Origin of the sequence: Nocardioides eburneus, assembly GCF_040838215.1 — a bacterium.
Classification (GTDB): Bacteria; Actinomycetota; Actinomycetes; order Propionibacteriales; family Nocardioidaceae; genus Nocardioides; species Nocardioides eburneus.
Genome location: NZ_JBFPJR010000005.1, coordinates 1 through 54,219, shown reverse-complemented (window position 1 = coordinate 54,219; position 54,219 = coordinate 1). Strand labels below are relative to the sequence as shown.

The window sequence follows — 54,219 nt, the reverse complement described above, 5'->3', positions numbered from 1 at the left end:
GCGTCGTCGCCGAGGACGACCGGGACGCCGACGAGGGAGCCGTACTCGGTCCACGAGCCGTCGTAGTTCTTGACGTTCTCCTGGCCGAGGAGCTCCTTGAGCACGAACCAGGTGTGCGAGGAGCGCTCGCCGATGCGGCAGTAGGCGATGGTGTCCTTCGAGAAGTCGACGCCCGCCTCCTCGTAGATCTTCTTCAGCTCGTCGTCCGACTTGAAGGTGCCGTCGTCGTTGGCCGCCTTCGACCACGGGACGTTGGCCGCGGTGGGGATGTGGCCCGCACGCTGAGCCTGCTCCTGCGGGAGGTGGGCCGGGGCGAGCAGCCGGCCGGCGTACTCGTCAGGCGACCGCACGTCGACGAGGTTCTTCACGCCGATGGCCTCGACGGTCTCGTCGCGGAAGGCGCGGATGGACTTGTCCTGCTCCTGCGCGGTGTAGGTCGTGGCCTGCCGCGAGGGCGCCTCGTCGGTCAGCTCGCGGGAGTCGAGCTCCCACTTCTTGCGGCCGCCGTCGAGAAGGCGGACGTCCTGGTGGCCGTAGAGCTTGAAGTACCAGTAGGCGTAGGCGGCGAACCAGTTGTTGTTGCCGCCGTAGAGCACGACGGTGTCGTCGTTGGCGACGCCCTTCGCGGAGAGAAGCGCCTCGAACTGCTGCTTGTTGACGAAGTCGCGGCGGACCTGGTCCTGGAGTTCGGTCGTCCAGTCGAGCTTGATGGCGCCCTTGATGTGGCCCTTGTCGTAGGCGGAGGTGTCCTCGTCCACCTCGACCAGCACGACCTTCGGGTCGTCCAGGTGCTCCTCCACCCACTGGGCAGTGACGAGAGAGTTCTCGCGGCTCATGTTCGTACCTTTCTTCTGCGCCACCCTTGGCGCGGGGTCTGTGTGTCAGGCGATTCGTTTGATCAGCAGGTAGAGCTCGCAGCCCAGGCAGAACCTGAAGACCGCGTTGAGGACGGCGGCGACCAGCGCGAGGCCCAGGGCCACCTGCGCGAGGAGCGGGACGCCGGCGGCGTACGCCACCAGCGCGACCACCGTGAAGACGAGTCCCACGGCCTGGGCGAACCGCGGCGGGGCCGAGTCCTCCAGCTCGGCCGGCGCTGCGAGTCGGGGCCGCACCAGCGTCCGGAAGACCCAGGAGTGCGGGGTCCGCTGGACACCGAGCGCCGCGCCGATCGCGAAGAACACCATCTGGACAACCGTCAGCACGACCGACGCGGCGGTCGGCAGGGCGAGCGCCAGCAGGAGTACGACGACGGTGACCGCCGCCGTGAACTGCGGGCCACGCGGGTCGATGCCGGCGGTGGTGCCGGCCGGCCGCGCGAGGACAGACGTTGACATGACGATGCTCTTCCTGGGCAGGGACTGTGGGCACGCGTCGGTGGTCCGACGCTCGCATGCAGTGACTCAGGACAGGCGAGAGGTCACTGCGACTCAGCCGCACATTCGACACAGCGACGAGCGCACGCGGCAGTGGTCCACTGCGCGGCGCTTGGTCAGCATGGTCGAGAGCATGGGACGACCCTAGCCTGTCGAGAAATCCTGTCGAAATCGCTGTCTCGTATTCCAAGATCCGCGTATCAGGATTCGAGATCGCCCTGAAGATCCGCGGCCGGGAGGGCACTCAGGACCTGCTCCTTGCGCGGCGCGCCGGCCGCTCGCGCCACCTCGTGACCGGCCGCATCGAGGACGATCGTCGTCGGCGTGCGCAGGATCCCGAGCCGGCGTACGACGTCGAGGTGCTCCTCCGCGTCGATGTCGACATGGACGACCCCCGGCACCGCCTCGGCCACGTCCGCCAGCACCCGGCGCGTCGTGCGGCACGGCGCGCAGAACGCGCTCGAGAACTGCACCAACGTCGCCCGCTCCCCCGGCGCCACGCCCGCCGCCTCGGCCAGGGAGGTCCATGTCGTCTCCCCAGGCTCGCCGGCGCTCGCGGCAGCAACGGGCGCGGCAGGGCCGCTCGCGGCGGGGTCGCTCGCGTCTGGGTCGCCCGCGGCGGCGTCCGACCCGCCGGGCGCGTCGGCCCCGCCCACGGCCCGCGTCCCGCGGAAGCGCCCGTCGGTCAGCGCGCGGTAGGCACCGAAGGCGACCGCCACGACGACGGCGACCAGGGCGATCCAGAGTCCGGTACTCACGAGAGGGCCAACCGCTCGGCGTACGCGCTCATTCCACCCTCGTTCCGCAGACTCACTCCGCCGGCCGCCGTGCCCGCAGGCGGACGTTGTCGGCGCGGAGGCGGGAGACCTCGTCCTCCAGGGCCAGCACGTGGCCGATCCCGGCGAGGTTGAGGCCGTCGGCGAGGAGCTCGCGGATGCGGATCAGCCGCTCGACGTCGGCCAGGGAGTAGAGGCGGGTGCCGCCCGGGGTCCGCGCCGGGTCGAGCAGCCCACGCCGCTCATAGACGCGCAGGTTCTGGATCTGCAGCTCCGCCATCTCGGCCGCGACGGAGATCGCGTACACCGCCCGGGTTCTCTCGCTCACCCTCTTGATTCTGCCTGAGGAAAGGAATATAAGAAATCTGTCACCGTTGATACAGATGCGGGCGCCTTCCGAGGTCCCCACGGGAGGCCCCGCCCCCACATCCGAGTCACGTCAACGATTCCCCTCAGGAGGTAGTCATGCTGCTTCGAAGCACCGACCCGTTCCGCGAATTCGACCGCCTCACCCAGCAGCTCCTCGGCACGACCAACCGCCCCGCGGTCATGCCCATGGACGCGTGGCGCGAGGGCGACCGCTTCGTCATCGAGTTCGACCTTCCCGGCGTCAGCCCCGAGACCATCGACCTCGACGTCGAGCGCAACGTCCTGACCGTCAAGGCCGAGCGGGTCCCCAACAACGGCGACTGGCAGATGCTCGCCAACGAGCGCGTCCGCGGCAGCTTCAGCCGTCAGCTCGTCCTCGGCGACAACCTCGACCTCGAGCACATCGAGGCGGCGTACGACGCCGGCGTGCTGCGCCTGGTCGTTCCGGTCGCTGAGAGGGCCAAGCCGCGCAAGATCGAGATCTCGACCGGCGGCACGTCCGAGCCGGCCGCGATCGAGCGCTGAGGTTCCACCCCGGAGTCGGGATAGTCCGGGACGTTCGAGTCGGTTACTCGTCAGTAGACCGACCGGAAGGTCCCGGACTAACGCTCAGCCCCCGGCGAAGGGCGGCAGGAACTCCACCTGTGACCCCGGCGGGACCTCGATCCCGTCGGGGTCTCGCGTCCCCACGGGGCTGTCCCCGAGGAGGGCGGAGCAGGTCGCGAGGACGTCGGGCAGCCGCGTCCCCGGGTGCAGGGCCACGGCCCGGCGTACGACCTCGCTCATGGTGATCGGACCCTCGACCTCGAGCGTGTCACTGTCGGTCCCGGCGGCCGCTTTGGCGGCGGCCCAATAGCGCACAACGATTGCGTTCATCACTCTTCCCGGTGGGACCCTTCCGCTGTGACCGTGGTGTTTCGTTAGTATGCGACCACGATCAACGGCCGAAGCCCAACGTTGCGTTTCGGTGCTCCTGACTCCTGCCGAAGGAAATTCCACATGAGCACCCTCCTGCTGCTGACCAGTTCCCTCCAGCCGTCGGCGGAGGTGCTGCCAGGCCTCGCGCTGCTGGGCCACCAGGTCAAGATCCTGCCCGCCGAGGGCAGTGCGCTGCTGGAGGCGCCCGACTCCGACCTGCTCCTGGTCGACGGCCGTCAGGACCTCGCCCACGCTCGCGACCTGTGCCGTCTGATCCGTACGACGGGCACCGACGTCCCCGTTCTGCTCATCGTGACCGAGGGCGGGCTCGCCGTGGTCAGCCACGACTGGGGCATGGACGACGTCGTCCTCCACACGTGCGGCCCGGCCGAGCTCGAGGCGCGCATCAAGCTCGCCGTCGGTCGGCTCGCCGCCGAGCGGGACGCCACCGATCCGGAGGCGCACGTCATCCGCTCCGGTGAGGTCGTCGTCGACGAGGCGACCTACACCGCCAAGATCGGCGGCCGCCCCCTCGACCTGACGTTCAAGGAGTTCGAGCTCCTCAAGTTCCTCGCCCAGCACCCCGGCCGGGTCTTCTCCCGCCAGCAGCTGCTGCAGGAGGTGTGGGGCTATGACTACTTCGGCGGCACGCGCACCGTCGACGTCCACGTCCGCCGCCTGCGCGCCAAGCTCGGCCCGGAGAACGAGACGCTCATCGGCACGGTCCGCAACGTCGGCTACCGCTTCGTCCTGCCGGCCAAGAACGCCGAGAGCCAGGCGGACGCGGCCCGCATCGCCGGTGGCGGCACGGTGTCGACGCCGGCCCAGCGGTTCGGAGCCGGGCTCTGATCGGCGCCTCCGGAGTCCTCGCGGTCGCGGCCGCCACGGCTGCGGCCGACGGCGTGGCTCCACTCGACGAGGCCACACTCCTGACCCTTCGTCATCATCCCGAGCAGGTTCGGATCTGGGGCGACAACCGCGGCGTCGGGCTGCTCATCGGAGAGGACCTGTCGCTCGTCGTCCTGCCGAACCACCGTGGCACGGGGCTCGGCAAGCGGCTGCTGCGCGAGGCGCCGGCCGACCAGCCGCTGACGGCCTGGTCCCACGGTGACCACCCCGCCGCGGCCGCCCTCGCCGCCTCCCACGGCTGGCGTCGCGCGCGGGAGCTGTGGGTGATGCGGCGGCCCACCGCCGATCTGGCCTCACTCGGCCCGGCCCCGGACGGGGTCGAGATCCGCGGCTTCCGGGCCGGAGACGAGGACGAGCTCCTCCGGGTCAACGCCGCCGCCTTCGCCCATCACCCCGAGCAGGGTGCACTCGACCGGGCGGGCCTCGCCGAGCGCATGGGCGAGCCGTGGTTCGAGCCCGCCGGGCTGATCGAGGCCTGGGACACCGCGACCGGGCGCCTGCTCGGCTTCCACTGGACCAAGCGCCACAGCGCCGACCTCGGCGAGGTCTACGTCGTCGGCATCGACCCGGCCGCCCAGGGTCGCGGCCTCGGGAAGCACCTCACCCTCGCCGGATTGCACCACCTCGCCGACGTCCGGGAGATCCACCTCTACGTCGAGGCCGACAACGAGCCCGCCGTACGCCTCTACTCCGGGCTCGGCTTCACCCACACCCAGGCCGACACGCACGTGCAGTACGCCCGCGACTGAGACCTCGCCGGATTCGTCCGGCAGGCGCCCGAGGTAGTCCGGGACGTTCGAGTCGGTTACTCCCGAGTAGACCGACCGAAACGTCCCGGAGTAGCCCGACTCCGTCAGCCTCTGTGGAGAGCCGGATGCGGGCGGCTCGCGAATGGCGGACCCTCGAGTCGTGGCCTCCCGTCGTCCGCACTTCCAGCCGCCGGCCTACTCGGCCGAGCGGCCGGGTCTCGTGCGCCCGGTGCGGGTCGATCCCACGGGCGAGGCGGGGCCGACACCTCGGCAGGCGCGCGGCCGCGCTTGGCGATCGACCAGCCGCGGCCTCTACGTCCCGAGCTCGGTCGATGGCGACCTGCCACAGCAGCGGGTGCTCGAGGCGGCGACGGTGCTGCCGGACTACGCCGCCGTCACCGGCTGGGCGGCCTTCGCCTGGAAGGGAGCGCGCTGGTTCGACGGATTCGACCCCCGGGGCGAGCCGCGGCCGGTGCCTCTCGCGGTCCTCAACCACCAGGTCCGCACCCGACCCGGTCTCCTCATCTGCGCCGAACGACTCCGCCCCGACGAGCTCTACCTCCACGACGGCCTGCGCGTCACCGACCCGACGCGGTCAGTGGCGTTCGAGATGCGGTACGCCGCCGACGTACGCGCGGCCGCGGCGTGCCTGGACATGGCGGCCTACTCCGACCTGGTCTCGATCGCCGGCGTCGCCCGGCTGGCCGAACGGCTCAACGGGTGGACAGGCATCGGACAGCTGCGGACGGCGGTCGGACTGGCCGACGAGAACAGCTGGTCACCGGCGGAGAGCGACATGCGGATGACACTTCGCCTCGACCTGGGACTCACCGGGCTGCTGTGCAACCATCCGGTCTTCGATCTCGACGGCCGGCATCTCGGGACTCCGGACGTGATCGATCCCGAGGCCGGCGTGGCCTGGGAGTACGACGGCCCGCTCCACCTGGAAGGCCGCCAGCGCGCCAAGGACCTGCGTCGGGAGGCCGTGTTCCGCCGCGTCGGGCTGGAGTACGTCACGATGGTCGGCGCCGACCGCGTCGACCCCGGCGCCTTCCTCCAGCGGAGCGTCGACGCACGGCGACGAGCGCAGCGGCTCCCCGGCCCGCGGCAGTGGACCGTCGAGCCGCCGTCGTGGTGGACGCCGACCACCACCGTCGCCCAGCGGCTGGCTCTGACCGATGCCCAGCGGCAGCGCTTCCTGCGCAATCGAGCCGCCTGACGTCGTGATGGGTCGCTGTCGTCGGTCGCGGAGTCGACGGCGGTTGCGGTTGCGGCGGTTGCGACGTCGGCTGCGACGTCGGCTGCGGCTGCGGCGGCGGTAGTCCGGGACGTTCGAGTCGGTTACTTGCGAGTAGACCGACCAAAACGTCCCGGACTACCCCCGGGCCGGGCCACCATCACCACCCGTCGACCGTCAGCGCAGCGGCCGCACGTGCAGCCCGACCTCCGGGTCGACGATGACCTCCTGCGCGGCGGGCATGCCGTCGACGGTGAGCTGCGCGGCGACATCGACGTTGCGCTTGACCAGGCCGAGCGCGATCGGGCCCAGCTCGAAGTGACGCGCCGAGGACCCGACGAAGCCCACCGACCGGCCACCGAGCTCGAGCGCGGAGCCGGCCGCGGGGAGACGGTTCTCCGAGCCGTCGAGATGGAGCAGGACGAGCCGCCGCGGCGGACGGCCCAGGGTGTGGACCCGAGCGACGGTCTCCTGGCCGCGGTAGCAGCCCTTGTCGAGGTGGACCGCGAAGCTCGCGCCGGTCTCCCCCGCCGACCCCGGCACCCAGCCGACCTCGTTCGGGATGGTCCGCTCGTCGGTGTCGATCCCGAACCGCGGCTCGCCGCGCTCGATGCGCAGCGCCTCGAAGGCCCACATCCCACAGGCCGGGCCCGCCGCGTCGACGTACGCCGGCAGCGACTCGCGCGGGATGAAGGAGTAGCGCCCCGCGAGGCCACCGCCCTCGGCGCCACCGTCGGCGCCACCGTCGGCGCCACCGCCGGCCCCGTCCGCGGCGGGCCGCCAGACGGTGGCGAGCGAGGGCTCGAGCGTGACCGTGACGTCGGACCAGAACTTCATCCGCTCCAGGAAGCCGACCAGCGCCTCACCGGCGCCCGGCTCGGTCCAGGCGGTGAACGCCTCCCCGTCGTCGACACCGGAGAAGAAGTGCTCGACATGGCCCTGCGGCGAGAGCACGAGCGCCGAGGTCCAGACGCCGGGAGCGAGACCGTCGAAGTACTGCGACGTGAGCTGGTGGAGCCAGGTCAGCCGGTCGGGCCCGGCGACGCGGACGACGTCGCGGTGGGAGAGGTCGACGAACCCCTCGCCGGACGCGAGCGTGCGCTGCTCGACGTTGAAGGAGCCGTAGTGCGCGGCCACCGGCGCGTCGATGCCGTCGCCCGCGACGGCGCCCGGAAGGCTCAGCAGCTCACTCGTGCTCGTGGTCATGATCGGGACGCTCCTCACAGCTGGTGCACTCGCCGAAGACGGTCAGATGACCGAGGTCGGCCTCGAAGTCATAGCTCTCGCGCAACCGCTCCGCCAACGGAGCAGCCACCTCCGGGTCAACCGACGAGACCCGCTGACACTTCCGGCAGACGATGTGGAAATGCTCCCGGCCGGAGGTCGAGTGGTACGTCGAGCCGCGGTCACCCAGGTGGGCGTGCCGCACCAGGCCGAGCTCCTCGAGGAACTCCAGGTTGCGGTAGACCGTCGAGAGGTTGATCGCCGAGGACGACCGGCGTACCTCCGCCAGGACGTCCTCGGGGGTGGCGTGGCTGAGCTTCTCGACCGCCGCGAGGACGAGCTCGCGCTGCGGGGTGAGCCGGTAGCCCTTCGCCCGCAACGCCTCGCGCCAGTCCTCCTCCGACCCTGCCATGACCCTCGTCAGCTCCCGCTCAGGACCGTGGCGCGCGCTGCAGCCGCGCCCAGGTGTGGGGCTGCAGCGGCTGCCCCATCGCCGCCATGTCGTAGGCGTAGAGCAGGTCGCCCTCGACATTGCCGTAGAGGCGCTTGCCGCCGACGTACTCCTTCGCCGTCTCCGTCCGCGCCACCGCGTCGGTCGTCAGGTCGAGCTTGCCGCCCTCGGCGGTGCCGTACCAGATCTCCACGAACCCGGTGTTGTGCGTGAGCAGGAGCTCCATGTGACCCTCGGGACGGCAGCGCAGGAAGCCGGTCTCGAGCGCCCCGTCGCGGACCTTGTCACCGGTCTCGGGGTCGACGATCCAGCTCCGCGAGAAATAGTGGAAGAACGGCCGCCCATCGTGGGTGAAGATCAGCTCCTGGCCGAACTGGAACGGCTCGATCGTCGGGTAGTCGCCGTGACCGTTGCCCTGCCAGGTGCCGAGCATCCAGGCCACGGGCGCACAGTCGGGATGGAGGTTGTCGGGGAGCTCGAATGCCACGGGGCGAGTCTAGTGGTGCCGCCACTAAGGTGGCTGCGTGCGAAAGCTTGTCGTGAAGGTGACCGCCGGCGCGGAGGACGCGGAGCGCTGCAACCAGGGGTTCACGGTGGCGGCGGCCGCGGTGGCCGCCGGGGCCGAGGTCAGCCTGTGGCTGACCGGCGAGGCGGCGTGGTACGCCGTCCCCGGGCACGCCGAGGAGTTCCACCTCCCCCACGCCACCCCGCTGCCCGACCTGCTCCGCGTCGTCCGCGAGGCCGGGACCGTCACCGTCTGCAGCCAGTGCGCCGCCCGTCGCCACCTGACCGAGTCGGCGCTCACCCCGGGGATCCGGATCGCCGGCGCGGCCGCCTTCACCGAGGAGATCCTCGCCGACGGGGTCCAGGCGCTGGTCTACTGACACGCCCCCGCCGAGGGGTCATCGGCTGCTGAACCGGATACGGGGGTGTGGGCGCGTCGCTAGCATGCGACGTGATGGACACGCCGAACCCGAACGAGGCACGGCGCTGGTTCCGCCGTACGGGCGGGGAGACCGGCGAGCCGGCGCCCACGCTGACCGCTGACGAGCTCGCCGCGCGCGCCGAGCAGCACGCGCGCGCCGCCGAGCAGGCGAACGCGCTACGGCTCAGCGCCGAGCGGGCCGCGTCGGAGCAGGCGGCCGAGCGGATCGTCGCCGAGGAGGCCGCGGCCGAGGCCGCGCGCGCCCGCGCGGAGGCGGACCGGGTCGCCGGGGAGCACGCGGAGAAGGCGAGAGCGGCGCACGAGGCGCGTACGACGGCCGAGCAGGCCGCCGCGGAGGCAGCCGCGGCGCGGGGCGAGGCGGAGGCGCTCGCCGAGCGGCGTGCCCGGGAACACGCCGAGGCGGAGGAGGCGGCGGCCGCCGCCGTACGCCGTCATGAGGAGGCCACGCAGGCCGCCGAGGACAGCGCGCGCCGCCGCGCGGAGGCCGAGGAGGCCGCACGCGCCCGAGCCGCCGAGACGACGGCCGCCGCAGCCGCCGCCCATGAGGCCCACGAGCGCGCCCACACCCATGCCGAGGCCGCCACGGAGGCGCACCTCGCCCGGCAGCGGGCCGAGGAGAGCGCGCGCGCCCGGGCCGAGGAGGCCGAGGCCGCCCACCAGGCCCGCGTGGAGGCGGAGCGGGTCGCGCACGAGCGGTCGGCGGAGACGGCGGCCGCCCACGAGGGACGTACGACGGCCGAGCGGGCCGCCCACGACGCGGCGGCCGCCCGGGAGGCTGCCGAACGCGCCGCCCAGGAGCATGCCGAGGGACGCCAGGCCGCCGAGGAGGCGGCCGGCCGGCAGGCGGACGCCGCGGCGGAGGCCCACCGTCTCCACGAGCTCGCCGAGAAGGCCGCGGCCGATGCGCAGCACAGGGCGGAGGCCGCGCAGGCCTCGCGCTTCGAGGCCGAGTCGCGGGCCGCCGAGATCGGCGAGGCCGCCGGCCAGGCCGCCGAGTCGGCGCGTGCCGCCCACGAGCGCGCGGAGCAGCTCGCCGCGGAGGCGGCCGAGGCCCACCTCGCCGCGGAGGCCGCGCACGCCGCGCGTGCCGCCGCCGACAACCGTGCCGCCGAGCATGCCGACCTGGCGGCGGAGGCCCACCAGGCCCGGCTTGCCGCCGAACGCGACGCCGCCGCCGCGCACGACGCGCGCCGCACCGCCGAGGAGTCGGCCCGCGCCGCCCATGAGGCAATCGCCGAGGCCGAGGCCGCGCGGGAGGCCGCCGCCCGGCGTACGGCCGAGGCCCTTGCGCAGGCCGGCGACGCCGCCGACCAGCGCGCGGCCGCGGAGGCGTCCGCCGCCGAAGCCCACCGGCTGCGCGCCGAGGCCGAAGCCGTCGCGGAGAAGCGGGCGATCGACCGGCAGGCCGTCGAGGCCTCCATCCGCCACCACGCCGGGCTCGTCGAGCAGGCGCAGAAGGAGCAGCTCGCCGCCGAGCGCCGCGCCACCGAGCTCGCCGCCGAGCTGGCCGAGCTGCGCGAGAAGCTGGTCGCCGCGCTGCGCGACAAGGGGTCCAAGAGGTCGCTGCAGGCCCTCGAGCTCGCGCTCGCCAGCGAGTCCGCGCTCGGCACCGCTCCCCCGCCGCGCTCCGCCGCCCCGGCGGATTCCGCCGCCTCGGCGGATTCCGCGCACGCCGCGGACCGCACCGCCGGCCGAGGCCCGGCGCCCGAGCCCGCCGCCGGCCGGTCAGGTCCGACGAGCGCGTGGATGGCGGCCGTCGAGCTCGCCGAGACCGGCCAGCTGCCGCGCATCGGTGCCGACCGTGACCTGGGCCCGCGCCTCGACCTCGGCCGTCACCGAGGCTTCGGCTTCCAGCCCGAGGACGAGCTGGACGAGGCCGAGGAGGAGACCCGCGGCGGGCGCCACGGCGGTGCCTACGCCGAGCCGACGCCGTCCCGGCCCTCCCTCTCCCTCGCGGAGGAGCCACCCGAGATCCGCTCGTTCACCCCGGAGAGCAAGCTCGGGCTCCTCACCGCCGGTGAGGTCACCGTCTCGGAGGACGGGGTGCTCCACATCCGGAAGGGCAGTCGCACCTACCGCTACGACCTCTATGACCAGGCCACCGGCGTGCGCATCCACGGCCGGCCCGGGCAGCGTCGCTGGCGGGTCGAGTTCCACAGCGAGGAGGCGTCCTCCGTCGTCGTCGACGCGCGCATGGTGGACGCCGAGGCCTTCACCCGCGAGATCCTGCGCTGGCGGCCCGACGCCGGCGCGTGAGCCGGTGACCCGGTTGTGAGTGCCAGCGAGGCCCATAGCCCGCGCTGACACTCACAACCGTCGGGTCACAGCGCGTCGCGCAGCACCTCGGCGATCTGGGCGACCGCGGCGCGGGCGGAGTGACCGGCTCCGACGACGTTGAAGAAGCCGTGGATCTGGTCGGGGAAGCGGGTGAGGGTGACCTTGACCCCGGCGTCCTCGAGCTTCTGGGCGTAGGCCTCGCCCTCGTCCCGCAGCGGGTCGAACCCGGCGGTGGCGACGTAGGCCGGGGCGACGCCCGACGGGATGTCGGCGTGCAGCGGGGCGTGCCGCGGGTCGCGCGGGTCGGTGCCCGCGGGCAGGTAGTTCTCGGTCGCGACCGCGATGAACCCGTCGGTGAGATAGAAGCCCTCGGCGAAGAGCTCGCGGCTGCGGGTCTTCTCGTCGGTCTGCGTGACCGGATAGATCAGCAGCTGGAACGCGCACCGCTCCCGGGCGTGCAGCGCCACCTCGGCGGCCAGGTTGCCGCCGGCGGAGTCGCCGCCGACACCGATGCGCGCGGGGTCCGCGCCGAGCTCCGCGGCGTGGTCGACCGCCCAGTCGAAGGCGGCCACGGAGTCGTCGTACGCCGCCGGGAAGGGCGCCTCCGGGGCCAGCCGGTAGTCGATCGCGAGCACGCGCACCCCGGACCGCTCGGCGAGGAAGCGGCAGGCGGCGTCGTGGGAGTCCAGGTCGCCGAAGATGAACCCGCCGCCGTGGAGGAAGACGAGCAGCGGCCCGACCGCGGGCGCACCGGTCGGCAGGTAGAGCCGGGCCGGGAGGCCCGCAACCGTGAGCGACCGGACCGCGCCGATCGGCTGGCTGCCGCCGGCCAGGCCGGACTGGCGCGCGAGCGCCACCCGGCCGTCCGGGATCGACAGCGTCGACGGGTCGGGCTCGCCCGAGAGGTCGCTCAACTTCAGCATCAGCTGCGTGTCGACGGCGAGCGTCTGGCCGTCGACCACCACCGGCTTGCCGGCGAGGCGGCGCTGGACGCCGGGCGGGAGGTTCATGGCGCCGACGAACGCCGCCTTCTGGACGGCGTGGACGGCCTGGTTCACGGTCCTGCCGGCCAGTGGTCCGACGGTCCGCACGAACGGCTGGACGAGGGTCTCCTTGAGGCTCACGGACTGCAACCTACTCCCCGGTCACATGGTTTGGCGGGGTGTCCGGCCGGGCAGGACGGCTCCGTGCGCCGCATCCTCGCCGTCCCGCCGTCCGTGCCACGCCTGGCATTCCTGACTCTCCTGGCACCCCTGGCGCTCCTGCTCGCGCTCGGGAGCGCGACGACGTCGTACGCCGCTCCGACCGACTCCTCCGAACTGGACGCGACGGTGGCCGCCTGGCAGGAGGGCCCGGTCTACCTCAGCCCGGCCTCGGGCGCGGTGACACCGGCCCAGGCCGACGCGCTCGCGAGCCGCATCGAGGGCTGGCGCGACGACGTGCACGTGGCGGTGCTGCCGGCGCTCGCGCTCGGTGCCGGCCACACGCCGCAGCAGGCGATGGCGTTCACCGACCGGCTCGCGGACGCCTGGCACGCACGGACCGGCGGCGCCGGCGTCTTCCTGGTGAGCTTCTCCGGCGTCGGGACCTACGCCGGCTCCTACGACCCGATCCGGTCGGGCGACGAGCAGGTCGGCGCGATCATGGCCGACGAGGTCGGTCGCCACACCCTCGGGCAGCAGTACCAGATCCTGGACGCTGTCCTCACCCGCCTGGGCGCGCCCGGCAGTCAGCAGGACGCGGGCGGGGACGGCCTCCCGGCCTGGCTGGTCGTCCTGCTCGTCCTCGTCGTGGTCGCCGCGCTCGCCGCCGCCGCGGCATGGGTCGTGGCGTTCGTCCGTCGTCGCCCGCGGCGGCGGGCGTCCGGCGAGGTGTGGGCCGGGCCGGCGTCGTACGCGCCCTCCTACCAGACCTTCCGCGACGAGACCGACACACCGCAGGAGCGCACGGCCCTCGCCCGCGAGGACGTCACCCGGCTCGGCGAGGAGCTCGACGCGGCCGACCTGCCGACCAGCGACCCGCGCGTGGCCGAGCATGTGCGCGCCGCGCTCGACGCATACGCCGACGCCGGCCGCCGCGTCGACGCACTCCCCGAGGCGGCTCCCGAGGAGGAGCTGCGGCGGATCGACCAGGTGGCGGAGTACGCCCGCTGGCAGCTCGCCACCGCCCGCGCCACCCTCGCCGGCGACCCGCCGCCCTCGCGCCGGGTGCCGTGCTTCCTCGACCCCGCCCACGGCACCTCCGTCGCCGACGTGTCCTGGGCGCCGCCCGGCGGCGTCGTCCGTGCCATCCCCGTCTGCCAGTCCTGCTATGACCGCATCACCGGTCAGCCCACCCGAGAGGCGTCCCGATGAAGATCAACCTCGCGAAGGTCCTCCCCTGGCTCGCCGTGATCGTCGGCGTCATCATCTGGATCTCCGCCCAGGCGTCCGGCAGCAGCGGCTCCGGTGGGTCCTACGACGACTCCAGCCCCTCCATCTCGACCTCCGCGGACCGGACGGCGGCCGACAACTACCTCGACCAGGTCGCCGCCCACCTCGCCCGGCCGGGGCTCTGGGTCGACCCCAGCGTGCGCCACGGCGACCTCGACGCGGCCACGATCGCGGCGCTCGACGCGCGGGCGAAGAAGACCGACGGCCCGGTCCGGATCGCGGTGATCCCGGCGTCGAAGCTCGCCGACCCCGCTGCGTCCGACGAGGACGCGTACTCCTCCTACGTCTCCTCCTACGTCGCGGCGCGGCTCGTCTACGACCCCGCCGACGTCGACGGGCTGATCTATGACCGGGTCGGCGCCGACGGCACGTACGCCGTGCTGGTCGACGCATCCAGCCAGGCCCAGGGCCGCGGCTTCTGGGCCGACCAGTGGGCCGAGGATGGTCCGACGTACGACGTCGGCGGCGCCGCTGACCACGCGCTCGACTGCTGCGCGCCGGCGTACGACGCCATCCTGAGCGCCTTCCTCGACGGCGCCGGCCACGTCCACCACAGTCCGTGGCCGATCATCGGTCTCGTGGTCGGCGCGATCCTCGTCGTCATCGGCCTCGTCATCGGGCTCCGGTGGTGGCTGCGCCGCCGCCGGCGGATCACGGCCGACAAGGAGGTCGCCGAGGCGCTCCGGCCCACCCTCACCGAGGAGGTGATCGAGCTGGAGCAGAAGGTCGGGTCGCTGCCGCCGTACGCCGGCGACCCCCACGCGCCCGTCGCGACGGCGACGACGCGGGTCCTCGACCTGGTCGAGGAGGCCCGGCAGCGGCTCGACAAGCCGTCCCGAATGGACACGCCCGAGGAGGCCGAGGAGGTCACCGAGCGGCTGGGCGAGGCGCGCTACCAGCTCACCGTCATCGCCGCGCTGGAGGCGGGCCTCCCGGCCCCGGGGCGCACTCCGCCGTGCTTCTTCGACCCGCGCCACGGCCCCAGCATCGACCGCCGCCCCTTCACCCCCGAGACCGGCCGCGAGATGTCCGTGCCGGTCTGTGCCGACTGCCGCGAGCGGCTCGACCACCAGCAGACACCCGAGATCCGCACCCTCCCGTACGCCGGCGGCGTGCGGTTCTACTGGGACGCCGGGCGCTACTCGCGGCCCTACCTCAACGGCTACTGGCGACACGAGATCTTCCCCGACCGCCGAGTCGAGCGCGATCGACGTACGCCGGCCGCGCCGGTCAGCTTCGGTCGCTCCGCCTCACCTGCCCACGAGCCGATCTTCCAGTTCGTCTGGGAGCCCTCGAGCGGCGATGGCGGCAGCCGTGGCGGCTGGGGATCGTCCGGGGGCGGCCGGAGCTGGAGCAGCTCGTCGCGGCGGTCGTTCGGCGGCGGCTCCTCCCACCGCTCGTCGCACCGGTCCGGCGGCGGCCACGGCTTCTGAGCCGCCGAACCGCGGCTCCTGCGGGCGCCACGTCGCACGACACCTTCCGTTCACCCACCGGTGCCACACTGGCTGCATGAGCGAGCGTCAGCGAGCGACCATCGACAATCTCAGGCGGCCCCGTCCGTACTCTGTCGTTCTCCTGACGGAGGGGGCCGCATGAGCGAGCGTCAGCGAGCGACCATCCACAATCTCATGCGGCCGCGTCCGTATTCTGTCGTTCCCCTGACGGAGGCGGCTGCATGAGCCTTGACACGCCGCAGGCCCCGACCGCCAGCATGACCGCCGTCCCCGACCAGCCGTTCGACGTCGAGCCGGAGTACTTCCCCGACCACGAGGCGCTCGCCGAGGTCGAGAAGTTCGAGGACCGCTTCCTCGACCGTGAGCTGTCCTGGCTGAAGTTCAACCAGCGGGTGCTCGAGCTGGCCGAGGACGAGTCGCTGCCGCTGCTGGAGCGGGTCCGGTTCCTCGCGATCTTCACCTCCAACCTCGACGAGTTCTTCATGGTCCGGGTCGCGGGCCTCAAGCGCCGGATCGCGGCCGGTGTCGCCGTCCGCGCGGCCTCGGGGCTGATGCCGCGCGAGGTGCTGGAGCAGATCTGGCGCTGCACCCGCGAGCTCTCCGAGCGGCACGCGCGCGTCTTCGCCGACGACGTCGTCCCCGCGCTGCGGGAGCAGGGCATCGAGCTGCTCCACTGGGAGGACCTCAGCGACGACGAGGTCAAGCACTGCAAGAAGCTCTTCAAGGAACGCGTCTTCCCGGTCCTCACCCCGCTGGCGGTCGACCCGGCCCACCCGTTCCCTTACATCTCCGGGCTCTCGCTCAATCTCGCGGTCCTGATCCGCGACCCGAGGACGCGGAAGGAGCACTTCGCACGGGTGAAGGTCCCGCCGATCTTCAACCGGTTCGTGCCGCTCGGCAACGACCGCTTCGTGCCGCTCGAGGAGGTCATGCGCGAGCGCCTCTCCAAGCTCTTCCCGGGCATGGAGATCCTCGAGGTCCACACCTTCCGCGTCACCCGCAACGAGGATCTCGAGGTCGAGGAGGACGACGCCGAGAACCTCCTCACCGCGCTCGAGAAGGAGCTCCTGCGGCGCCGGTTCGGCCCGCCGGTGAGGCTCGAGGTCGAGGAGTCGATCTCGGCCTCGGTCCTCGAGCTGCTCGTCTCCGAGCTCGGCATCTCCGACCACGAGGTCTTCCGGCTGCCCGGCCCGCTCGACCTGCGCGGCCTCCACGGGATCGCCGACCTCGACCGCGCGGAGCTGAAATATCGCGCGTTCGTGCCGACCACCCACCGCAAGCTGGCGCCGGTCGAGTCGGCCGCGCCGGTCGACGTCTTCAAGGCGGCGCGGCGCGACGACGTACTCCTGCACCACCCCTACGACTCGTTCGCGACCAGCGTCCAGCGCTTCATCGAGCAGGCCGCCGCCGACCCGCACGTCCTGGCGATCAAGCAGACGCTCTACCGTACGTCGGGCGACAGCCCGATCATCGACGCGCTCATCGACGCCGCCGAGGCCGGCAAGCAGGTGCTGGTGCTGGTCGAGATCAAGGCCCGCTTCGACGAGCAGGCCAACATCCGCTGGGCCCGCAAGCTGGAGCAGGCCGGCTGCCACGTCGTCTACGGCCTCGTCGGGCTCAAGACGCACTGCAAGCTGGCCCTCGTCGTGCGCGACGAGCCCGACGGGATCCGGCGCTACACCCACATCGGGACCGGCAACTACAACCCCAAGACCTCCCGGCTCTATGAGGACCTCGGCCTGATCACCACCAACGAGACCATCGGCGAGGACGTCGCCCACCTGTTCAACAACCTCTCCGGGTGGAGCCGGCAGGCGACGTACGAACAGCTCCTCGTCGCCCCGGACAACGTCCGCTCCGGGCTCATCGACCAGATCCACGCCGAGATCGCCCACCACCTCGCCGGGCGACCCGCACGGATCCGGATCAAGGCCAACTCGGTCGTCGACGAGGCGATCATCGACGCGCTCTACCTCGCCTCCCAGGCGGGCGTGCCCGTGCAGCTGCTCGTGCGCGGGATCTGCGCGCTGCGGCCGGGCGTGCCGGGCCTCTCGGAGACCATCGAGGTCCGCTCGGTCCTCGGCCGGTTCCTCGAGCACTCCCGGATCTTCTGGTTCGAGAACGGCGGCGGCGCCGTCGCCGGCGAGCGACCGGTCGCATGGATCGGCTCGGCCGACATGATGCACCGCAACCTCGACCGGCGCGTCGAGGCGCTGGTCCGCCTGCCCACCGAGGACCTCGTCCAGGAGATCGACGACTTCCTCACCCTCGCCTTCCAGCCCGACACCGACGCCTGGGTGCTGGGGTCGGACGGCGACTGGGTGCGCAACCACGGCCCGGTCCACCTGCAGGAGCGGCTCATCGAGCGGCAGCGCCGCCAGCGGCGTACGACGGGCTGACGACCGCCCGCTGGTCGGGGCCGCACACCCCCGATCCGCGGGCGGCGCTTGTGTCGGAGGGTTCGCCCTCCCCTAGCATGTGAAACGTTCTGCCACTACACGCCAGGAGTTCTCCGTGCGTTTGCGCTTCCGTCCGGTCGACACTTCGTTCTACGACCTCTTCACCGAGTCGGCCGGGCACCTCGTCAGGGGGGTGGCCCTCCTCGCGGAGATGCTCAGCGACACCGCCGACCACGACAACGTGGCCGCCCGGATGCGTGAGGCCGAGCACGCCGCCGACGAGACCACCCATTCGATCGTGAAGAAGGTCAACTCCACCTTCGTCACGCCGTTCGACCGCGAGGACATCTACGCGCTCGGTTCGGGGCTCGACGACATCATGGACTCGATGGACGAGGTCGTCGACCAGATCCTGGTCTACGAGGTCAAGGTCCTGCCGCCCGAGCTCTCCGAGCAGGTCGACGTCCTCCAGCGCTGTGCGGAACTCACCGCCGCGGCGATGCCGAAGCTGCAGTCGATGAAGGAGCTCGAGGAATACTGGATCGAGATCAACCGTCTCGAGAACCAGGGCGACAAGAACCACCGCCGGATCCTCGCCAAGCTCTTCTCCGGCGAGTTCAAGGCGATGGAGGTCCTCAAGCTCAAGGACATCGTCGAGTCGCTCGAGGACGCGATCGACGGCTTCGAGAAGGTCGCCAACATCGTCGAGCAGCTCGCGGTCAAGGAATCCTGACCCGTGGTTCTCGCGATCGTCATCGCGGTGGTCGTCGTCGCCCTCGTCTTCGACTTCACCAACGGGTTCCACGACGCGGCGAACGCCATCGCCACCTCCGTCTCGACCCAGGCGCTCACCCCGCGCATCGCGCTCACCCTCGCGGCGGTCATGAACTTCGTCGGGGCACTCCTCGGCCAGGAGGTCGCCCACACGGTCAGTGAGGTCCTCGACCTCGAGAAGGCCGACGCCAAGCACGCCCTCGTGATCATCCTGGCCTCGCTGGCCGGCGCGATCGTGTGGAACCTCATCACGTGGTATTTCGGCCTGCCGTCCTCCTCCTCGCACGCGCTCATCGGTGCGCTCGTCGGGGCCGCGCTGGCCTCGGGATCGGCGTACGCCGTCGTGCACTGGTCGACCATCCTCGACAAGGTGATCGTCCCGATGGTGGCCTCGCCGATCGTCGGGTTCGCGCTGGCGTTCGTGGTGATGCTGTCGATCATGTGGATCTTCCGCCGGAAGAACCCGCACAAGGTCTATCGCGGCTTCCGCCTCATGCAGACCCTCTCCGCCGCCGCACTGGCGCTCGGCCACGGGCTGCAGGACGCCCAGAAGACGATGGGCGTGATCTTCCTGGCGCTGGTCGCCTCCGGCCACGCCGATGCCGACGCCGGCCTCCCGCTCTGGGTCATCGTCTGCGCGGCCTCCGCGATCTCGCTCGGCACCTACTCCGGCGGCTGGCGGATCATGCGCACCCTGGGCCGCCGCATCATCCACCTCGACCCGGCCCGCGGCTTCTCCGCCGAGGCGGTCGGCGCGGCCGTGCTCTACACCACCGCGTTCGTCTGGCACGCCCCCATCTCGACCACCCACACGATCACCTCGGCGATCATGGGCGCGGGCGCCACCAAGCGCTTCTCCGCGGTCCGCTGGGGCGTCGCCGGCAACATCGTCGCCGCCTGGGTCCTGACCTTCCCCGCGGCCGGTCTCGCCGCCGCGATCATGTACTGGATCCTGCGGCTCATCTTCCAGGTCTGAGCGGCACCGGCCCGAGACGCAGATAGTCCGGGACGTTCGCGTCGGTCTACCGGTGGGTAACCGACCCGAACGTCCCGGACTATCGCTATGGCGGCCTCCCGCGAGGCCTGGGCCGACTCAGCCGAAGCGACCGGAGATGTAGGCCTCGGTGTCGGCGTTGTCGGGGTTGGTGAACATCTGCTTGGTGGGGTTGAACTCCACCAGGTGCCCCGGCTTGCCGGCGGCCTTGAGGTTGAAGAAGCCGGTGTCGTCGGAGACGCGGGCGGCCTGCTGCATGTTGTGGGTGACGATGACGATCGTGTAGTCGGACTTCAGCTCGTGGATGAGGTCCTCGATCGCCGCCGTCGAGATCGGGTCGAGCGCGGAGCACGGCTCGTCCATCAGCAGCACCTCGGGCTCGACGGCGATAGCGCGCGCGATGCAGAGGCGCTGCTGCTGGCCGCCGGAGAGGCCCATGCCGGGCTTGCCGAGCCGGTCCTTGACCTCGTTCCAGAGGTTGGCGCCGCGGAGCGAGCGCTCCACGATCGCGTCGGCCTCGGACCTGGAGATCCGCTTGGAGTTCAGCCGGTTGCCCGCGAGGACGTTGTCATAGATCGACATCGTCGGGAAGGGGTTGGGTCGCTGGAAGACCATGCCGATGCGGCGGCGGACCTCCACCGGGTCGACGGCCGGGTCATAGAGGGACTGGCCGTCGACGACGATCTTGCCCTCGACCCGGGCGCCCGGGATCACCTCGTGCATGCGGTTGAGCGTCCGCAGGAACGTCGACTTGCCGCAGCCGGACGGGCCGATGAAGGCCGTGACCGACTTGGCCTTGATCGTCATCGAGACGTCCTCGACGGCCTTGAAGTCGCCGTAGTAGATGTTGACGTCGCTGACGTCGATGCTCTTTGCCATTGGTTCGTGTACTCCCTTAGCGCCCAGTCTGGGGGGCGAAGATCTTGCCGATGATGCGGGCGACGAGGTTGAGGATCATGACGATCGCGATGAGGATCAGCGCCGCGCCCCAGGCGAACTTCCGGTCGTCGACCGTGCCGTTGTACTCCTGCATGATGTAGACCGGCAGCGTCATCATCCGGCCGCTGAAGAGGTTGCCGTTGACGTAGTCGACCGTCCCGACGGCGACCAGCAGCGGCGCCGTCTCGCCGACCACGCGGCTGATGGCCAGCACGACGCCGGTCACGATGCCGCCGAAGGCCGTCGGCAGCACCACCTTGAGGATGGTGCGCCACTTCGGCACCCCGAGGGCGTACGCCGCCTCCCGGAGGTCACTCGGGACCAGCCGCATCATCTCCTCGGCGCCGCGGACGACGGTCGGGATCATCAGCAGCGACAGGGCGATCGACCCCATCAGGCCGAAGCGGATCCCGGGGTTGCCCGTGATGGTCGAGAAGAGCGCGACGGCGAAGAGGCCGGCGACGATCGACGGGATGCCGGTCATCACGTCGACGAGGATGGTGATGGTCCGCCCGATCCAGCTGCCGCGGGCATACTCCACGAGGTAGATCGCCGTCATGAGCCCGATCGGCACCGAGATGACGACCGCGCCGAGCGTGACGAGCAGCGTGCCGAGGAGCGCGTGCTTGAGCCCGCCGCCGGCGACCATCTTGAAGGTGACCGGGTCGAGCCCCTGCCGCATGTCGTTGGTCAGGAAGTGCCACGAGATGGCGGGGATGCCCTCGGCGATCGTCTTCTCCAGCACCCAGACAAGCGGGACGAGGGTGATCGCGAGCGCGGTCCACACCAGGCACGTCACGAGCCGGTCGACGGCCGCGCGGCGGTTCTCGACGACCGCCGACCACAGCGGCAGGGCGATGATCGTGAGGATGACGGCGACGACCGGGATGGCGACCGGGCCCCAGCCCAGCAGGAGCGCGAGCAGCCCGGAGAGCGCGAGCGCCCCGAGGAGGACCAGCAGCGGCGCGAAGCGCGGCAGCCGGACGTGGGAGAAGGAGCTGATCGAGAGCTCGTCGAGCTCGGGCTCGATCGTGCCGTAGCCCTGCGTCGTCATGCGGGGTCCCCATTCACGGTGCCGATCTCCTGGGAAGAACGAAGTGAGCATTTGAATGGGGTGCTCATGCCAGCTTCCTCTCCTGCCGGGCGACGACCCAGCGCGCGATGAAGTTCACCGCGAAGGTGAAGACGAACAGCACGAGGCCGGTCGCGAGCAGGACGACCTGCTGACCGGTGTTCTCCCCCTGGAAGCGCTGCGCGATGTTGGACGCGATCGTCGGCGGGCTCGGCGAGGTGAGGAGCTTGACGGTCACCAGCGGGTCCTCGGCGCCGAGCACGAACGTGACCGCCATGGTCTCGCCGAGAGCGCGGCCGAGGCCGAGCATGACCCCGGCGATGACGCCGGAGCGGGCGTAGGGGAAGACCGCGTAGCGGATCATCTCCCAGCGGGTCGCGCCCAGCGCCAGCGCGGCCTCCTCGTTGAGGCGCGGCGTCTGGGCGAACACCTCGCGGCAGATCGCCGTCGTGATCGGGATGATCATGACCGCGAGCACCAGACCCGCGACGAGCACCGAGCGGCCCGAGGTCGAGAGCGGGTCGGAGAAGAGCGGGATGAAGCCGAGGTGGGCGTTGAGCCAGCCCTCGACGGGCTTCATGGCGTTCGCCAGCGTGCGCAGACCCCACAGGCCGAAGATGACCGAGGGTACGGCGGCGAGCAGGTCGATCACGTAGGCGACCGGCGTCGCGAGCCAGCGGGGCGCGTAGTGCGAGACGAAGAGGGCCAGGCCGATCGAGAACGGGACGGCGAAGACCATCGCCACGACGGCGGCCCAGACGGTGCCGAAGAGCAGCTTGGCGGCGTACGCGACGAAGTTGCCGGCCGCCGGGTAGAGCGAGCTGTCGGCGTGGAGGCCGGCGCTGCCGCGGACCGCGAGGAAGACGAAGACGGCCGCGAGCGCGACCATGATGGTGATGCCGGCCAACAGTGCCAGGCCGGAGAAGACTCGGTCGCCGAGTCCGAACCGGCGTCGGCGCGGTGGCGCCGGAGCCTCGGCGGGAGGCTCCGCGGTGTGGGTGCTCACAGGTGGGGAACTCCAGGTTTCACACGGGCTGGGCGGCGGGGCCGGAGTCCGGCCCCGCCGCCGCGACGGTCAGGCTGGTCAGGAGATCGTGGAGATCGCCTGGGTCGCCTTCGCCGAGATGTCGGCCGGAAGCGGCGCCGAGAAGGCGTTCGCCGCGGCGGCCTTCTGGCCCTGCTCCGACACCGCGTAGGTGAGGAAGCCCTTGACGATGTCGGCGGTGGCCTGGTCGTCGTAGGTCGGGCAGGCGATGAGGTACGACGCCATGAAGACCGGGTACGTCGACGGGTCGGTCGTCGTCCGGTTGATGTCGTAGGCGAGGACCGTGGCGGGCGCACCGCTCACGGTCTTGGAGGCGGCCAGGCCGGCCGCGGCACCGTCGGCGCTCGGCGCGACGTAGCTGTCGCCGACCTTGATCTTGGCGACGCCGACGCCCTTGAGGCCGTGGACGCCGCTGTCGTCGGCGTAGCCGATCATGCCCTCGGTGCCGCTGACGGTGTCGGTGACGCCCGAGGTCTTCTCGGCGGACTCGCCGCCCTTGACCTGGGTCGGCCAGTCGGAGCTGTGCTCCCAGGTCCACACCTTCGGCGCGGTCTTGTTGAGCCAGTCGGTGAAGTTGTCGGTCGTGCCCGAGGAGTCGGAGCGGTGGACCGGGGTGATCTTGGTCGAGGGCAGCTTCACGCTCGGGTTGTCCGCGGCGATGGCCTTGTCGTTCCAGGTCGTGATCTTGCCGGTGAAGATGCCGGCCACGGTCGCCGGAGAGAGCTGGAGGTCCTTGACGCCCGGCAGGTTGTAGAAGACGTCGATCGGCGAGATGAAGGCCGGAACCTCGATGACGTCGCCGCCGCACTTCGACTTGGCCTGGGCCAGCTCGTCCTCGGACATCGCCGAGTCGGAGCCGGCGAACGCGTAGGCGCCGGAGATGAAGTTGGCGCGACCGTCACCCGAGCCGACGGCGTCATAGCTGATGGTGACGTCGGGGTTGGTGGCGCCGAAGCCGGAGCGCCAGGACTCCTGGGCGGTCTCCTGCGCCGAGGAACCACCAGCGGCGACCTTGCCGCTCAGACCCGAGGCGGCACCGCCGGTGGATGCGGTGCTCGAAGAGTCACCGGACGCGCTGACGGTGTCGTCGCTCGAGCCACAGGCGGCGAGCGAGGCGGCCAGGGCGAGGGCGGCGACACCGGGGACGATCGCCCGGCGGAGGGAGGTGGTGTTCACGCAAGTCTCCTGATGCTGATTCAGAGTTGTCGCCGTGAAGTTAGGGAGGGCAGGTGGACGGATACGCCGCGATCGGTGAACGAGGGGTGAACCCGGCATGCACCTTGATCGAAGGCGTGGCTGCGCGACGGCGGACGGCAGGTGAACGCGCCCACGGACGGCGTCCGAGGGCGCGTCGACGGGCGCTCTGAAGGCTGTCTGGGAGCGTTCGCGGGTCAGTGCGGCAGGTGGCGCTCGGTGGCGACGACCGCGCCGTGGCGGACGTGAAGGACCATCAGCTCGCCCTTCTCCAGCCGCGGGTCGTGCACCCCCAGGGCCTCGAAGATCCACGGCAGCACCGGCCGGTGGGTGCACACGACGGTCGGGCCGCGGTCGGGCAGCGCGCCGAGAAGGTCACCGCTGAGCGCGGCGACCGCGCCCTTCTCCGCCTCCTCCTCGCTCAGTGCGGCGAGCTCCTCGACCGGGACGTCCGCGTCGCCGGCGTACGGCGCCACGGTCTGCATGCAGCGCGTGCTCGGCGAGGTGACGACCCGGGCCACGTCGTACGCCGCGAGGATGCCGGCCGCGGTGACCGCCTGCCGGCGGCCGGCGACGAGCAGCGGCCGGAGCCGGTCGTCACCGCGCCAGCCCGACCGGGCGCGGGCCTCGCCGTGCCGCAGGACGACGAACGGGACGGTCGCCTTCCGGACCTTGACCGCCTCGGCGAGCGTGTCGCGGTCGCGCGGATAGGTCAGCCTCGTGGCCGCCTCGTCCACAGGCACCCAGGCGACCCGGTCGATCTCGTCGTTGACGGGGTAGGACGCGACGTCGTCGGAGGCGCCGTCGGCGACCCGCGCCGCCCAGTAGTGGACAACCTTCTCGCCACCGCGGACCGGGTAGCGCTGGCCACGCAGCGGCCGCCCGAGCCGGACCTGCAGCCCGGTCTCCTCCTCCACCTCGCGCACGGCCGCGACCGTCGTCGGCTCCCCTCGGTCGAGCTTGCCCTTGGGGAACGACCAGTCGTCGTACTTCGGCCGGTGGACGAGCAGCACCTCGCGGCCGGGGCGGAAGACCACGGCACCCGCGGCCTGGACGCGTGCGCGAGGGTTCGTGGGCATGCGGTTAGGTTGTCACACGTGTCGAGACGGGTGATCGTGCTGGTCGTGGCGGCCGTGGTGCTGCTCCTTGCGGCGACACTCGTGGGGATTCGGCTGCTCCGCGACGACCGTACGCCGTTCGCCGAGGCGATGGCGCTCTCCCCCGGTGACGCGGCGCGCTACACCTGGACCGACTGGTCCGCCGTACGACGCCAGGTGGGTGCCCACCTCGACGCCGACTCCACCCCGGCACAGGTGTCGACGTTCCTGTCGAAGAGCTATGACCAGGACCTCACCCCGATGTCGGCGCTGACCGACTCCGCCGCGCTGTTGCAGCAGTCGTTCGGCTGGTCGCCGGCGACGCTGGAGTGGGAGATGTTCAGCGAGTCGACCTCGGGCGCCGTCGTGATCGGCCGACTCCCGGACTCCCTCGACGTCCAGGACCTCGAGGACGACCTCACCGAGCTCGGCTTCGACCCGCCCGGCAAGGGCAGCGACGTGTGGGACGGCAGCTCGGTCACCATGCCGTCGGCCGGGGGGTCCGACGACGAGACGACGCCCGTCATCACCCACGTCGCGTTCGTGCCCGACCAGCATCTGGTCCTCACCAGTGACGCCACCGCCTACCTCCAGCAGGCGGTCGACCACCTCGACGACGACGCGCTGCCGGACGGCGTGCAGCAGGTCGTGGACGCCTCCGACGAGCCGGTCGCGGCCGCCGTCTACACCGGCGACTACGCCTGCACGGCGCTCGCCATGACCCAGGCCGACGCCGACGACCAGGCGACCGCCGCCCAGCTGGTCGCGAAGGCCGGCAAGGTCAACCCCGTGGACGGGTTCGCCATGGCACGCGAGCCGGCCGGCGGCGTACGCGTGGCGATGTCGTTCGAGAACCACGACCAGGCCGTCGCCAACGCGGACTCACGCTCGAGGCTCGCCTCCGGGCCCGCGCCCGGGCAGTACGGCACGTTCGCGGACCGGTTCAAGCTCGGCAAGGTCGCCGCCGACGGTGACGTGGTCACCATGGCGCTGCACCCGGTCGCGGGGTCCTCCGTGCTCTCCGACCTCAGCACCGGGCCGCTGCTGTTCGCGACCTGCTGACGGCCCGCCAAGCGTCGTACCGGCTCGGTCGGCGTCAGTCCTCGCGCGGGCTCGGCGTGACGCCGAGGATGCGGTCGATCTCCTCGACCGAGAGGTGGTCGTCGGTCTCGCTCGCCGCGATGATGAGGTTGGTCGTCAGCTCGACCTCCTGGAGCAGCTCCGGGTCCTCGAGCGTGACGTCGAACTGGTCAGCCATCGCGCTCCCTCCCTCGTCTCCCCGCTCACCGCAGTGGCTACAAGCTCCAACGACCGGCGCCTGCCGGTCGTGCCCATCATCCTCCGTCGGGCGGCTCCCCGTCGCGTCTTCGACGAGGAGATCCGTGGCCGCTCCGGCGGACTCCGTGGCGGTCCGCCCACGACTACGTGGTCGGTGCAGGGAAATCGTGGCACAGGACCCTGAGAACGGCGTGAACCCCGAGCCCGTCCGGGAACAGGACGAGGCCCCACCCGCCGGGGTGGGGCCTCGCCTGATGTCTGATGTCAGTCGCGTCGCGACCGGTGGATCAGAGGGGTCGGACGTTCTCCGCCTGGGGGCCCTTCGGGCCCTGGGTGACGTCGAACTCGACCTTCTGGTTCTCGTCGAGGGACTTGTAGCCCTGCGTCTGAATCGCCGAGTAGTGCACGAAGACGTCGTCGCCGCCGTCCTCCTGCGCGATGAAGCCGAAGCCCTTCTCAGCGTTGAACCACTTCACGGTGCCCTGAGCCATTGCTCTGTTACTCCTTAGTCGGGGCGAGAAGCCGCCAGGTTCGACGGCCACACATCAGATGCGGTGACACGTCGCTCCGACCTGTGGTGTCCCCCGGAGGGACCGGGCACAGAGCAGAAACGCCGTTGGCTCACAAACTCCGCGGGCGTCAAAACCACTTGGAACTTGCATCTGTTGCAAACAGGACACTAGCAACTCCGGCGCGCTGGGGAATCCCCCCTTCCATCTTTTCTTCGGCGCGTCGTGTGAAGGTTCGGCAACAACCGTGTGACGGCGCCGTCGATGCGGTCCGTCAGGCCGCCCGCCGTACGATGCCGGGCGTGGGTGCCGTACAGCTCGAGACCGAAACCGCCGGGCCCCTGCCCTCCGGGCAGGAGGCCTCCCGGGAGGCGTCGCGCCGGCCCTGGCTGACCAGTGCGGTGTCCATGTGGGTGGTCGTCGTCGCCTTCGGCGTCGTCACGCTGCTGTGGAGCGCCCACGTGGGCGTCGGCCTGCGCGACCCGGGCGGGCGGCTGTTCCGCAACAAGGTGGCCGCCGCGATCCTGCTCTTCCTCGTGCTCGCGGTTGTCGACGTGCTCGTCCGCACGGTGCGTGCCGGCTGGTCCGTCGCCGAGCTGAGCGCCCAGTTCGCCACCCGTTGGGACGTACGCCGCCTGGCGCTGCTCCTCGCCGGCATCGTCGCCTACCACGCGGTCTACCTCAGCTACCGCAACATGAAGAGCTGGGACGCCTTCAACACCCCGCGCGACCACGGCCTGGAGTCCTTCGACCGGTGGCTCTTCCTCGGCCAGAGCCCGGCGGTCCGGCTCCACGAGCTGATCGGGCAGAGCCACGAGGTCACGATGGTGCTCGCCCACGTCTACGAGATCTTCGCCAACATCGTCTCGTTGTCGATCGTGCTGGCTCCGGCCTTCATCACCCGCACCCGGCGCGGCCTGGTGACGCTCACCGCGGGGATGTGGGCGTGGATCCTCGGCACGATCAGCTACTACGCGATCCCGAGCCTGGGTCCGGCCTTCACCGCGCCGCAGGACTTCGCCGGGCTGCCGCACACCTTCATCACCGATCATGTCGGCACCTATCTGGAGCAGCGGCAGGCGTTCCTGGCGAACCCCGCCGACCCGACGACCTTCGTCAGCATCTCGGCGTTCGCCAGCCTCCACGTCGGCCTCACGTGCATGCTCCTGCTGCTCGCCCGCTACTACGGCAAGCGGGTGCTCACGGCGGTCCTCGCGGTCTACCTCGTCCTCGTCATGGCCGCGACGATCTACTTCGGCTGGCACTTCTTCTCCGACGTCGTCGCCGGCGTCGTGCTCGCCGTCCTCGCGGTCACGCTCGGTCACCTCACCGTCTATCCGCGGAGCCTCCTCGCCGTTCGCCGCGGTCGTGTGCGCGCCTCACAGTGATGTGACGATCCGGTGACCCCGATGTCGACCACGGAGCCGGCCGCCGCGCTCAGGCGCCGCTGGTCCGACATCGTCCGTGCCGCCGAGCGGCACCCGATCGTCACCACAGCGGTGGTGGCCGCTGTGCTCCAGCTGGTGTGGTGGGTCGCGCTCGCCAACAGCGGCGGCGACATCGCGGCCCAGGACGCGTGGGCCGACTTCGCCCGACGCAACCCGGGCAAGGCCTACAACTTCGCCTGGTACGGCGGCGTCCACTCGGTCAGCTACAGCGTGATGTCGCCCTACATCATGGCCGGGCTCGGCGTGCGGACGACGATGATGCTCGCCGCCACCGTCTCCGCCGCCCTGATCGCGTTCCTCCTCACCCGGGTGCGCGGCCTGGGGCACCCGTTGCTGCCGGCGCTGGTGGGTGCGGTCGCCCTGCTCGGGAACTCGATCTCGGGGCGCACCACGTTCGTCCTCGGGATGGCGTTCGGCCTCGGCGCGCTCGCCGCCGTCGTGGCCTGGCCGGACCGGTGGCACGGGCCCGGCCGGCCACGCTGGGTCCGGGGCTCGGTCGTCGCCCTGCTCTCCCTGCTGGCGACGTTCGGCAGCCCCGTCGACGGCCTCTTCCTCGGCCTCGTCGCGGCGGCGCTCTGGCTGGCGAGGCGGCGGGCGGCGGCGTACGCCCTCGGCATCCCCCCGGTCCTCGTCGTCCTGCTCTCCAAGCTGTTCTTCCCCCTCGACGGCGTGCAGCCCATGCACTGGTCGTCGGCGATCCTCCCGTGCCTGATGGCGGTCCTCCTGGCGCTCACCGCGCCGGCGCCGTGGCGGCTCGTCCGCGTCGCCTGTGCGGTGTACGTCGTCGCCGTGCTCTTCTCCTGGCTCGTCCACACGCCGATCGGCACCAACGTCACCCGTCTCGGGCTCGTCTTCGGCGGCGTCGTCCTGACCGCCGTGCTCGTCTCCGGGCGGGCACGGAGCCCGCTGCCGGCGCGGGTCCGCCTCGGCGGACGCCTGGTCCGGGTGCCGGTGACGCTCCTCGCGGCCCTGGCCCTGGTCGCCTCCGGCGCCTGGCAGGTGGCCACGGCCGCGAAGGACCTGGTCCACACCTCCCCGGCGCCGGCCTGGGACGTCGACACGGCCGCGGTCGTCGCCAAGCTGCGCTCCCTCGGCGCGGGCGAGAGCCGCATCGAGGTCGTCCCGAGCGCCAGCCACCGCGAGGTCTCCGCCCTCTCCCAGTTCGTCCTCGCCCGCGGGTGGACCCGCCAGGTCGACGTGCAGTACAACGCCCGCTTCTACGACCAGCAGGACCCGCTCACCGCCGCGGAGTACCGCTCCTGGCTGCACGCCTGGGCGGTGTCGTACGTCGTGGTCCCACCCGGCCGCCCCGACAACGGCTCCCTGACCGAGACCGCCCTCATCAAGGCAGGTCTGCCCTACCTGCGACTGGCCTGGAAGGACCCCAACTGGCGGGTCTACCGCGTCGTCGACGCGACGCCGACGGTCTCGGGCGGCGCGACCGTCAGCAGCTGGGACGAGGCCGGGATCGTCTTCTCGGTGCCGAAGCCGGGCCGCTACGTCATCAAGGAGAAGTACTCCCGCCACATGGTCCTCGTCGACGCCCTCGGCGAGCCGTTCCCGAGCCCGGAGACGTCGGCAGACAACGTCCACGGCTGCCTGCTGGAGCAGCAGCCGCCGCCGGCGGACGACACCACCGACCACGCCGAGGACTCCGCCCGGAGCGGCTGGACGGTCCTCCGCGCCCCGGCCGAGGGCACCTACCGCCTCACCTCCGACTACACCCACCGCACCGCCTGTCCGCAGGAGTGATCCCGGGAGTGATCCCGGCCCCGTCTCGCGGGGTTGAGCAACGGCCGAGGACGACCGGGTAGGGTCCCCGGTGAGTTCGCGGAGGTGATCCGGCCATGGAGGTCGAAGAGGTCAAGCTGCCCGGTGTCGGGCTGCGTCATGACTTCGAATGCGTCAACGGACGGCGGATCGGCGTCGTCTCGCTCAAGACCGGCGGTCGTCAGCTGATCGTCTACGGCGCCAAGGACCCCGACGCCGTCGAGGTCTCCGTCGACCTGGACGTCGAGGAGGCGACCGTGCTCGCCGAGCTGCTCGGCGCGCCGCGGGTGATCGAGCGGCTCAACCGTCTGCGGGAGCAGGTCGACGGCCTCGCCACGACCGGGATCCCGCTCGGCGAGGACTCGCCCTACGTCGGCCGCACCATGGGCGACGCCGGCATCCGCTCCAAGACCGGCTCCTCCATCGTCGCGGTCGTCCGCGGCGACGACGTGACCCCGTCACCGACGCCGGAGTTCACCTTCCACGCCGACGACCGGGTCATCGTCGTCGGGACCGACGAGGGCGTGAAGGCTGCCGCCGCGATCCTCAACCCCGGTCCGAGCTGAGCCCGGGAGTGCACCTCGACCACACCGCCCGTCTGCTCCTCGAGCTCGGCGCCGTCCTCCTGGGCCTCGGCGTGCTCGGCCGCCTGGCCGGACGGTTCGGTCTCTCCCCCGTCCCGCTCTACCTGATCGCCGGCCTCGCCTTCGGGACCGGCGGCGTGCTGCAGGTCGAAGCGCCGGAGAGCTTCTTCTCCACCGGCGCCGAGATCGGGGTGATCCTGCTCCTGTTGATGATCGGCCTCGAATACACCCCCGAGGACCTCATCGACAACCTGCGCACCCAGGCGCCGGTGGGCGTCGTGGACCTGGCGCTCAACGGCCTGCCGGGCGTGCTCTTCGCGCTCGTGATGGGCTGGGGCACGACGGCCGCCGTGGCGATGTTCGGCATCACGGCGATCAGCTCCTCGGGCATCATCTCGAAGGTCCTCTCCGACATGGGCCGACTCGGCAACCGCGAGACGCCGGCGATCCTGGGGATCCTCGTCCTCGAGGACCTCGCGATGGCCGTCTACCTGCCGATCATCACCTCTCTCGCCGCCGCGAGCGGCGGACTCTCGGCGCTGTGGTCGGTGCTCATCGCGCTCGCCGTGCTCGCGATCGTGCTCTTCGGCGCGCTCCGGTTCGGCGCCGTCGTGACGCGCTTCGTCGCCTCCCGCTCCAACGAGGTGCTGCTGCTCCGGCTGCTCGGGCTGGCGCTGCTCGTCGCCGGGCTCGCCGAGGCCGCCCACGTCTCGGCCGCCGTCGGAGCGTTCCTGCTCGGCATCGCCCTCTCGGCCGACGTCGCCGAGCGGATCCACTCGATCCTCGAGCCGCTGCGCGACATCTTCGCCGCCGTCTTCTTCGTCTTCTTCGGGCTCTCCACCGACCCCAGCCAACTCCCCGCCGTCATCCTCCCCGCCGCGCTGCTGGCCGTCGTCGGCGTCGGCACGAAATTCGGCTCCGGCTGGGTGGCCGGGCGTCGGGCCGGTGTGGGCCGCCCCGGCCGGATCCGTGCCGGCGCGGCGCTCGTGGCGCGCGGCGAGTTCTCCATCATCATCGCCGGACTGGTCGCCACCTCGGTCACCGCCGAGCTGGCGCCCACCGCGGCGGCGTACGTGCTCGTGCTCGCCGTCCTCGGCCCGCTCGCCCCGCGCCTCGCCGAGCCGCTCGCCCGGCGGCTCGCCCGCTGACCTGCGGCGGCGGGGGTAGTCCGGGACGTTCGCGTCGCCTTACCGGCAAGTAACGGACCGGAACGTCCCGGACTATCCGAGCGTCAGCCCTACCACGCCGTCCCGCCGTCTCGCGGCACGGGCCCAGGGCCCTCGGAGGCGTGCGTCCCGTGGTGCGGGAGCCGCTCCTCGGCCTTCTCCTTGAGCGTCTCCTGCACGTGGCCCGCCTGCTCCTTGACCACTGTGGTCGCACGGTCGCGCTGCTCCTGCACGCGCGGATCGCGCCAGAGCCGCTGAGCACCGGCGCAGATCTGCTCATAGCGCTCCCGTCCCGCCTTCGTGCCCAGCACGTAGCCGGCGCCGAGCCCGGCCAGCACCGCCAGCTTCCCCTTCATCGCGTCCTCCCGCTGTCGTTCGTGCGTCGATCGAGGCTTCTCGCCCGACGGCTCGGTGCCCGCGCCGTCGGGGCGGCATTCGCCGCCGTCGTACGCCGGCCATATCCCCGCCATCGTGGGAAGGCGCGGGCGCCGGCCCGCCCTGGCGGCGGCAGAGCCCCACCCCGGCGGGGATGTGCCGTGGAGGCCCGCCGGCCCGCCGGTCCGCCGTCGTAGCGGGCATAACGACGCGCCCGGCGCTGCTGCACCTGACGTGGAACACGTGCACGGGGAACGCAAGGTCAGGGGCGGCAAGCTCGTCGTGGTCGACGGCCGGGTCGAGGAGGGGCTGCTGCGCGACACGGTCCTCTCGGGCGACTTCTTCCTCGAGCCCGACGAGGCACTCGGCTGGCTCACGCGCGCGCTGCAGGACGTGCCGGTCGGCATCTCCCTCGACGACCTGACCGACCGGCTCGAGGCCGCCCGCCGCGACGCCGTCATGCTCGGGTTCGCGCCCCGCGACATCGCGCTCGCCGTGCTCCGTGCGCTCGGCCGGGCGACGACGTGGGAGGACCACGAGTTCGAGCTGGTCGACGCGGGACCGCTCGAGCCGGTGCAGCAGATGGCTGTCGACGAGGTGCTCGCTCGTCAGGTGGCCGAGGGGCGGCGTACGCCGACGCTGCGCATCTGGGACTGGGCGTCGAGCGCCGTGATCATCGGGTCCTACCAGTCACTCGCCAACGAGGTGGACCTCGACGCGGCCGACCGGCACGGCATCACCGTCGTACGCCGGATCTCGGGCGGCGGCGCGATGTTCGTCGAGCCGGGCAACACGATCACCTACTCGCTCTACGTGCCCGACACCCTCGTGGCCGGGATGAGCTTCGCCGAGTCCTACGCGTTCCTCGACGAGTGGGTCCTGCGCGGTCTGCGCAGCGTCGGCGTGGAGGCGACCTACGCGCCGCTCAACGACATCACCTCGCCGCTCGGGAAGATCGGCGGCGCGGCTCAGAAGCGGCTCGCGGCCGGCGGCGTCCTCCACCACGCCACGATGGCCTACGACATCGACAGCGCGACGATGCTCGACGTCCTGCGGATCGGGCGGGAGAAGCTGTCCGACAAGGGCACCACCAGCGCCGGCAAGCGGGTCGACCCGATCCGCGCCCAGACCGGCCTGCCGCGCGAGAAGGTCGTCGACGCGCTGGTCGGCGAGTTCGAGCGCAGCTACGGCCTGCGGCGTACGACGCTCGACGACGCCACCCGCGAGGAGGCGGCCGCGCTCGCCGCCGAGAAGTTCGCCACCGCCGCCTGGTTGCGGCGGGTGCCCTGACGCCTCCTGGTCACGACCGGCGCGGGCGGCCCGATCAGCGCAGGACGAGCCAGATCCCGACGGCGGTGGGCAGCAGGCCGACCAGCAGCCACGGCGTGAGGGGGCTGCGCCGGTGGATGAGGAACCCGGCGGCCAGGCCGATGATGCCGAAGAGACCGGCGATGACGCAGAGACCGATCCGAGGCGCCGGCTGGTCGGGGCTGATCATCACGGCCGCGATCACCAGGCCGATCGCGAGGTGGGCGATGGTGAAGACGACGAGGACCGACATCACCCAGCGCTGCACGTTCGTCAGAGCGCGGTCGTTGACCGGGCGGACCGGGTTGTCCGGGTCCATGAGGTGACGCGGGCGGCGCGGGGCGGGAGTCGAGGTGCTCAACGGCGTACTCCATCTGCAGGCCAATAGTTTGTGTCCCAAGTGTTTGTAGACTAACACTCATGGCGCCGAAGAAGAGCCTCGAGGGCATCGCGAACCCGCTCGCCCTCGACCAGCAGGTCTGCTTCGGCCTGGCCGTCGCGGCTCGCAGCGTCATCGCGCTCTACAAGCCGCTGCTCGAGCCGCTCGGACTGACGCATCCGAAGTATCTCGTCATGCTCGCACTCTGGGAGCACGAGCCGCTCCGCGTCTCCGAGCTCAGCCGCCTGGTCCACCTCGACCCAGGCACCCTGTCGCCACTGCTGAAGCGGCTCGAGGCGATCGGCTACGTGCGCCGCGAGCGCGACCCCCACGACGAGCGCGCCCTCGCCGTCTCCCTCACCGCGAAGGGCCGCGCGCTCCGCGACGACGCCGAGGCCATCCCGCCCGCCATCGTCGAGCGCCTCGGCATGGACATCGACGAGCTCCTCGACCTCCACCGCCGCCTCACCGAGGTCATCGCCGCCGCGACCCCGGAGGGCTGACCCGGCACGACTGACCCGACGCGTCAGGCGAGGCGGGCGACCGCGGACATGGCCTCGTCGAGAAGGGCCGCGAGGCGGCTGCCGGGGTGCTCGGCCCAGGCAAGCTGGGCGGCGTCGAGGCAGGCGAGCGCGCTGCCGGCGACGGCAACCGCGCGCGGGTCGGGGTCAGGGTCGGGGTCGCGGCGTACGCCGGCGGGCGGCAGGCGCCGGGCGACCTGCGGCGCGAGCAGGTCCGTCCAGCGGCGCCGCCACTCCTCGGCGCTGGCGCGGACGCCGTGCTCGTCGCGCAGCATGAGGCGCAGTGCGCGCGCCTGCTCGGGGCGAGACTCCTGGCTGAGCACCACCACGTCGAAGGCGGCCCGCAGCGCGACCCACGCCGACTCTCCCTCCGGCCGCTCGGCGAGCGCGGCGGCGATCCGCTCCCCCGCCTCGACGAGCTTCTCGATGATGAGCTCGTCCTTGCCGGAGAAGTAGCGGAAGAAAGTACGCCGCGACATCCCCGCCGCCTCCGCGATCTGATCGATCGTGGTCGCCTCGAAGCCCTGGTGGGCGAAGAGGGCCCACGCGTGACGCTGGACCTCGTCGCGCACCGCGATGCGGGCGACCTCGCGCAGGTTCTCGGCGGACATGACCCCCACAACCTAACATGTGCCAGCATTGGCACTTAGTGTCACGATCGTCTTAGAGTGCCACCGACTCCGTCGTCACAGGAAGGGACCCGATGTCCGAGAGTGAAACCCTCGCCCCGGGAGCCGAGGCCGAGGACGCCGCCGTCCGCTCCCACACCTCCGGGGGCCGCGCCAACCTCGAGCTGCTCGTCGTCGGGCTGGGTGCGCTCGTCGTCTCGCTCAGCCAGTCGGTGCTCGTGCCCGTGCTGGGCGACCTCCAGCAGGAGTACGGCGGGAAGACCAACTGGCTGCTCACCTCGACGCTCCTCGTGGCGGCGGTCGCCGTCCCGATCATGGGCCGCCTCGGCGACATGTTCGGCAAGCGGAAGATCCTGCTCGTCGCCCTCGGCGCCATCACGATCGGCTCGCTGATCGACGCGCTGACCTCCAACTTCACGCTCCTCGTCGTGGGCCGCGCCATCCAGGGCGCCTCGTCGGCGGCCATCCCGCTCGGCATCAGCCTGCTCGCGACGCTCATGCCGCGGGAGAAGGTCGGCTCGGCGGTCGCGCTCATCAGCGCGATGCTCGGCGTCGGCGGCTCCCTCGGCCTCCCGCTCGCCGGCTTCGTCGCCCAGAACTGGGACTGGCATGTGCTCTTCTGGGTCAACACGATCGTCGGCGCGATCGCGTTCCTCGGCGTCCTGACCCTCGTCCCGGAGTCGAAGCAGCACGACGGCGGGCGGGTCGACCTGGTCGGCGCGTTCCTCATGTCCGTCGGCCTGGTCTGTCTCATCCTTCCGCTCGAGCAGGCGGCGAGCTGGGGCTGGGGCTCACCGAAGGTCTGGGTCCTGCTCGTCGCTGCCGTGGTCGTGCTCGTGGTCTTCGCGCTGGTCGAGCTCCGCACCCGCGAGCCGCTGGTCGACCTGGCCGCGCTGCGCCGCCGGCCGATCGTCATGACCAACCTGGCCTCGATCTGCTTCGGCTTCGCCCTCTTCGCCTCCTTCATCGGGACCGCCACGTTCGTCGAGGCGGGGACGTGGACCGGCTACGGCTTCGGGTCGAGCCTGCTCGTCGGCGGCCTGACGCTGCTGCCGAGCGGCCTGGCGATGCTGGTCTTCTCCCCCATCGCCGCGCGGCTGATCGCGCTGCGCGGTGCCCCGCAGACGCTCGCACTCGGCGCCACGATCGTCGGTCTCGGCTGGATCATGCGGGTCGCGCTCTCCGCCGAGCTCTGGGAGATCATCGTGGCCACGACCGTCATCGGGGCCGGGACCGGCATCGGGTACGCCGCCATGCCGTCCCTCATCAATGCCAACACTCCCCCGACCGAGATCGCGGCGGCCAACGGCCTCAACACCCTCTTCCGCAGCCTCGGCAGCACCCTGGCGACGGCCATCGGGACGAGCATCCTGGCGGGCTCGGTCGTCCTCCACGTGGTCGACGGGCAGGTCGTCGGAGGCGAGCCGAGCCTCACGGCGTACCGCTGGCTCTTCGTCGTCTGCGCCGCCGCCTCCTTCCTCGCCGCGGCCCTCGTCCTCACCGTGCCGCACCGCAAGGACGCCTCCGCAGCACGCTGAGCGGCGACGCCGCCGAGGCGGCCATGCCCGCCGAGGCGGCGACGTGGCCGGGCCACCCCGGCTGGGTACCGCGCTGCCACCTGTCCGCTACCCGGAGAAGGAGGCCATGGTGCCCTCGGCGAACGTGTTCGTGGTGGGTCTCGACGAGGGCAATCTGAGGACCCTGGAGTCCCTGCCGCAAGCGAGCGAGATGCACTTCCACCCACTGCTCCATCGCGACGATCTGCTGAACCTGGAGGATCTCGACCTCCCGGCGCGCATCGCCGAGGCGGAGCGCATCCTCGAGGACTTCGACGGCAGCGTGGACGCGGTGGTGGGCTACTGGGACTTCCCGGTCAGCTCGATCGTCCCGATCCTGTGCCAGCGCTTCGACCTGGTCGGCCCCGGGCTCGATGGCGTCGTCCGGGCCGAGCACAAGTACTGGAGCCGGCTGGAGCAGGCCGAGGTCATCGACGACTACCCCGCGTTCGCGCTGGTGCCCCTCGACGACGAGAGCCCCGAGCTCCCGGAAGGGGTGCCCTTCCCGATGTGGCTCAAGCCGGTGAAGGGCGTGTCCTCGCAGCTGGCCTTCCGGGTCGACGACGAGGAGGGGTTCCGCCGAGCGGTCCGCGAGATCCGCGAGGGCATCGACGCCTTCAGCGACCCGTTCGACGTGATCTTGGACCGGGTCGAGCTTCCGCCCGAGATCGAGGCCGTGCGCGGACGGGCCGCCCTCGCCGAGGAGACCGCCACGGGCCGCCAGTTCACGGTGGAGGGCTATTGCCTCGACGACGTGCCCCAGGTGTACGGCGTCGTCGAGACCGTGCTCTACCCGGACCGGTCCAGCTTCCACCACTACGAGTACCCGGCTCAGCTGCCACAGGAGGCCCACGACCGGATGGTGCGCGCCTCGGAGCGGGTGATGCGCCGGCTCCGGCTGGGTTCGGGGACCTTCAACATCGAGTACTTCTGGGACGAGGAGAGCGACCGGGTGCTGCTGCTGGAGGTCAACGCGCGCCACTCCCAGGCGCACGCGGAGATCTTCCGGGCCGTCGACGGAGTCCCCAACCACCACGTGATGATCGAGATCGGTCTGGGTCGCGACCCCCAGATGCCGCACCGCCAGGGCGAGTACGCCGTGGCCGGGAAGTTCTTCCTGCGCGCGTTCGTCGACGACGCCGTCGTCACGGGAGCACCGAACGCCGACGACGTGGCGCGGGTGCAGCGCGAGATCGCCGGCGTGGTGAGCATCGCCAGCGAGGTCACGCCCGGCATGCGGCTCTCGGAGCTCGAGCATCAGGACCCCTACAGCTACGTGCTCGCCGACATCGTCATCGGCGCGGACGACGCCGACCAACTACTGGCCCGCTACGAGGCCTGCATCGACGCGCTCGGCTACGTCGCCGAAGCCAGTCCCCTGGGCGAGAGTGGCGGTGAGGAGGACGACCGTGCGTGAGGTGAGCGACCTTCCGGAGCAGGTCCACGAGGAGGAGACGGTCTGGGTGACCGTCGACGACGGCGTACGCCTTGCCGCCCGGATCTGGCGCCCGGTCTCCTCCGACAGTGAGCCGGTCCCGGCGATCCTCGAGGCGATCCCCTATCGGCGGCGCGACCTGACCGCCGAACGCGACTCGATCCACCACCCCTACCTCGCCGGCCACGGGTACGCCGGCGTGCGGCTCGACCTGCGCGGCAGCGGCGACTCCGAGGGGGTGCTCGAGGACGAGTACCTCGAGCGCGAGCTGCGCGACGTCGAGCAGGTGCTGGCCTGGTTGGCCGAGCAGCCGTGGTGCGATGGGAGCACCGGCATGATGGGCATCTCCTGGGGCGGGTTCAACGCCCTGCAGGTGGCCGCCCGGCGCCCACCGAGTCTCGGCGCGATCGTGACGGTCGCCTCGACCGACGACAGGTACGCCGACGACGTGCACTACATGGGCGGCTGCCTGCTCAGCGACAACCTCTCCTGGGCCTCGACGATGTTCGCCTACAACTCCTGTCCCCCCGATCCCGAGGTGGTCGGCGACCGCTGGCGCGAGCTGTGGCACGAGCGACTGGCGGGCAGCGGCCTGTGGCTCGAGACGTGGCTGCGCCACCAGCGTCGCGACGCCTACTGGGAGCACGGCTCGATCTGCGAGGACTACCGGGACGTCCAGTGCCCCGTGCTCGCGGTCAGCGGATGGGCCGACGGCTACTCCAACGCCGTCTTCCGGCTGCTGGAGGGCCTCGATGTCGAGCGGATGGGCCTGATCGGCCCGTGGTCGCACAAGTATCCGCACCTCGGCCAGCCCGGACCCGCCATCGGCTTCCTGCAGGAGCTGGTCCGCTGGTGGGACCGCTGGCTCAAGGACGTGGACAACGGCATCACCGACGAGCCGATGCTGCGGGTCTGGATGCAGGACAGCGTGCCGCCGCTGACGGCGTATGAGGAGCGCCCCGGCCGCTGGGTCGGGGAGCCCAGCTGGCCCTCGCCGCACGTCACTCCGTCCCGGCGGCCCCTGGGGCGCAACCGCATCGCCGAGCCGGACGAGTCCGTCACCCATGAGGCGATCGGCATCGAGTCGCCGCTCACGGTGGGCCAGTTCGCCGGCAAGTGGTGTTCCTACAACGCCCCGCCCGACCTGCCCTACGACCAGCGCGAGGAGGACGGTGGGTCGCTGGTGTTCGACAGCGACCCGCTGACGGAGCGCTATGAGATCCTCGGCGCACCCGTCCTCTCGCTCGACTTCTCCGTCGACCGTCCCCACGCGATGGTCGCCGTCCGGATCTCCGACCTGGCTCCTGACGGACGCGCGACCCGCGTCACCTACGGCCTCCTCAACCTCACCCACCGAGACGGTCACGCGGACCCCGCGCCGCTGACTCCGGGCGAGCGCTATCAGGTCGACGTGCCGCTCAACGGCGTCGCCCACGCCTTCGCCCCGGGGCACCGCATCCGAGTGGCGCTCTCCACGTCGTACTGGCCGCTGGCCTGGCCGCCGCCGGAGCCGGTCCGCCTGGAGGTCCACACCGGCGCCACCAGCATCCTCCTGCCGGTGCGGCCGGTCGCCGAGTCCGACGAGGTCAGCCTGCGTCCCTTCGACGAACCTGAGGGGTGCCCGCCCATCCCGGTCACGCAGCTGCGGCCCGGCCGCCACACGTGGCAGGTCACGCGCGACCTCATCGACTACGAGTCCGCGCTGGAGGTGGTCAAGGACCTGGGCGTCGTGCGGGTCGAGGACATCGACCTGGACGTCACCCGCAGCTCGCAGGAGCGCTACAGCTGCCGCGGTTCCGACGTCGAGTCGGTGATCGGCGAGACGGTGTGGCGGATGGGCTTCCGGCGCGGCGACTGGGAGGTGCGCACGCTCACCCGCACGGTGCTCACCTCGACCGCGACCCACTTCCGGCTGCACGCCGAGCTGGACGCCTTCGAGGGTGAGCGCCGGGTGCGGTCGCTCAACTGGGACTACGACATTGCGCGCGACCACGTGTAGCGGGGCCGAGGCGCTCGAAGGAGGAACGAGGGAGCCTCGGTCCCGCCGTCAGAGGTTGCCGCGACGCTCCTGCTCGCGCTCGATCGCCTCGAAGAGCGCCTTGAAGTTGCCCTTCCCGAAGCCGAGCGAGCCGTGCCGCTCGATGAACTCGAAGAAGACGGTCGGCCGGTCGCCGATCGGCTTGGTGAAGATCTGGAGCAGGTAGCCGTCCTCGTCGCGGTCGACGAGGATGCCGCGCCTCTGCAGCTCCTCGACCGGGACCCGGACCTCGCCGATGCGGGCGCGCAGGTCGGGGTCCTCGTAGTAGGAGTCGGGCGTGGAGAGGAACGAGACCCCTTGGGCGGTCAGGGTGTCGACGGTGGCGAGGATGTCGCCGGTCGCGAGCGCGAGGTGCTGGGCGCCGGGGCCGCCGTAGAACTCGAGGTATTCGTCGATCTGCGACTTCCGCTTGCCGGGCGAGGGCTCGTTGAGCGGGAACTTCACCCGGTGGTTGCCGTTGGCGACGACCTTCGACATGAGCGCGGAATAGTCGGTGGCGATGTCGTCGCCGATGAACTCGGCCATGTTGGTGAAGCCCATGACCCGGTTGTAGAACGCGACCCACTCCTCCATCCGGCCGAGCTCGACGTTGCCGACGATGTGGTCGAGCGCCGAGAAGACCGGCGTCCGGTGCGCCACGCTCGAGCGGCGCTCGACGTAGCCGGGGAGGTAGGGGCCGTCGTAGCGGCTGCGGTCGACGAGGGTGTGCCGGGTCTCGCCGTACGCCGCGATCGCGGCGACGCGGACCGTCCCGTGCTCGTCGGTGACGTCGTGCGGCTCCTCGAGGACCGTGGCGCCCTGCGCCCGGGCGTGGTCGACGCAGCGGTCGACGTCGGGCACCTCGAGCGCGATGTCGGTGACGCCGTCGCCGTGGCGGGCGTGGTGCTGCGCGACCGGACTGCCGGCGTGGACGCCGCCCTTCACCACGAACCGGACGGCCCCGCTGGTGAGGACGTAGGCGACCTCGTCGCGGTTGCCGGTCTCCGGGCCGGCGTAGGCGACGAGATCCATGCCGTAGGCGGACTGGAAGTAGTGGGCGGACTGGGTCGCGTTGCCGACCGCCCAGACGACCGCGTCCCAGCCGGTGACGGGGAACGGATCGGCAGCGTCGTCGTACTCCACCAGGCCGACGAGCTGCTCGAGCGTGTCGAGGTCGAGCCGGGCGAGCCGCTCCTCGTCGGTCAGCCCGAACGGGTCGTGCCCTGCCGTCGTGGTCATGCCCTGGGTCGTCATGCCGTGATGGTGCGTACGCCGGCGGGGGCTGCGCAACCAGCCCAGTCGTGACTGGTCGATCTGCCGGTATCCGCAGCCTTGTTGGGTCGACAGCTCGTCAGATCGCCTAGATTGTGGTCCATGTCACCTCAGAGCGGGTCGTACCGGCCCGACCGCCTCGATCAGGCGCTTCTCGCCGCCCTGGAGGAGCATCCGCGCGCGGGCGATCTGGAGCTGTCGCGGATCACGAAGGTCGCGCGGGCGACCGTGCAGAGCCGGCTGGCGCGGATGAGCGACGCCGGCGTCATCGCCGGCTGGGGGCCGACCGTCGACGTGGCCGCCGCGGGCTTCGCCGTGCAGGCCTTCGTGAGCCTGGAGATCGCCCAGGTCGCGCTCGAGGACCTGCGCGCCGAGCTGGAGGCCAACCCGCACGTGCTCGAGGCCTACACCACCACCGGCACCTCCGACGCCCTGTGCAAGGTCGCCGCGCGCTCCCACGAGGAGCTGCAGGAGGTGCTGCTCGCCCTGACGCGGTCGCCGGTCGTCGTACGCTCCACCAGCGTCGTCGCCCTCACCGTCCTCGTCCCGCGGCGGACCGCGCCGCTGCTCGCCACGGCCGAGGACGAGCGCGGCCCGCGCGCGCCGGCCTACCGCTAGGCCGTCCTAGACGACGCCCTTCGCCGGGTCCCCGGCCGGCAGCGGCTCGAGGATGTGGAGCTCGGCCGGCGCGGCGCACAGCGGCGCGAGGCGTTCGCCCACCGCCTTGAACGGCGCCCCGGCGAGGTGGGCGTCGAGCGCGGCCCGGTCGGCCCACGACTCCACCATCATGAGCAGCCCGGTCTCGGGCTCGGCGTGCAGCGCGTAGCGCAGGCAGCCGGACTCCTCGTGCACGCCCGGGATCGCCTCGGCGATGGCGGCGACCAGCTCGTCGCGCCGCTCGGGGACCGGCGTCAGCCGGGCGACCACCACGACGGTCGTGTCGCGGTCAGGCATTGATCGCCCCGTCGACGAGGTGGAGCGAGCCGGAGACGTAGGACGCCTGCGGCGAGAGCAGCCAGACCACCAGCTCGGCGACCTCCTCGGCCGTCCCGTAGCGCCCGAGCGGCACCTGGGAGGACATCTCGGCGTACGCCGCGTCCGGGTCCTCGGGGTTGATCTGCCGGGTGAGGTCGCGCGCCATCCGGGTGTCGATGTGACCAGGCGCGACGGCGTTGACCCGGATGCCGTGCGGCGCCCCCTCGAGCGCCGCACACCGGGTGAGGCCGGCGACGGCGTGCTTCGAGGCGACGTACGGCGAGAAGGTGGCCGCCCCGCGGATCGCCGCCATCGACGCGGTGTTGACGATCGTGCCCGAGCCCTGCGGCTTCATCACCCGCAGGACGGCCCGCAGGCCGAGGAACACCCCGCGTGCGTTGACCGCCCAGACCCGGTCGAAGTCGTCGACGCTGAGCTCGGTCATGGGCGCCATCCGGCCCTCGATGCCGGCGTTGTTGTGGAAGAGGTCGACGCGGCCGCGCTCGTCGACGGTGCGCGCGACGTAGCCCTCGACGTCGTCCTCGATGCTCACGTCCGCCACGACCGGGATCGCGTCGGGGATGCCCGCGGCCTCCGCCTTGAGCTGGTCCGCGGCGCGGTCGACCATCGTGACCAGCGCACCCTCGGCGGCCAGCTTCTTCGACACCTCCAACCCGAAGCCCGCCGCCGCGCCGGTGATGATCGCGACCTGCCCCTCGAACCGCCGCTGCTCCGCCATCAGTTGCCTCCGCTCGTCGCGCCCGCAAGCGGCCCGACGGCCCCGGCGAGCAGGTTCTGGTGCCGCGCGATGATCTGGTCGTCCCACTCGTGGTCGGTGAGGAGGTAGGGCGCGTCGGTGCGCACCGCCGTCACCAGGAGCTCGGCCACCTGGGCCGGCGACATCCCGGTGGCCAGGACCGCGTGCATCTGCTCACGCAGCTCGCGACCCTGGTCCGCGCCCGAGGTCGCGACCTCGTTCTCCAGGTCGTGCGGCCGGTTGCGGCTGCCGTGGAAGAGGTTGGTGGCGATCGTGCCCGGGCAGAGCGCGGTGGCGCTGACCCGTGCGTCGCGGGCCTTGAGGTCCTGCCGGAGCACCTCGGTGAGGGCGAGCACCCCGTGCTTGGTGATGCCGTACATGTTGCCGGCGGTGATGACCGAGGTCATCGAGCAGGTGTTGACGACGTGGCCGGGCTCGCCCCCCGCGAGCATCAGCGGGACGAACGTCTGGACGCCGTACACCGCACTCCAGAAGTTGACCCCGACGGTCCAGGTCCAGTCCTTCTCGGTGGCCTCCCAGATCGGCCCGTCGAGGTAGCCCTCGACTCCTGCGTTGTTGTTGACCAGGTGGATGCCGCCGTAGGTGTCCATCGCCGCCGTGGCGAGGTTGCGGATCGCCTCCAGGCTGGAGACGTCGGTGGGGACGCCGATCGCCTCGTGACCGGCGGCGGTCAGCTCGGCGACGGTGGCGTCGAGCGCGTCGCGCTGGATGTCGGCGGCGACCACCTTCATCCCCTCCGCGGCCCAGCGCAGCGCGAACGCCTTGCCCATGCCGCTGCCGGCACCGGTGACCACGGCGACGCGGCCGGTGAACTCCTCCATGTGACTGCCTCTCAGACGTGACGGTGGAAACGGGCTGATCGGGACGGGCCGGGCCGGCTCAGCTGGCTCAGACGGCTCAGACGGGTACGGCGGCCCACTGCGGGCGGGTGAGGATGCGGACCAGCTCGCCCGGCGTCCGCAGCCGTTGCAGCGCGTCGGGCGTCGAGACCAGGTCGACCTCCTCGGACACCAGCGTGTGCGTCCCCGCCCGGCCGGTGACGATGTGGTCGACCGCCGCCCGGTAGTGGTGGGTGTCGAACGCGCAGCTGCCGACGAGGGCCTGCCCCTCGCTGAGCAGCGGGAAGAGGGCGACCGGCACCTCGTGCGGCGCGAGCGCGACGACCACGCAGACACCGCCGGGGCCGAGGACGGCCATGGCGTCGGGCACGGCCGACGGGGCCGCGGAGCACTCCAGCACCGCGGCATAGCTCAGCCCCTCGGCCCGGGCGTGCTCGCGCACCGACACCTCGCGGGTGTCGATGACGTCGGTCGCACCCACCGCCGCCGCGGCGGCACGACGGCCGGGCGAGCGGCCGGCGGCGACGATGCGCTCGACACCGGCGAGTTGCAGCGCGACGATCACGTTGAGGCCGATCGGGCCGACGCCGTACACCAGGACGGCGTCGCCGGGGCGCACCCGGGCGAGGTCGACGGCGGCCAGGGCGACCGCGAGCGGCTCTGCGTCGGCGACCCACTCGAGGGGTACGTCGCCGGGCACCGGCACCAGTTGGGCGGCGGGCGCCGCGACGTACTGCGCGAAGGCTCCGGGGCGGGTGATGCCGACGTTCGGGGTGCTGCAGCGGAACGGCAGACCGCGCACGCAGGCCGCGCACCGGCCGCAGCCGCCGATCGGGTTGACCGCGACGGCGGTGCCGACCAGGCCCGCGTCGACGTCGCGGGCGACCTCGACGACTCGGCCACTGAGCTCGTGGCCCAGGATCTGCCCCTCGCCGACCTGGCCGTGCTCGACGGCGTGCACGTCGGAGCCGCACAGGCCGCACGCCTCGACCTCCACGACCACCTCGCCGGCGGCCGGCACCGGGTCCGGGACGTCGACGACACTGGTCCCGCCGTCCGCGGTGCCGGTGCAGACGACCGCCTTCATCGGCCCGCCAGCTCCTTGGCCCTCGCGACCACACCGGCGACGTTGATGCCGTAGTGGTCGTAGAGCTCCGCCGGGGCACCGACCTCGAGGTCCTCGTCGGGCAGCGCGACGGCCGCGAGGCGGGCGCTCACACCGTCGGCCCCGTGCCGGCCCAGCGTCTCGGCGACGATGCTCGCCAGGCCGCCGACGACGTTGTGGTCCTCCACGGTCACCAGCCGCCCGGTGCGGCCGGCGGCCTCGAGGATCGCCTGCTCGTCGTACGGCTTGAGGTAGGCGGCGTCCCACACCTCGGCGGACACGCCGTCCTGCTCCAGCTCGGCGGCGGCGCGGACGGCGATCCCGACGCCCAGCCCGTGCGCGATGATCGAGACGTCGGAGCCCTCCCGGGCGCGGAGCCACGTCCCGCGCTCGTAGGTCGGCGGCTCCTCGTAGACCGGCTCGGCGCCCTCCGCGATCCGCAGGTAGACCGGCCCGGGGTGGTCCTTGGTCTGCGCGAAGAGGCTGATCGTCGACTGGCTGTCGGCCGGCGAGACGACGGTCATGCCGGTGATCGCGCGGGCGATCGAGACGTCCTCGACCGCGTGGTGGCTGGTGCCGAACCAGCCCATCGCCAGCCCGGTGAGCCGCCCGACGAGGCGGACCGGGAGGTGGTTGTACGCCGCGTCGGTGCGCAGCTGCTCGGCGGTCTTGAGGATGCCGAACGGCGACATCGAGTAGATGTAGGGCAGGAAGCCGCTGGCCGCGAGCCCCGCCGAGATGGAGATCGAGTTGGTCTCGGCGATGCCCAGCTCGATGTAGCGCTCGGGCCACCGCTCCCGGAAGGTCGCGATCGTCGTGCTCAGGTCGGCGGAGAGCGTCACGACGCGCGGGTCGTCCTCGGCGAGCTGCACGATCGCGACACCGGCCGGGTTGGTTGCGAGCTCGGTATCGATGTCGACGTCGGTGAAGACGTCCACCATCGTGGGGGCGTCCCTGAGCTCGGCGGCGGTCTCCGCGGCGACGACCTCTTCGGCGCCGGTCCCCTCGGTGCGGGTCTCGGTCATGACATCCTCTCCTTGATCTCGACGATCGCGGCGTCGCGCTGCGCGGGGTCCATCAGCCCGAGGTGCCAGGCCTGCGGGGCCTCCTCCGTGAGCGTCGTACCGTGCCCCTTGCGCGTGCGGGCGATGACGCAGACGGGCTTGGTCCCGTCGGTCGGCGGGAGGCCGTCGAGCGTCTCGACGACCGCGTCCACGTCGTGGCCGTCGATCTCGCGGACCGTCCAGCCGAAGGCGGCGAACCGCTCCCCCAGGGGCTCGATGTTCATCGCCCCCGAGGTCGGGCCGGAGCCGGAGAGCCCGTTGGCGTCGACGATCGCGACGAGGTTGCCGAGCTCGTAGTGGCTGGCGGCCATGGCCGCCTCCCAGACCTGCCCCTCCTGGAGTTCACCGTCGCCGGTGAGCACGAAGGTGCGGTAGTCGCGGCCCGAGAGCCGGCCCGCCAGGGCGATGCCGGTCCCGACCGAGAGGTTGTGGCCGAGCGACCCCGAGCTGAAGTCGATGCCCGGCGCGAGCCGCATGTTGGGGTGGTCGTTGAGCGGCGAGCCGATCCGACCGAACTGCTCGAGCCACTCCTCGGGATAGAAGCCGAGGTCGGCGAGCACGGGCCACAGGCCGGTCGCCACGTGGCCCTTGCCGAGCAGGAACCGGTCGCGGTCCTCCCAGCCTGGGTTCGCCGGGTCGATCCGGAGGGTGCGGTAGTAGAGCGCGGCGAAGACCTCCGCGCACGAGAACGTGCTCGCGTAGTGGCCCAGGCCGGCCTGGTCGATGAGCTCGATCGTCCGCAGCCGGATCCAGTCCGCGCGGTGCCGGAGCTCGTCGGTGGTCACGGGGCGGCCGCGATCGAGGCGGGTGCCGCCCTCGGCGGCGTCCGCGGGGGCGACTGCATCGACTGACATGCCAGCTCCTTCGCCGGGTGGGGATGTCGGCGGACCGCAGAACGGCCCGATATCGCGGGACCGTAGCCGCGCCGGTTCGGCCCGGGGAACAGCCCTTCCGGCCCGTCGAAGACTCCGTCGACAACGCCGGGGACGGCTGAACAAGATCGCAGCGCAACCGCGATCGCAGGAGGTCCGCCGTGAGAACCAGAGCAGCCGTCATCCGGGAGCCCGGGAAGCCGTGGGAGGTCACCGAGCTCGAGCTGGACGAGCCGAAGGCCGGAGAGGTCCGCATCAGGTTCGCCTACTCCGGGATGTGCCACTCCGATGAGCACATCCGCACCGGCGACGCCACCGGGCGCCTCCCCATGGTCGGCGGCCACGAGGGGTCGGGCTTCGTCGAGGCCGTCGGTCCACAGGTCACCCGCGTCGCCGTCGGCGACCGGGTCGTCTGCTCCTTCATCCCCGCCTGCGGGACGTGTCGCTACTGCTCGACCGGCCGACAGAACCTCTGTGACCAGGGGGCTCAGATGCAGACCGGCTTCCTGCCGGACGGCACGCTGCGCTTCCACAGCGACGATGGCGAGGATCTCGGCGGCTTCTGCGTGCTCGGCACCTTCTCCGAGCGCGCCGTCGTCTCCCAGGCCTCCTGCGTGAAGCTCGACGACGACATCCCTCTCGACGTCGCGGCGCTGGTCGGCTGCGGTGTCCCGACCGGCTGGGGCACCTCCGTGTACGCCGCCGGCGTCTGCGCCGGGCAGACCGTCGTGATCTTCGGGGCCGGCGGCGTGGGCACCAACGCCGTCCAGGGCGCCGCCTATGCGGGCGCGCGCTTCGTCGCGGTCGTCGACCCGGTGGCCTTCAAGCGCGAGAACGCCCTCGCCTTCGGCGCGACGCACGCCTTCGCGACCGCGGCGGAGGCGCAGGAGGCGGTCCGCGAGCTGACCTGGGGCCAGATGGCCGAGCACGCGATCTGCACCGTCGGCGTCCTCACCAAGGAGGTCGTCGCGCAGGCCGCGGAGATCGTCGGCAAGGACGGCCAGGTCACGATCACCTCCGTCGGCAGGGCCAGCGAGAACCAGGTGGAGCTCGCCGCGAACGGCGCCCTGGTGGGCTACCAGCGCCGGATCCAGGGGCATGTGTTCGGCAAGTGCAACCCGCTCTACGACATCCCGAAGCTGCTCCGCCTCTATCGCGAGGGTCAGCTCAAGCTCGACGAGCTCATCACCCGGCGCTACGTCCTCGACGAGATCAACGTCGGCTATCAGGACCTGGACGAGGGCCGGCTGATCCGCGGCCTCATCGTGCACGACCAGGCGAGCTGACCGGCGCCTGCAGGTCCGTCCGGCACAGACGGCGCCGTACGGCCGTTCCCACTGGGTGGAAGGCCCCGGGACAGATCGTTGCAAAAACTGTTGACAATCGGATGTGACCGGGGCCACACGGTCCGGTCGCCTCATCCCCGCTCCACTTCACCTCAGCGAGGAGCTGATCGATGAAGATCCTGCGTGCACACCGAACCTCTCGGGGAAGGACGCGGCTCCTCGCCGCGGTCGCACTCACCGCCGCCGCGACCACGTTGGCCGGATGCGGTGCCGTCTCCACCGGCTCGAGCGGCTCGAACGACAAGCAGCTCGACAGCAGTGACACCGGCTTCCTCAGCCAGCAGCAGTACGACGAGCTGTCCGCCATCGTGAAGAAGGCCCAGGCAGTCCCCGAGTTCCAGAGCCCGGGTCCGGCGTTCGACATCTCCAAGGCCAAGGGCAAGCGGCTGTTCATCATCCCGACCGCCAGCCAGCTGCCGGTCTGTGAGCAGATCGCCCAGTCGGTCAAGAAGCTGGCGCCGAAGGTCGGCATGACGGGCCACGTGTTCGACAACAGCGGCGGCGCCTCCGGGTGGATCCCCGGGATCCAGCAGGCGATCAGCCAGCACTACGACGCGATCGTGATGATCTGCGGCATCGACCCGAACCTGATCGGGCCGCAACTCCAGGCCGCGAAGAAGGCCGGCCTCGCCGTGATCGACTCCGGGCTGACCGACAGCGAGAAGGGCGACGCGTTCGACCCGCTCGTGACCGCACAGACCAACGTGCCCAACATGCAGGCGATGCGCTGGTCGGTCGACAAGGCGATCCTCGACAACCGCAAGGAGCCGTTCCACGCCTTCGTGATCACCTCGAACGACGTGCCGAGCGGCGTGGACATGTACAAGGCGCTGAAGCAGGAGTTCGCGAAGTACTGCCCGAAGTGCACGATCACCACCTCCAACATCGCCGTCCCGGACTGGGCGACGAAGGTGCAGTCGGCGGTGAGCTCGGCGATCCAGGCGGACCCCGACATCAAGGTCGTGATCCCGATCTTCGACGGCGAGGTCCCGCCGGCCTCGGCCGGCATCAAGGCCTCCGGCAAGCAGGACGTCTTCATCTACGGGGCGTACGGCGGCACGCCGGAATACATCAAGGAGATGGGCTCCACGATCCCGATGAAGGCGGACGTCGGCCCGACCCAGCTCTGGCGGGCGTACGCCACGCTCGACCAGACCCTCCGGGTGCTCAGCGGCAACAAGCCGGTCGGCGCCTCGAAGGACGGTGACCCGTCGCGACTCTTCACCCTCGACAACTACAAGGAGAACGCCGGCGTCAACGGCGGCTTCGGCACCTCCTTCATCGACGGGTACGAGAAGCTCTGGGGGATCAGCTGAACGCGGAGCAGCACACGCCCGGGACGGAGCTCGACACCGAGCTCTCCGTCCCGGGCCCGCGCCCGGACAGCGAGCCGGTCCCGGCGCTGGAGCTGCGCAACATCACGATGCGGTTCGGGCTGTTCCACGCCCTCGACGGCGTCGACGTCACCGTCCATCCGGGCGAGATCGTCGCGCTCCTCGGGGAGAACGGCTGCGGCAAGTCGACGCTCGTCAAGGTGCTCGCGGGCGTCAACGTCCCCGAGCCGGGCGGCACACTCCGACTCTCCGGCACGGAGGTCCCGCTGCCCCTGTCCCCCGGCCAGTTCCGCGAGCTCGGGCTCAGCTTCGTCCACCAGGACCTGGGCCTCGCGCGGACGCTGACCGTCGTCGAGAACCTCATGATCGCCGACGCCAGCGCCGTCTCCGACCGTCGGATGATCAGCTGGCGCAAGGAGACCAAGCGGGTCCGCGCCCTCCTCAAGGACTACGGCGTCGACGTCGACCCGCTGCTGCCGATCAACGAGCTGCCGCCGGTCGGTCAGGCCCTCGTCGCGATCGTCCGGGCGGCGGAGGAGCTGCGCCGCTACCGCGAGAGCGGTCGGGTGACGCAGTCGATCCTCTTCCTCGACGAGCCGACCGTCTTCCTCCCCGAGAGCGAGGTCGAGTTCCTCTTCGACCTCGTGCGCACGATCGTGCGCGACGGGGCGAGCGTGGTCTTCATCTCGCACGACCTCGACGCCGTACGCCGGCTCTGCGACCGCGCCATCGTGCTCCACGACGGCGTCCTCGCCGGTGAGGCGCAGATCGATGCCGTCACGGACGAGCAGCTCATCGAGATGATCGTCGGCAAGGCGACCGGGCTCGTCGGGGCGACGTACCGCCGCGAGGACGGCGCGACCACCGCGGACCTACCCGTCGTGGCGGAGGTCTCGGGCCTGGCCGGCGGGCGTGTCGAGGAGGCGGACCTGACCCTGCACGGCGGCGAGATCGTCGGCGTGGCCGGGTTGCTCGGCTCGGGCGCCGAGGAGCTGCCGTACCTCTGCTTCGGCGCCCACCGCTCGACCGCCGGGACGCTGACGGTCGACGGGCACCGGCTCAGGCTGCCGCGCCTCGACGCCGGCGAGGCGGTGCGCCACCGCATCGCGCTCGTCCCGGCCGACCGGCGCCGCGACGGCATCGCGGCCTCGCTCACCGTCGGCGAGAACGCCACGATCCTGGTCAACGAGAAGTTCACCCGGCTCGGCGGAGTGCAGTTCAAGAAGGTGCGCGCGCGGATCGTCGAGCTCCTGGAGAAGTACGACGTCCGCCCGCGCAACCCCTCCGCCCTCCTGGGCCGGCTCAGCGGCGGCAACCAGCAGAAGGTCGTCCTCGCGAAGTGGATGGAGATCGAGCCGCACCTGCTGCTCCTCCACGAGCCCACCCAGGGCGTCGACGTCGCCGCGCGTGCGTCGATCTATCGCCACGTGCGGGCCGCGACGGACGACGGCATGGCCACGCTGTGGGTCTCGAGCGACTTCGAGGAGCTGGCCTCCGTCTGCGACCGGGTGCTCGTCATGGCCGACGGTCGGCTGCGCACCGAGCTCAGCGGTGACGAGGTCACCGAGGACCGCATCAGCACGGCGGTCTACCAGTACTCCACCAATGCGGCGTCCGTCCTGGCCGAGGTGCCAGGCGCCTGACGCACCTGAGGAATCCGGCCGTCGTCGGCCACCCCAGACCCGGACGAAGGGAACCCCGAGGATGTCGTCAACGAAAGCGGCGCCCACCACGGCGAAGACGCCGTCGCCGAAGCCCGGCGGGAGCGGACCGCGGCAGGTCCAGGAGGAGCACGGCTTCGGCATCATCGCCGAGCGGCTCGCCCTCCCCGTCGTGTTCATCGCGATCATCGTGGTCTTCTCGGTGCTGAAGCCCGCGCAGTTCGCGAGCTGGTCCAACGTGTCGAACATCCTCGGCTCCCAGGCCGTGCTGTTCGTCCTCGCGCTGGCGGCGCTCATGCCGTCGATCACCGGCGACTTCGACCTCTCCCTCGGCGGGGTCATGGGTCTCACCGCGGTCGTGGTCGGCAACCTCAACACCGAGTCGGGGATGAACATCTGGCTCGCGGCGCTCATCGGCGTCGCGGTCGCCGTCCTGGCCGGGATCGTGAACGGCTTCTTCGTCGTCACCTGCGACACCAACCCGCTGATCACGACACTGGGCATGGGGACGGTGCTGACCGGCCTGATCTACTACGTCGCCGGGTCGAAGACGATCGTCGGCATCGACGACGACCTGACCCGGTGGACGTTCACCGCGAAGCTCTTCGACGTGCCGTTCGAGTTCTGGTACGGCGTCATCATCATGATGATCATCTGGTGGATGACCACCTACCACCCGCTCGGCCTGCGGGCGCTCTTCGTCGGCCAGTCCCGCGACGTCGCCCGTCTCTCCGGCATCCGGGTCTCCCGGATCCGCTTCGGCGGGTTCGTGCTCGGCGGCTTCATCGCCGGCCTCGCCGGGCTGCTCTTCCTCGGCACCACCGGCTCGGCGGACCCGACCGCGAGCGGACCCTACCTGCTGCCGGCGTACGCCGCGGTGTTCCTCGGCGCCACCAGCATCAAGCCCGGGCGCTTCAACGCCCTTGGGACCGGGCTCGCGGTCTACTTCCTCGCCACCGGCACGACGGGTCTGCAGATCCTCGGCGCGCAGAACTACGTGCAGCAGCTCTTCTACGGCGCCGCGCTCGTCCTCGCCGTCGTCCTGTCGCGTCAGATCCGGCGGAACCGCTGATGGCCGCAGGCGGCGTCGGTCCGCTCTTCGACCTCACCGGGCGGACGGCGCTCGTCACCGGCGGCGGCTCCGGCCTCGGCCGGGCGGTCGTCGAGGCGCTGGTCGCCGCCGGGGCGTACGTCGTCGTGGCCGACGTCTCCGGGGACCGGCTCGCGAAGCTCGCGGCCGAGCTCGGCTCCGACTCCGTGGAGACGGCCGTGCTCGACGTACGCGACACGGCGGCGGTCGACGCCCTCGTCGACGACGTCGTCGCCCGGCGCGACGCGCTCGACGTGGTCTTCGCCAACGCCGGGATCGGGCGCGGCGCCGGTCCCGGGGTGCCGGAGGGCTCGCTGGACACCTTCGACCTCGACGACTGGGAGACGCTCGTCGACGTCAACCTGTACGGCGTCCTGCGCACCGTCCGGGCCGCGGCGCGTCACATGAAGCCGCGTCGCCGCGGCAGCATCGTCCTCACCGCGTCGACCGCCGGCCTGCGGGCCGACCCGCTCGTGCCGTACTCCTACGTCGTCGCCAAGGCGGGCGTCGTCAACCTGACCCGGCAGGCCGCGCTCGACCTGGCGCGCTGGGGCGTCCGGGTCAACGCCATCGCGCCCGGGCCCTTCCAGACCAACATCGGCGGCGAGGGACCGGCCGACCCGGCGGTCGTGGCGCGGTGGAGCTCGATGGTCCCGCTGGGCCGTATGGGCGACCCGGCCGAGATCCAGGGCCTGGCCCTACTCCTCGCCTCCGACGCCGGCAGCTTCATGACCGGTGGCGTCCACACCGTCGACGGCGGCGCCATGCTCCAGGCGCCGGCGCTGCGTGAGGCCGGCCCCGAGGCGGTCTGAATGGTTGGCCGAGTCGGCGCCGCCGTGGCTGCCCGAGTCGGCCTCCATGCACGCCGACTCGGGCAGACGGTCCTCACGCGAGGGAGAGGAAGAGCTTCTCCATCTTCTTGGCGTCGACGCTGTCTCGTCCGCCCTCGGCGAGACAGCGCTCCAGCCCGGTCGCGACGAGGGCATAGCCGCCGCGGCTGATCGCCTTGTTGACCGCCGCGAGCTGGGTGAGCGCGTCCTCGCACTCGGAGCCCTCCTCGAGCATCCGGATCACCGAGGCGAGGTGGCCGTTGGCACGCTTGAGACGCGTGATGATCGCCTTGGTCTCGTCAGGCTCGAGCCGCATCGGGATCCTCCCTGTCGTCGGTCAGGGCCCCCATCATGACCGAGAGACGCTCACGCGCCTCACCGGCCACGGCCGCCAGCCCGGGAGCCTCACTGAACGCGGTCATAACGGCGGGATCGAAGACCTCCACGCGGGTCCGTTCGCCGTCCGCCGCGACGACGACGTTGCACGGAAGCAGGGTAGCCACCCGCGAGTCCGCCTCGAGCGCCTGGTGGGCCAGCTGCGGACGGCAGGCCCCCAGGATGACCTGAGGCGGGATCTCGACGCCGAGCTTCGCACGCAGCGTCGCTTGCAGGTCGATCTCGGTCAGTACGCCGAAGCCCGCGTCGGCGAGCAGGGCACGGACCCGGGTGAGGGTGGCGCCGTACGGGAGGGAAACGGTGGAGCGCAGGGTGAAGCCGGTCATCGTGGTCCTTTCAACGTCTCGATCCTATATCCCCCCTGGGGGTTATGCTAGCGTCGCGGTTATCCCCCCGGAGGGTTATATGGCCGTCATGAAAGGAACCGACATGACCGACACGACCCACGCTGGTCACGGCAAGGCCGTGCTGCGCGATCTGGCTCCGCTCCACCGCAATCTCCGGCACGCCATCCCGGACGTCTACCGCGGCTTCGGCGAGCTCTCCCAGGCTGTCTTCGCCGACGGCGCGCTCGACGCTCGGACCAAGGAGCTCATTGCGCTGGCGGTCGGTGTCGCGGAGGGCTGCGACGGCTGCATCGCCTCCCACGGCCAGGCCGCCGCACGCGCAGGCGCGACGCGCCAGGAGGCCGCCGAGGCCATCGGTGTCGCGTTCCTGATGCACGGCGGGCCCGCCACCATCCACGGTGCCCGCGCCTACGACGCGTTCTGCGAGTTCGCGGACGCCCTCGACGCCGGCCAGCAGCCGGCCTGATCCGGAAGGACCCACCGACATGTGTCGCCCCGTCCGCTGCAAGACCTGCCAGAAGACCACCTGGGCCGGCTGCGGCCAGCACGTCGCCGCGGTGAAGGCGTCCGTCCCCGCCGACCAGTGGTGCTCGGGCCATCCGAAGTCCGGCGGCCTCCTCCGCCGTCTTTTCGGCCGGTGACAGCCCCAAACCCGCTTAGCAGGCGGGCGCCATAGACCTGACTAGGCGACGCCTCCCCGACAGCC

57 protein-coding genes (1 of these 57 only partly in view) are annotated in these 54,219 nt (G+C 71.5%); 29 read left to right on the top strand and 28 right to left on the bottom strand.

All coding sequences use genetic code 11. The features are described 5' to 3' along the window. From AB3X52_RS04045 to AB3X52_RS04030, 4 genes are all read right to left on the bottom strand, one after another. Positions 1 to 836 carry the 5' portion of a sulfurtransferase gene (locus AB3X52_RS04045; protein WP_367991539.1) on the bottom strand. The gene continues 13 nt to the left of window position 1, outside the view, so the window shows 836 of its 849 coding nt (coding positions 1-836); its start codon is at positions 834 to 836; its stop codon lies off the left edge, out of view. A gap of 45 nt (positions 837 to 881) precedes the next feature. Further along, the gene (locus AB3X52_RS04040) at positions 882 to 1,334 is read right to left on the bottom strand and encodes a DUF4395 domain-containing protein (RefSeq protein WP_367991537.1); all 453 of its coding nucleotides are present in this window, start codon (positions 1,332 to 1,334) and stop codon (positions 882 to 884) included. Between the two features lie 239 nt (positions 1,335 to 1,573). Beyond that, complete coding sequence (locus AB3X52_RS04035) at positions 1,574 to 2,131, bottom strand: thioredoxin family protein (protein WP_367991535.1); 558 nt, start codon at positions 2,129 to 2,131, stop codon at positions 1,574 to 1,576. A gap of 52 nt (positions 2,132 to 2,183) precedes the next feature. Further along, complete coding sequence (locus AB3X52_RS04030; protein ID WP_367991533.1) at positions 2,184 to 2,477, bottom strand: MerR family transcriptional regulator; 294 nt, start codon at positions 2,475 to 2,477, stop codon at positions 2,184 to 2,186. Positions 2,478 to 2,614: 137 nt separating this feature from the next. On the opposite strand from AB3X52_RS04030, the gene AB3X52_RS04025 reads away from it, so the two are divergent. Next, complete coding sequence (locus tag AB3X52_RS04025) at positions 2,615 to 3,043, top strand: Hsp20/alpha crystallin family protein (protein WP_367991531.1); 429 nt, start codon at positions 2,615 to 2,617, stop codon at positions 3,041 to 3,043. Between the two features lie 84 nt (positions 3,044 to 3,127). Here the strand turns inward: AB3X52_RS04025 and AB3X52_RS04020 are convergent, their stop codons facing one another. Further along, entirely contained in the window at positions 3,128 to 3,394 is a 267-nt protein-coding gene (locus tag AB3X52_RS04020; protein ID WP_367991529.1) for a MoaD/ThiS family protein, read from the bottom strand. Between the two features lie 123 nt (positions 3,395 to 3,517). On the opposite strand from AB3X52_RS04020, the gene AB3X52_RS04015 reads away from it, so the two are divergent. From AB3X52_RS04015 to AB3X52_RS04005, 3 genes are all read left to right on the top strand, one after another. Continuing rightward, complete coding sequence (locus tag AB3X52_RS04015; protein ID WP_367991527.1) at positions 3,518 to 4,285, top strand: response regulator transcription factor; 768 nt, start codon at positions 3,518 to 3,520, stop codon at positions 4,283 to 4,285. Beyond that, positions 4,282 to 5,094, top strand: coding sequence for a mycothiol synthase (gene mshD / locus AB3X52_RS04010; protein ID WP_367991755.1), 813 nt, complete (start codon positions 4,282 to 4,284; stop codon positions 5,092 to 5,094). The genes AB3X52_RS04015 and mshD overlap by 4 nt, the downstream gene beginning before the upstream one ends. 160 nt (positions 5,095 to 5,254) lie before the next feature. Further along, a complete protein-coding gene (locus AB3X52_RS04005) occupies positions 5,255 to 6,313 on the top strand; it encodes a hypothetical protein (RefSeq protein ID WP_367991526.1) in 1,059 nt (352 codons plus the stop codon). Positions 6,314 to 6,508: 195 nt separating this feature from the next. Here the strand turns inward: AB3X52_RS04005 and ygfZ are convergent, their stop codons facing one another. From ygfZ to AB3X52_RS03990, 3 genes are read right to left on the bottom strand one after another with little or no spacing between them, the layout of a single operon-like run. Further along, entirely contained in the window at positions 6,509 to 7,537 is a 1,029-nt protein-coding gene (gene ygfZ / locus AB3X52_RS04000) for a CAF17-like 4Fe-4S cluster assembly/insertion protein YgfZ (RefSeq protein ID WP_367991524.1), read from the bottom strand. After that, positions 7,518 to 7,967 carry a Fur family transcriptional regulator gene (locus AB3X52_RS03995; protein WP_367991522.1) on the bottom strand — a complete coding sequence of 150 codons (450 nt, stop codon included), beginning with the start codon at positions 7,965 to 7,967 and terminating at the stop codon, positions 7,518 to 7,520. The genes ygfZ and AB3X52_RS03995 overlap by 20 nt, the downstream gene beginning before the upstream one ends. A 19-nt stretch (positions 7,968 to 7,986) precedes the next feature. After that, positions 7,987 to 8,493: a heme-binding beta-barrel domain-containing protein gene (locus AB3X52_RS03990; RefSeq protein WP_367991520.1), complete on the bottom strand. Its 507-nt coding sequence runs from the start codon at positions 8,491 to 8,493 to the stop codon at positions 7,987 to 7,989. A 37-nt stretch (positions 8,494 to 8,530) separates the two neighbouring features. On the opposite strand from AB3X52_RS03990, the gene AB3X52_RS03985 reads away from it, so the two are divergent. After that, on the top strand, positions 8,531 to 8,890 hold the full coding sequence (locus AB3X52_RS03985; RefSeq protein WP_367991518.1) for a DsrE family protein: 360 nt from the start codon (positions 8,531 to 8,533) through the stop codon (positions 8,888 to 8,890). A 74-nt stretch (positions 8,891 to 8,964) separates the two neighbouring features. Next, positions 8,965 to 11,208, top strand: coding sequence for a coiled-coil domain-containing protein (locus tag AB3X52_RS03980; RefSeq protein WP_367991516.1), 2,244 nt, complete (start codon positions 8,965 to 8,967; stop codon positions 11,206 to 11,208). Between the two features lie 65 nt (positions 11,209 to 11,273). On the opposite strand, the gene AB3X52_RS03975 is transcribed toward AB3X52_RS03980, so the two are convergent. Beyond that, a complete protein-coding gene (locus tag AB3X52_RS03975; protein ID WP_367991514.1) occupies positions 11,274 to 12,353 on the bottom strand; it encodes an alpha/beta hydrolase in 1,080 nt (359 codons plus the stop codon). A 63-nt stretch (positions 12,354 to 12,416) separates the two neighbouring features. Here AB3X52_RS03975 and AB3X52_RS03970 point away from each other — a divergent pair, with 63 nt between their 5' ends. From AB3X52_RS03970 to AB3X52_RS03950, 5 genes are all read left to right on the top strand, one after another. Next, positions 12,417 to 13,583: a hypothetical protein gene (locus AB3X52_RS03970; protein ID WP_367991512.1), complete on the top strand. Its 1,167-nt coding sequence runs from the start codon at positions 12,417 to 12,419 to the stop codon at positions 13,581 to 13,583. Continuing rightward, positions 13,580 to 15,094 (top strand): hypothetical protein, encoded by a 1,515-nt coding sequence (locus tag AB3X52_RS03965; protein ID WP_367991510.1) that lies wholly within the window; start codon positions 13,580 to 13,582, stop codon positions 15,092 to 15,094. Before AB3X52_RS03970 ends, AB3X52_RS03965 begins: the two co-directional genes overlap by 4 nt. Before the next feature lie 242 nt (positions 15,095 to 15,336). Further along, complete coding sequence (locus AB3X52_RS03960) at positions 15,337 to 17,514, top strand: RNA degradosome polyphosphate kinase (protein WP_367991508.1); 2,178 nt, start codon at positions 15,337 to 15,339, stop codon at positions 17,512 to 17,514. A gap of 115 nt (positions 17,515 to 17,629) precedes the next feature. Further along, positions 17,630 to 18,247 (top strand): DUF47 domain-containing protein, encoded by a 618-nt coding sequence (locus AB3X52_RS03955; protein ID WP_367991506.1) that lies wholly within the window; start codon positions 17,630 to 17,632, stop codon positions 18,245 to 18,247. A gap of 3 nt (positions 18,248 to 18,250) precedes the next feature. Then, complete coding sequence (locus AB3X52_RS03950) at positions 18,251 to 19,264, top strand: inorganic phosphate transporter (protein WP_367991504.1); 1,014 nt, start codon at positions 18,251 to 18,253, stop codon at positions 19,262 to 19,264. A gap of 117 nt (positions 19,265 to 19,381) precedes the next feature. On the opposite strand, the gene pstB is transcribed toward AB3X52_RS03950, so the two are convergent. The 5 genes from pstB to AB3X52_RS03925 all read right to left on the bottom strand — a co-directional run bounded on the left by pstB (position 19,382) and on the right by AB3X52_RS03925 (position 24,611). Then, positions 19,382 to 20,161: a phosphate ABC transporter ATP-binding protein PstB gene (gene pstB / locus AB3X52_RS03945; RefSeq protein ID WP_367991503.1), complete on the bottom strand. Its 780-nt coding sequence runs from the start codon at positions 20,159 to 20,161 to the stop codon at positions 19,382 to 19,384. Between the two features lie 16 nt (positions 20,162 to 20,177). Beyond that, complete coding sequence (pstA, locus tag AB3X52_RS03940; protein ID WP_367991501.1) at positions 20,178 to 21,275, bottom strand: phosphate ABC transporter permease PstA; 1,098 nt, start codon at positions 21,273 to 21,275, stop codon at positions 20,178 to 20,180. Positions 21,276 to 21,339: 64 nt separating this feature from the next. Then, a complete protein-coding gene (gene pstC / locus AB3X52_RS03935) occupies positions 21,340 to 22,299 on the bottom strand; it encodes a phosphate ABC transporter permease subunit PstC (RefSeq protein WP_367991500.1) in 960 nt (319 codons plus the stop codon). 78 nt (positions 22,300 to 22,377) lie between these two features. Next, on the bottom strand, positions 22,378 to 23,514 hold the full coding sequence (gene pstS / locus AB3X52_RS03930; protein ID WP_367991498.1) for a phosphate ABC transporter substrate-binding protein PstS: 1,137 nt from the start codon (positions 23,512 to 23,514) through the stop codon (positions 22,378 to 22,380). A 215-nt stretch (positions 23,515 to 23,729) separates the two neighbouring features. Continuing rightward, complete coding sequence (locus tag AB3X52_RS03925) at positions 23,730 to 24,611, bottom strand: NUDIX hydrolase (protein WP_367991496.1); 882 nt, start codon at positions 24,609 to 24,611, stop codon at positions 23,730 to 23,732. An 18-nt stretch (positions 24,612 to 24,629) separates the two neighbouring features. On the opposite strand from AB3X52_RS03925, the gene AB3X52_RS03920 reads away from it, so the two are divergent. After that, a complete protein-coding gene (locus AB3X52_RS03920) occupies positions 24,630 to 25,691 on the top strand; it encodes a hypothetical protein (RefSeq protein WP_367991494.1) in 1,062 nt (353 codons plus the stop codon). A 34-nt stretch (positions 25,692 to 25,725) separates the two neighbouring features. Here AB3X52_RS03920 and AB3X52_RS03915 read toward each other — a convergent pair whose 3' ends face one another. Together AB3X52_RS03915 and AB3X52_RS03910 are read right to left on the bottom strand one after the other, a co-directional pair. Further along, positions 25,726 to 25,887, bottom strand: coding sequence for a hypothetical protein (locus tag AB3X52_RS03915; RefSeq protein WP_367991492.1), 162 nt, complete (start codon positions 25,885 to 25,887; stop codon positions 25,726 to 25,728). Positions 25,888 to 26,194: 307 nt separating this feature from the next. Then, positions 26,195 to 26,398, bottom strand: coding sequence for a cold-shock protein (locus AB3X52_RS03910; protein WP_134720686.1), 204 nt, complete (start codon positions 26,396 to 26,398; stop codon positions 26,195 to 26,197). A gap of 320 nt (positions 26,399 to 26,718) precedes the next feature. On the opposite strand from AB3X52_RS03910, the gene AB3X52_RS03905 reads away from it, so the two are divergent. The 4 genes from AB3X52_RS03905 to AB3X52_RS03890 all read left to right on the top strand — a co-directional run bounded on the left by AB3X52_RS03905 (position 26,719) and on the right by AB3X52_RS03890 (position 31,366). Next, positions 26,719 to 27,804, top strand: coding sequence for a phosphatase PAP2 family protein (locus tag AB3X52_RS03905; RefSeq protein WP_367991490.1), 1,086 nt, complete (start codon positions 26,719 to 26,721; stop codon positions 27,802 to 27,804). Between the two features lie 21 nt (positions 27,805 to 27,825). Further along, positions 27,826 to 29,616 (top strand): DUF8823 domain-containing protein, encoded by a 1,791-nt coding sequence (locus tag AB3X52_RS03900; protein WP_367991488.1) that lies wholly within the window; start codon positions 27,826 to 27,828, stop codon positions 29,614 to 29,616. A gap of 95 nt (positions 29,617 to 29,711) precedes the next feature. After that, positions 29,712 to 30,200, top strand: coding sequence for a cation:proton antiporter regulatory subunit (locus AB3X52_RS03895; protein ID WP_367991486.1), 489 nt, complete (start codon positions 29,712 to 29,714; stop codon positions 30,198 to 30,200). Between the two features lie 8 nt (positions 30,201 to 30,208). Then, entirely contained in the window at positions 30,209 to 31,366 is a 1,158-nt protein-coding gene (locus tag AB3X52_RS03890) for a cation:proton antiporter (RefSeq protein WP_367991484.1), read from the top strand. A gap of 89 nt (positions 31,367 to 31,455) precedes the next feature. Here AB3X52_RS03890 and AB3X52_RS03885 read toward each other — a convergent pair whose 3' ends face one another. After that, the gene (locus AB3X52_RS03885) at positions 31,456 to 31,854 is read right to left on the bottom strand and encodes a hypothetical protein (protein ID WP_367991482.1); all 399 of its coding nucleotides are present in this window, start codon (positions 31,852 to 31,854) and stop codon (positions 31,456 to 31,458) included. Positions 31,855 to 32,002: 148 nt separating this feature from the next. Here AB3X52_RS03885 and lplB point away from each other — a divergent pair, with 148 nt between their 5' ends. After that, positions 32,003 to 33,049, top strand: a complete 1,047-nt coding sequence (gene lplB / locus AB3X52_RS03880) for a lipoate-protein ligase small subunit (RefSeq protein ID WP_367991481.1) — start codon at positions 32,003 to 32,005, stop codon at positions 33,047 to 33,049. 34 nt (positions 33,050 to 33,083) lie between these two features. Here lplB and AB3X52_RS03875 read toward each other — a convergent pair whose 3' ends face one another. Next, entirely contained in the window at positions 33,084 to 33,428 is a 345-nt protein-coding gene (locus AB3X52_RS03875; RefSeq protein ID WP_367991479.1) for a hypothetical protein, read from the bottom strand. A gap of 59 nt (positions 33,429 to 33,487) precedes the next feature. Here AB3X52_RS03875 and AB3X52_RS03870 point away from each other — a divergent pair, with 59 nt between their 5' ends. Further along, entirely contained in the window at positions 33,488 to 33,949 is a 462-nt protein-coding gene (locus AB3X52_RS03870) for a MarR family winged helix-turn-helix transcriptional regulator (RefSeq protein WP_367991477.1), read from the top strand. A gap of 23 nt (positions 33,950 to 33,972) precedes the next feature. Here AB3X52_RS03870 and AB3X52_RS03865 read toward each other — a convergent pair whose 3' ends face one another. After that, positions 33,973 to 34,578, bottom strand: a complete 606-nt coding sequence (locus AB3X52_RS03865; RefSeq protein ID WP_367991476.1) for a TetR family transcriptional regulator — start codon at positions 34,576 to 34,578, stop codon at positions 33,973 to 33,975. Between the two features lie 92 nt (positions 34,579 to 34,670). Between AB3X52_RS03865 and AB3X52_RS03860 the strand changes: the two genes are divergently transcribed. The 3 genes from AB3X52_RS03860 to AB3X52_RS03850 all read left to right on the top strand — a co-directional run bounded on the left by AB3X52_RS03860 (position 34,671) and on the right by AB3X52_RS03850 (position 39,586). After that, positions 34,671 to 36,134: an MFS transporter gene (locus tag AB3X52_RS03860; RefSeq protein ID WP_367991474.1), complete on the top strand. Its 1,464-nt coding sequence runs from the start codon at positions 34,671 to 34,673 to the stop codon at positions 36,132 to 36,134. A 109-nt stretch (positions 36,135 to 36,243) separates the two neighbouring features. Next, the gene (locus tag AB3X52_RS03855) at positions 36,244 to 37,569 is read left to right on the top strand and encodes an ATP-grasp domain-containing protein (protein WP_367991472.1); all 1,326 of its coding nucleotides are present in this window, start codon (positions 36,244 to 36,246) and stop codon (positions 37,567 to 37,569) included. Further along, a complete protein-coding gene (locus AB3X52_RS03850; protein ID WP_367991470.1) occupies positions 37,562 to 39,586 on the top strand; it encodes a CocE/NonD family hydrolase in 2,025 nt (674 codons plus the stop codon). The genes AB3X52_RS03855 and AB3X52_RS03850 overlap by 8 nt, the downstream gene beginning before the upstream one ends. 48 nt (positions 39,587 to 39,634) lie before the next feature. On the opposite strand, the gene hppD is transcribed toward AB3X52_RS03850, so the two are convergent. Next, the gene (gene hppD, locus AB3X52_RS03845; RefSeq protein ID WP_437440532.1) at positions 39,635 to 40,858 is read right to left on the bottom strand and encodes a 4-hydroxyphenylpyruvate dioxygenase; all 1,224 of its coding nucleotides are present in this window, start codon (positions 40,856 to 40,858) and stop codon (positions 39,635 to 39,637) included. A 120-nt stretch (positions 40,859 to 40,978) separates the two neighbouring features. Here hppD and AB3X52_RS03840 point away from each other — a divergent pair, with 120 nt between their 5' ends. Next, positions 40,979 to 41,494, top strand: a complete 516-nt coding sequence (locus AB3X52_RS03840; protein ID WP_367991468.1) for an Lrp/AsnC family transcriptional regulator — start codon at positions 40,979 to 40,981, stop codon at positions 41,492 to 41,494. Between the two features lie 6 nt (positions 41,495 to 41,500). On the opposite strand, the gene AB3X52_RS03835 is transcribed toward AB3X52_RS03840, so the two are convergent. From AB3X52_RS03835 to AB3X52_RS03810, 6 genes are all read right to left on the bottom strand, one after another. Continuing rightward, positions 41,501 to 41,830 (bottom strand): putative quinol monooxygenase, encoded by a 330-nt coding sequence (locus AB3X52_RS03835; RefSeq protein WP_367991466.1) that lies wholly within the window; start codon positions 41,828 to 41,830, stop codon positions 41,501 to 41,503. Beyond that, complete coding sequence (locus tag AB3X52_RS03830; RefSeq protein WP_367991464.1) at positions 41,823 to 42,590, bottom strand: SDR family NAD(P)-dependent oxidoreductase; 768 nt, start codon at positions 42,588 to 42,590, stop codon at positions 41,823 to 41,825. Before AB3X52_RS03830 ends, AB3X52_RS03835 begins: the two co-directional genes overlap by 8 nt. Beyond that, positions 42,590 to 43,450, bottom strand: a complete 861-nt coding sequence (locus AB3X52_RS03825; RefSeq protein ID WP_367991462.1) for an SDR family NAD(P)-dependent oxidoreductase — start codon at positions 43,448 to 43,450, stop codon at positions 42,590 to 42,592. Before AB3X52_RS03825 ends, AB3X52_RS03830 begins: the two co-directional genes overlap by 1 nt. Positions 43,451 to 43,526: 76 nt before the next feature. Then, entirely contained in the window at positions 43,527 to 44,555 is a 1,029-nt protein-coding gene (locus AB3X52_RS03820; RefSeq protein ID WP_367991460.1) for a zinc-dependent alcohol dehydrogenase, read from the bottom strand. After that, positions 44,552 to 45,598: a transketolase family protein gene (locus AB3X52_RS03815; protein ID WP_367991458.1), complete on the bottom strand. Its 1,047-nt coding sequence runs from the start codon at positions 45,596 to 45,598 to the stop codon at positions 44,552 to 44,554. Before AB3X52_RS03815 ends, AB3X52_RS03820 begins: the two co-directional genes overlap by 4 nt. Continuing rightward, entirely contained in the window at positions 45,595 to 46,491 is an 897-nt protein-coding gene (locus AB3X52_RS03810) for a transketolase (protein ID WP_367991457.1), read from the bottom strand. The genes AB3X52_RS03815 and AB3X52_RS03810 overlap by 4 nt, the downstream gene beginning before the upstream one ends. Before the next feature lie 179 nt (positions 46,492 to 46,670). Between AB3X52_RS03810 and AB3X52_RS03805 the strand changes: the two genes are divergently transcribed. From AB3X52_RS03805 to AB3X52_RS03785, 5 genes are all read left to right on the top strand, one after another. Further along, positions 46,671 to 47,795, top strand: coding sequence for an NDMA-dependent alcohol dehydrogenase (locus AB3X52_RS03805; protein ID WP_367991455.1), 1,125 nt, complete (start codon positions 46,671 to 46,673; stop codon positions 47,793 to 47,795). A gap of 170 nt (positions 47,796 to 47,965) precedes the next feature. Continuing rightward, positions 47,966 to 49,171 (top strand): sugar ABC transporter substrate-binding protein, encoded by a 1,206-nt coding sequence (locus tag AB3X52_RS03800; protein ID WP_367991453.1) that lies wholly within the window; start codon positions 47,966 to 47,968, stop codon positions 49,169 to 49,171. A 107-nt stretch (positions 49,172 to 49,278) separates the two neighbouring features. After that, positions 49,279 to 50,832, top strand: a complete 1,554-nt coding sequence (locus AB3X52_RS03795; RefSeq protein ID WP_367991451.1) for a sugar ABC transporter ATP-binding protein — start codon at positions 49,279 to 49,281, stop codon at positions 50,830 to 50,832. A 61-nt stretch (positions 50,833 to 50,893) separates the two neighbouring features. Further along, entirely contained in the window at positions 50,894 to 51,922 is a 1,029-nt protein-coding gene (locus AB3X52_RS03790; RefSeq protein ID WP_367991449.1) for an ABC transporter permease, read from the top strand. Continuing rightward, positions 51,922 to 52,752, top strand: a complete 831-nt coding sequence (locus AB3X52_RS03785) for an SDR family NAD(P)-dependent oxidoreductase (protein ID WP_367991447.1) — start codon at positions 51,922 to 51,924, stop codon at positions 52,750 to 52,752. The genes AB3X52_RS03790 and AB3X52_RS03785 overlap by 1 nt, the downstream gene beginning before the upstream one ends. Before the next feature lie 73 nt (positions 52,753 to 52,825). Here the strand turns inward: AB3X52_RS03785 and AB3X52_RS03780 are convergent, their stop codons facing one another. Continuing rightward, positions 52,826 to 53,086, bottom strand: coding sequence for a metal-sensitive transcriptional regulator (locus AB3X52_RS03780; protein ID WP_367991445.1), 261 nt, complete (start codon positions 53,084 to 53,086; stop codon positions 52,826 to 52,828). Further along, positions 53,070 to 53,492: a DUF302 domain-containing protein gene (locus AB3X52_RS03775; protein ID WP_367991444.1), complete on the bottom strand. Its 423-nt coding sequence runs from the start codon at positions 53,490 to 53,492 to the stop codon at positions 53,070 to 53,072. The genes AB3X52_RS03780 and AB3X52_RS03775 overlap by 17 nt, the downstream gene beginning before the upstream one ends. A 103-nt stretch (positions 53,493 to 53,595) precedes the next feature. Here AB3X52_RS03775 and AB3X52_RS03770 point away from each other — a divergent pair, with 103 nt between their 5' ends. Next, positions 53,596 to 53,979, top strand: coding sequence for a carboxymuconolactone decarboxylase family protein (locus AB3X52_RS03770; RefSeq protein ID WP_367991443.1), 384 nt, complete (start codon positions 53,596 to 53,598; stop codon positions 53,977 to 53,979). Between the two features lie 19 nt (positions 53,980 to 53,998). Further along, entirely contained in the window at positions 53,999 to 54,154 is a 156-nt protein-coding gene (locus AB3X52_RS03765; protein WP_367991442.1) for a DUF8730 family Cys-rich protein, read from the top strand. Positions 54,155 to 54,219 lie beyond the last annotated feature (65 nt).

What these genes read in the sequence shown, in the direction of transcription:
- AB3X52_RS03830 (WP_367991464.1), bottom strand. Translation starts at nt 42,590, where the DNA reads ATGGCGGAGCAGCGGCGGTTCGAGGGGCAGGTCGCGATCATCACCGGC.
- AB3X52_RS04025 (WP_367991531.1), top strand. Translation starts at nt 2,615, where the DNA reads ATGCTGCTTCGAAGCACCGACCCGTTCCGCGAATTCGACCGCCTCACC.
- AB3X52_RS03795 (WP_367991451.1), top strand. Translation starts at nt 49,279, where the DNA reads ATGCGGTTCGGGCTGTTCCACGCCCTCGACGGCGTCGACGTCACCGTC.
- AB3X52_RS03865 (WP_367991476.1), bottom strand. Translation starts at nt 34,578, where the DNA reads ATGTCCGCCGAGAACCTGCGCGAGGTCGCCCGCATCGCGGTGCGCGAC.
- AB3X52_RS03785 (WP_367991447.1), top strand. Translation starts at nt 51,922, where the DNA reads ATGGCCGCAGGCGGCGTCGGTCCGCTCTTCGACCTCACCGGGCGGACG.
- hppD (WP_437440532.1), bottom strand. Translation starts at nt 40,858, where the DNA reads ATGACGACCCAGGGCATGACCACGACGGCAGGGCACGACCCGTTCGGG.
- AB3X52_RS03800 (WP_367991453.1), top strand. Translation starts at nt 47,966, where the DNA reads ATGAAGATCCTGCGTGCACACCGAACCTCTCGGGGAAGGACGCGGCTC.
- AB3X52_RS03835 (WP_367991466.1), bottom strand. Translation starts at nt 41,830, where the DNA reads ATGCCTGACCGCGACACGACCGTCGTGGTGGTCGCCCGGCTGACGCCG.
- AB3X52_RS03900 (WP_367991488.1), top strand. Translation starts at nt 27,826, where the DNA reads ATGTCGACCACGGAGCCGGCCGCCGCGCTCAGGCGCCGCTGGTCCGAC.
- AB3X52_RS03825 (WP_367991462.1), bottom strand. Translation starts at nt 43,450, where the DNA reads ATGGAGGAGTTCACCGGCCGCGTCGCCGTGGTCACCGGTGCCGGCAGC.
- AB3X52_RS03980 (WP_367991516.1), top strand. Translation starts at nt 8,965, where the DNA reads ATGGACACGCCGAACCCGAACGAGGCACGGCGCTGGTTCCGCCGTACG.
- AB3X52_RS03925 (WP_367991496.1), bottom strand. Translation starts at nt 24,611, where the DNA reads ATGCCCACGAACCCTCGCGCACGCGTCCAGGCCGCGGGTGCCGTGGTC.
- AB3X52_RS03775 (WP_367991444.1), bottom strand. Translation starts at nt 53,492, where the DNA reads ATGACCGGCTTCACCCTGCGCTCCACCGTTTCCCTCCCGTACGGCGCC.
- AB3X52_RS03910 (WP_134720686.1), bottom strand. Translation starts at nt 26,398, where the DNA reads ATGGCTCAGGGCACCGTGAAGTGGTTCAACGCTGAGAAGGGCTTCGGC.
- AB3X52_RS03960 (WP_367991508.1), top strand. Translation starts at nt 15,337, where the DNA reads ATGAGCCTTGACACGCCGCAGGCCCCGACCGCCAGCATGACCGCCGTC.
- AB3X52_RS03995 (WP_367991522.1), bottom strand. Translation starts at nt 7,967, where the DNA reads ATGGCAGGGTCGGAGGAGGACTGGCGCGAGGCGTTGCGGGCGAAGGGC.
- AB3X52_RS03765 (WP_367991442.1), top strand. Translation starts at nt 53,999, where the DNA reads ATGTGTCGCCCCGTCCGCTGCAAGACCTGCCAGAAGACCACCTGGGCC.
- pstA (WP_367991501.1), bottom strand. Translation starts at nt 21,275, where the DNA reads ATGACGACGCAGGGCTACGGCACGATCGAGCCCGAGCTCGACGAGCTC.
- AB3X52_RS03840 (WP_367991468.1), top strand. Translation starts at nt 40,979, where the DNA reads ATGTCACCTCAGAGCGGGTCGTACCGGCCCGACCGCCTCGATCAGGCG.
- AB3X52_RS03870 (WP_367991477.1), top strand. Translation starts at nt 33,488, where the DNA reads ATGGCGCCGAAGAAGAGCCTCGAGGGCATCGCGAACCCGCTCGCCCTC.
- AB3X52_RS03965 (WP_367991510.1), top strand. Translation starts at nt 13,580, where the DNA reads ATGAAGATCAACCTCGCGAAGGTCCTCCCCTGGCTCGCCGTGATCGTC.
- AB3X52_RS03815 (WP_367991458.1), bottom strand. Translation starts at nt 45,598, where the DNA reads ATGACCGAGACCCGCACCGAGGGGACCGGCGCCGAAGAGGTCGTCGCC.
- AB3X52_RS03915 (WP_367991492.1), bottom strand. Translation starts at nt 25,887, where the DNA reads ATGGCTGACCAGTTCGACGTCACGCTCGAGGACCCGGAGCTGCTCCAG.
- pstB (WP_367991503.1), bottom strand. Translation starts at nt 20,161, where the DNA reads ATGGCAAAGAGCATCGACGTCAGCGACGTCAACATCTACTACGGCGAC.
- AB3X52_RS03885 (WP_367991482.1), bottom strand. Translation starts at nt 31,854, where the DNA reads ATGGCGGGGATATGGCCGGCGTACGACGGCGGCGAATGCCGCCCCGAC.
- AB3X52_RS03770 (WP_367991443.1), top strand. Translation starts at nt 53,596, where the DNA reads ATGACCGACACGACCCACGCTGGTCACGGCAAGGCCGTGCTGCGCGAT.
- AB3X52_RS03810 (WP_367991457.1), bottom strand. Translation starts at nt 46,491, where the DNA reads ATGTCAGTCGATGCAGTCGCCCCCGCGGACGCCGCCGAGGGCGGCACC.
- AB3X52_RS04040 (WP_367991537.1), bottom strand. Translation starts at nt 1,334, where the DNA reads ATGTCAACGTCTGTCCTCGCGCGGCCGGCCGGCACCACCGCCGGCATC.
- AB3X52_RS03820 (WP_367991460.1), bottom strand. Translation starts at nt 44,555, where the DNA reads ATGAAGGCGGTCGTCTGCACCGGCACCGCGGACGGCGGGACCAGTGTC.
- ygfZ (WP_367991524.1), bottom strand. Translation starts at nt 7,537, where the DNA reads ATGACCACGAGCACGAGTGAGCTGCTGAGCCTTCCGGGCGCCGTCGCG.
- AB3X52_RS04015 (WP_367991527.1), top strand. Translation starts at nt 3,518, where the DNA reads ATGAGCACCCTCCTGCTGCTGACCAGTTCCCTCCAGCCGTCGGCGGAG.
- AB3X52_RS03780 (WP_367991445.1), bottom strand. Translation starts at nt 53,086, where the DNA reads ATGCGGCTCGAGCCTGACGAGACCAAGGCGATCATCACGCGTCTCAAG.
- AB3X52_RS03895 (WP_367991486.1), top strand. Translation starts at nt 29,712, where the DNA reads ATGGAGGTCGAAGAGGTCAAGCTGCCCGGTGTCGGGCTGCGTCATGAC.
- AB3X52_RS04020 (WP_367991529.1), bottom strand. Translation starts at nt 3,394, where the DNA reads ATGAACGCAATCGTTGTGCGCTATTGGGCCGCCGCCAAAGCGGCCGCC.
- AB3X52_RS03790 (WP_367991449.1), top strand. Translation starts at nt 50,894, where the DNA reads ATGTCGTCAACGAAAGCGGCGCCCACCACGGCGAAGACGCCGTCGCCG.
- AB3X52_RS03860 (WP_367991474.1), top strand. Translation starts at nt 34,671, where the DNA reads ATGTCCGAGAGTGAAACCCTCGCCCCGGGAGCCGAGGCCGAGGACGCC.